The sequence below is a fragment of the Pseudodesulfovibrio cashew genome, assembly GCF_009762795.1.
GTDB classification, from domain to species: Bacteria; Desulfobacterota; Desulfovibrionia; order Desulfovibrionales; family Desulfovibrionaceae; genus Pseudodesulfovibrio; species Pseudodesulfovibrio cashew.
The window spans coordinates 2366157-2423827 of the sequence record NZ_CP046400.1; the positions used below are offsets into that span (position 1 = coordinate 2366157).

The window sequence follows — 57671 nt, forward strand, 5'->3', positions numbered from 1 at the left end:
GAGCAGACGATGGAGTAAGTGTAGACGTCGAGCAGGCTCGGTACTTCCGCTCCGTCAAAGGCCAGGAAGCGGTAGGGCTCGTCGGCCAGGATGTAGATGGGTCGCTCCCGCTTGGCGTTGTGCTTGTTCAGGATGGCGGCCAGTCCGTCCAGTTCCTCGCGTGAGTAGATGGCGCCCGAGGGGTTGTTGGGCGAGTTGATGATGATCACCCGTGTCTTGTCGGTGATGGCCGCGTCGATGCCCTCCAGGTCCAGTTCGAAGGTCAGCGGCTTGGACGGCACCGGCTTCAGGGTCGCGCCGTGGTTTTCGGCATAGAATCCGTACTCCACAAAGAACGGGGCCGGGGTGAGCACTTCGTCGCCCGGATTCAGCACCGCGCGGAAGACTGAGTTCAGTGCGCCTGCCGCGCCACAGGTGATGACCAGGCTGTCAGCCGGAATGGACACGCCCTGTTCCTTGGAGACCTCTTCGGCGAGGCGTTCGCGAACCGCCGGATACCCGAAGTTGGGCATGTAGCCCAGAAAAAACGGCTGATCCGCCTGGTCCGCCAGCTCGGCCAGCGCTTTCTTCACCGTGGCGGGCGGCGGCAGGTCCGGGTTGCCCAGGCTGAAGTCGTGGACGTTCTCTTCTCCAAATTCCTTTTTCAGCTTGATGCCTTCTTCGAACATCTTGCGAATCCAGGAAGCCTTGTCCATATATCCGTTCATTTGTGACGAAATCAGTTCCATTAAAATAACTCCTTACTGGTAGATTCAATCGCCAAGCCTACGCCAAACCCTTTTCCCGCGCAATGGGTGATGCCTCTGGCGGCTGGGGGAAGGGAAGGGGAGAACCCATTGAGAAGGGTTTTCCCCTTCCCTTCCCCCAGGCCTCCATCCCATCATTTTCCCGAAACTTTTTTGGCTCGCTTCGCTTTGGAGTGGAGACATTTGGAGGGAGGGCATTGTCCACCTATTAAGGATGTAGCTTGTTTTGTTGGCGGAGCAGGGGCGAGCGGACAGGCTTCCCTTATTAGAAAATAGGGCACAGTTTTAGCTGCCACAAGGACTCGGGCGAAGCGAGTTATGCGGGTTCGGGGCCGCGTCCTGGCAGGTCCAGGACGGAGTCCTGGTCCCGCCGAAGGCGACGTCGGCAGGCTCTGGGGAGCAGCCGCCTGACAGGGTTACCGGGCCGCGCCCTGCCAGATGTAGTAGAAGCCTGCCTTGGGCGGCAGGAGCATGTCTGCATCCACGCCGAGGAGATTCATTTTTTCCGGGTCGGCGCTGGTCATGGGGTTGTAAGGGTTGTCGTCGGGATAGGTGTCCCGCCGGTAGGCCACGACCTGGGAATCCTTGGGCAGCCCGGCGAGCTGGCGGGCCTTGGCAAAGCCGTCCTGAATGTAGCCGATCTGGTCGATGAGCCCGACCTTGAGCGCCTGGTTGGCGGTGAACACGCGGGCGGTTCCGACCAGCTCCAGATTGGCGGACGAAAGCTTGCGGTGCTGCTGAACGAGGTTGACGAAGCGCGTGGCGTAGTCATCGATGATGTCCTGAAAGAGGGCGGTCTCCTCGGGAGTGGTCGGGCGGAAGGGCGAGCCCATGTCCTTGTCCCTTCCGGACTTGGAGACCTCCACGTCCACGCCGATCTTGCCCATCAGGCCGCTGAGCTTGGGCCGCATGAAGATCACGCCCACAGAGCCGGTGATGGTGGTCGGGTGGGCCACGATCCAGTCCGCGGGCAGGGAGGCGTAGTAACCGCCCGAGGCGGCCACATCGAACATGACCACCACGACCTTCTTGCCGGTGCGCTGCTTGAAGGCGGTGATCTCGTGATAGAGGATGTCCGAGGCCGTGACCGTGCCGCCGGGGGAGTCCACGGCCAGGACAACGCCTTTGACCGCCTCGTCCTCTTCGGCCAGACGCAGCGCGCTGACCAGTTCCTGCACCTGGCTCGGTGTGGGGCGGAGCAACCCTTCCTTGGGCTGGGACACGAGCATGCCCTGAAGGTGTATCAGGGCGAGTTTGCCTTCGCCGGTTCCTTCGACCACGAACTCCTTGAGCGGTTCCGTGGTGGGGGCGGCAAATATTTTGATCTTGGGCGCACAGCTGGGAAGAAGCAGGACGCACAGGGCCAGGGCAAAAAAGAGACGAAGACGCATGGGACCTCCGGGATTGGTTGGCTAATGGGGGCAGGGTACGCGAGGCGTGGGTTTTTTTGAAGGGAAAAGGGACATCGGCGCGGGTTCGCGCCTTGGGCTTATCAGCGTTTGTTCTTCGTGGGGATGCCCGCCAGGCCGAGGTGGCGGTAGATACTGGGAACGCTCAGGCCCGAGAGGCGGCTGGCCCGGGCGATGTCGAAGTCGCAGATGTCCATGAGCTGTTGGAAATAGGCCTGGTCGCGCATGGCCTTGTAGTCCTGGTAGGACTGGATGGGGCCGTCAGTGGCCTGCGGCGTCCGTGGGGGTTGGCGTTTGGGCTTTGCCTGGTCAAGGTAGGAAACGCGGATATGTCCTGGCAGGTGCTTTGGGTAGATGGTCGGCTCCTTGCCTGCGGCGATGACCGCCGCCTCCATGACGTGTCCCAGTTCGCGCACGTTGCCGGGCCAGGCGTAGGCCGTGATGATCCTGGCGATCTGTTTGGAGAAGCCTTTTGCGGGCAGCCGGTATCGGTCGCAGGCCTTGCGGGCGAAGTGCTCGGCCAGGAGCATGACGTCCTCGCCGCGCGCAGATAGCGGGGGGAGCTGAATTTCCAGGGTGCGGAGGCGGAAGAGGAGGTCGCTGCGGAAAGTCCCGGCCCGGGTCATGGCCTCCAGGTCGCGGTTGGTGGCGGCCACAAGGCGGAAGTCGCTGCCCTGTTCCCTGGCCGATCCCACCGGGCGGAAGCGGTGCTCCTGGAGCACGCGCAGAAAGGATTTTTGCAGAGAGGGCGGGAGTTCGCCGATTTCGTCCAGGAACAGGGTGCCGCCGTCGGCTTCGGCCACCAGACCCCGGTGGTCGGAGTGCGCCCCGGTGAAGGCGCCCTTGACGTGCCCGTAGAGTACGCTCTCCAGCAGGCTCTCGGTCAGGTTGGAGCAGTCCACCACCACGAAGGCGTTGTTGTGGCGGGTGCTGTTGTTATGAATGGCTTGGGCGGTCAGTTCCTTGCCCACGCCGGTTTCGCCCAGGATGAGGACGCTGGCTTCGCTTTCGGCGGCCCGGGCCATGAGTCCCTTGGCTCGCTCCATGGCAGGGGAATCGCCGATGAGCCCGCCGTCGTCGAAGGCGCGGGGCGGTTCATAGGCCGCGCTCTTATCCCGCCGGTAGCCCAGGGCGCTTTCCAGGGATTTCCTGAGGGTGGTCGGAGTCGCCGGTTTCTGAATGTAGTCCCAGGCTCCACTGGTCAGGGTCTCCTGCGCGCCGAAGTTGTCCTTGAGGCCGGTCAGGACGATGACCTCCGGGTTGCCGGGGGCCGCGCAGAGGGTGTTGATGGCGGTCCGTCCGTCCCCGTCCGGCAGGCTGAGGTCCAGGTAGACCACGTCCATGCCCTCGGTGGCCCGGCGGATGCCCGAGGCGAGCCCTTCCGCCGTGGCCACTTCGTGTCCCTGGTCGGTGAAACAGCGCGAGAGGGAGCTGCGGATGAGCTCGTCGTCGTCGATGATCAGGATGCGGGCCATTCTTCCTTCCTAGGCGCAGTAACGGGCTACGTTTTCCACCAGCATGCGCGGTGACATGGGTTTCATGACGAATCCGGCCACGCCGATTTCTCCGGCCTGAACCTCAAGGCTGGGGGCCACATGTCCGGTGCAGATGACGATCTTGGCCTCCCCGTCGTTTTCCAGAATGCGGGAGGCCATCTCCATGCCGGTCATGCCCGGCATGGACTGGTCGGTGAGCACCAGGTCGAACAGCCCCCTGGCGCGGAAATATTCCTTGAGTCCCTCGGCCCCGTTGTCCGCCGTGAAGACCTCGTACCCGGCGTCACGCAGCACCCGCTGCATGGCCTGGAGCGCTCCGGAGTCGTCGTCCACCAGGAGCAGACGGCCTGTGGCGCGCGAGGACGGGCGGGCCTCTTCGGTCAGCGTCTTGGTCTCCGGCGTTTCGCAGCAGGGAAAATAGACGGTGAAAGTGGTGCCTTTGCCCGGAGTGGAGTCCACATGGATGGACCCGCCGTTGCAGCTTGCGATGGCGTGAACAACGGCCAGTCCCATGCCGGTCCCGCCGCTTTTTTTCTTGCTGGTATAGAAGGGTTCGAAAATTCGCTCGGTGATGCCGGGGTCGATGCCGTGGCCGGTGTCGGAGACCGTCACCACCACGTGGTCGCCCAACCGCAGGCCGGAGTGGGGGGCGTTTTTTTGCGATTCCAGGTGGAGGTTGTCCAGGCGGACCGACAGGGTGCCGCCGTTCGGCATGGCCTGGACAGCGTTGCGGCAGAGGTTGAGCAGGATCTGCTGGATCTGGGCCGGGTTTGCCAGGACCCTGTCCCGCTCGGCGAGACAGTCCACCTCCAATGAGACGTGTTCCGGCAGCGACGCCTGGAGCAGAGCCAGGTTTTCCTTGGCCAGGGGGGCCAGGTGCAGTGGAGAGCGTGTGACCTCCTGTTGGCGGCTGTACTCCAGGACCTGCTCCACCAGGTCCGCCGCCTTGTACGCGGCCTTGAGCGCCTCGGCCAGTGGGGTGTCCATCTCGCTGCCCGACATCTTTCCCAGGGCGTAATCTATATTGAAGATGATCGGGACCAGGTTGTTGTTCAGGTCGTGGGCGATGCCGCCGGCCAGCACGCCGATGGCCCGCATCTTCTGGGCCTGAAACAGCTCCCGCTCAACGCGTTTGAGCTCGGTGATGTCCACACCCAGCTCCATGACCAGGGGCTCGCCGTATTCGTCCTCGAAGGGGTAGTCGTAGATGCGGAAGGTTCGCCCGGCCTCGTCGGTGAACTGCCAGTCCACGGGCTCCCCCGTGTCGAAGACCCGGAAGGTGGGGCAGTGCGGGCAGGGATCGCTTCGCCCACCGAACACCTCGTAGCATTTGCGCCCGTTGGTTTCCCCATAGAAGGCCAGGGTCTTCTTGTTGGCGTAGGCCACGGAGTAGTCGCGCCGCTGCATGTACACGAACACGGGCAGCTCGTTGATGACGTCGAAAAAGACCTTGCGGTCATGGGCCCGGCGCATCTCGATCTGGCGGCGCAGCATACGTTCCTCGCGCAGGGCCTTTTCCAGTGGTGTCGTATCCGGCAGGGCTATCTCCACCATGACTTGCCCCTGTTCCCGCAGGGGAATGATGCGGCATTCCTTCGGGATCTCGGAGGGTGCGGCGTGGATCGGAAAGTCGAATTCCGTTGCCGTCTCGCTTACTTCCTTGAGTGCCATGTCCAGCGCCGACAGCAGGTAGGCGGGCAGAGGCAGGTCATCCAGTCGCCTTCCCTCGGCAAAGGGAGCGTCGGGCGGCAACAGGCGGCTGAAAGCGTTGTTGGCGTAGAGAACCATGGCGCTGTCATCCAACAGGGCCAGGGCGTTCCGACAGCCTTGGGCATAGGATCTGAAAAGAGATGGCATATTGCTTTGCTGATGAATTTACAAATTTCTACATTTATTGATCATTAGTGAGGTTACTCCAAGGAGATTGAATTGGCAAATTCTGAATAATGCACAATAATATACTGTAAATATTAATTAAATATGCAAACTAAAGGCAAGGAGTTGATTCTATTATTTAATAAAATAATTCTTAAATATAATAAATAAGAAGGCGATTAGGCCGGAATTGGTTGATAGGAGTACACAGAATAATTTTATATTATATTAAAATAAAAGCATTTTTTGTGATTTGGTCATGTGTGGCACGGCGATTGTAGATAGGGGCTGATGACATTGATGAAAAACGTTCCGTCTGATCGGGGCGTGTGATGGTCACCGAATGACAAAACATGGGGAATGTACCGATGAGCCTGCCGCAAATACCCTCAATCGACAGCATCAAGAAACAAATTCGCGATAACGACATCCATTTCGTCCGTTTTGAGCAAGCGGACCTGTATGGTGTGTCCCGAAGCAAGACCGTTCCGGTCGGCTGCTTCATGGACTACATCGAAAACGGACTGAACTTCTATGGCGGCCTGCTCGGCCTCGACATCCAGTCCATGGTCCCCTCCGGGACCGGGTACGCGGAAGAGGTTCAGTACGAAGACCACTGCACCGTGCCGGATCTTTCGACCTTCAAGGTCCTGCCCTGGGTGCCCAACACCGCAAACATCACCGTCGATCCCTACTGGTACGACGGACGCCCGGCCATGGCCTCGCCGCGCCTGCTGCTTAAGAAGATAATCGATGAGTTCGATTCCATGGGCTACATCTGCCGCCTGGGCTACGAGTTCGAGTTCTATGTGTTGGACAAGGAGACAAAGAAGCCGGTTTACGACGGCCAGCCCATTTTCGTCACCCTGAAGAACAACTTCGACATCGAGTACACCTACGACCTGATGCGCAAGATGGACCAGGCCGGGGTGCGGATCATCACCCAGAACTCCGAGCACGGACCGGGTCAGCAGGAGATCAATCTCTACTATCAGGATGGTCTGGCCGCCGCCGACACCGCCTTCCTCTACAAGATGGGCGCCAAGGAGATTTCCCTCCAGCACGGCTACATCGCCACCTGGCTGACCAAGCCGTTCATCAACTCCAGCGCGTCCGGCTCCCATTTTCACATCTCCCTCATCGACAAGAAGACCGGGAAGAACGCCTTCAACGACCCCGATGCCGAATACGGCCTGTCCGACCTGGCCAAGAATTTCCTGGCCGGCCTGCTCAAGCACGCCAAGGCCAACACGATTTTCACGGCGCCGACTGTCAACTGCTACAAGCGCTATCGGGTCAACTCCTTTGCCCCGCATACCGCCACCTGGGGCATGGAGAACCGCACCGTGGGAATCCGCCTGAAGGGCTGCCGCGGCGAGGCCACTCATTTCGAGAACCGGCTGGCATGCGGCGGGGCTAACCCCTACCTGCTGGCCCTGTCCACCCTGGCTGCCGGGCTGGAGGGCATCAAGTCTCAGCCGGACCTTGCCGCGCCCGTGGAGGACATCGCCTACGAACGCGACGACCTGCCCCGCCTGCCGTTCACCCTGGACGAGGCTATCGAAGCCTTCGAGGCGGACACCGATCTGCACTCCGTGCTCGACCCCGAGTTCATCAAGCTGGTCCTGGCCGTGAAGAAATTCGAGGTGGAGACCGCCAAGGCCCAGTTCAAGGACTATGGCACCCCCGCCTTCAACGACCGCGTCGATCCGTGGGAGTGGGACTACTACATGGAACTGATTTAGGCACGGTACCTCCGAGCCGGGAAGGGGGCGGGAGCTTGGCTGCCGTCTCCTTCCCGCACGAGTTCACGCAAGGATACAAGAACATGAGCACCATTCCAGTTATTCAGCTGTCCGGCACCTCCTATGAGATGGGCCGCATTCACGGCGAGGCCCTCGCGGACCAGATTGCCGAGTTCGTTGCTACCGTCACCGAGGTGCATCAGGCCAACAACGCCTCCCTCAGGGTGGCCAAGGACGCGCTGGAAACCTTCTGCAACAAGAATCTGGGCTTTCTGGAGAAGTTTTCCCCGGAGCTGGTCGAGGAGATGCGCGGCATCGCCGATGGTGCCGGGGTTTCCTTCAAGGAAATCCTCTACCTCAATTCCTTTTTGGAACTTGAGGATCTGCGCGCTCCCGGCGTGGGGGCGAAGGTCCTGCCCGACTCCCTGTGGGGCTGCACCACTTTCAACGTCACCCCCGAAGCCGGGGAAGGCGGACGCGCCTACATCGGACAGACCTACGACATGGAGAAGTACTACGAAAAATTTCTCTGCCTGCTGCGCATCGCGCCCGAGAACGGCCCGGCGGCGCTCGTTATCTCCTTTGCGGGCATCGTCGGGCTGGTCGGCCTGAACACCGCAGGCGTGGGTGCGGTGATCAACAAAGTTACGGCCACCGACGCCCGCCCCGGCGTGATCTATCCCTTCATCATGCGCAAGGCCCTCGGCTCTGAACGCATCGGTGACGCACTGGGCGCGGCTATCTTTTCGCCCCGCGCCTCGGGCATCAACTACCAGTTTGCCGGAAGCGGGGTCGCCTTCTGCGCCGAGACCTCCGCGACCTATTACCAACTGCTGGAGATCGACGGGGCCATTGCCCACACCAACCACTTCGTGGGGCGGGACATGCGCGGCTTCGAGACGCCCAACTGGCTGAGCCACGGCGGGTCCATGGTCCGCAAGCAGGTGGCCGACAAGTTTTTGAAGAGCAACGCCGGGTCGTTGAATCCGGAGAAGCTCAAGGAGTTGACCCGCGACCACACCAACCACCCCCGTTGCATCTGCGCGCACGGATTTCCGGGCGAGGACCCGAAGACCGCCTTTCACACCGTGTTCGCGGTGATCATGGATCCGGAGGCCGGGTGGATGGAGCTGTGCAAGGGCAACCCCTGCGAAAACGGATATGAGCGCCACTGCCTCTAGTGGCGGCTGAGATACAGGGTAGCTTGTTGAAATTTTAAACAATTTAATACGAGAGGTGAGAGATGAAAACCAAGGACAACATGGTTGAGAAAACCCTGAAAGAGTACGATGCCGGCGGGCTGACCCGCCGCTCCTTCCTGAAGCGCATGGGCGCGCTGGGCGTTGCCGCTGCCGTGGCCAACGCCGTGGCCATCTCGCCCCTGGGCGCTCTGGAGGCCTGGGCCTCCATTCAGGGCCCCGAGGAGCGTGCCTGGGAACTGGCCAAGGTCGCTGCGGCCAAGGCCAAGAAGAAGACCCTGACCCTGCTCATTCCCACCGGTTCCATCGGCAACATGACCCCCTACGTGGACAAGTGGAAAAACGAGCTGGGCATCACCCTCGAGTTCATTGAGGAGCCCGACGAGGTCATCCACACCAAGGGCATGCAGGAAGCCGTGGCCAAGACCGGCCGCTACGACGTGATGATGCCCACCGCCATGTCCTACCCGGACTGGATCGACTCCGGCGTCATCTACGACCTGACCGACTGGACCGAGAAGTACGATCCCGAGCTGTTCAACAAGGACTACGGCGTTGTCTTCCCGGCCAGCCACCATGCCCAGCTTTACAACGGGCGCGTGGCCGGTCTGCTCAACGACGGCGACCAGATCACCCTGCTGTGCCGCAAGGATTATCTTGAGGATTCCGCCAAGGCCAAGGCCTTCGAGGACAAGTTCGGCCGCAAGCTCGCCGTTCCCGACACCTGGAAGGAATACTATGAGCTCGCCTCCTTCATGCATGACCCGGCCAACGGTTTTTACGGCTCTCTGGAGTACCGCTCCCCGTATTACGTCAAGTGGATGTTCATGCAGCGGCTCGTGTCCAAGGGCATGCTCTATTTCGACGGCGAGATGAACCCGACCTTCAACTCCGACGAAGGCGTCGAGGCCCTGGAAGACATGCTCGCCATGAACGAGTTCCTGCACCCGGACGCCTTCTCCTTCACCTGGTCCTCCAACTACAACGCCTTCGGTCGCGGCGAAGGTTTCATGAACATCGTCTGGCCCTCGGGCTTCAAGTACTCCAAAGCCCCGTCCACCGGTCCGGCCACCACCGGCAACATCGCCGCCACGGTCATGCCCGCCGACTATACCAAGGACGGCACCAAGATCTACGCGGGCCTGTTCTGCTGGGGTTACGGCTACGCGGTCTCCAAGTACTCCGAGAATCCGGAGCTCTCCTACGCCTACGCGCAGTGGATGACCTCCCCGACCATCGGCGCGGACGCCATCCCGTACCTGGGCGGCTACTCCGATCCGTACCGCGTCAACCATATGCTCAAGCCCACCAAGCGGCTGCTGGACACCTACTCCCCCGAGTACCTCCAGACCCTGTACGATAACATGGTCAACACCGTGCCCGACTTCTGCCTGCCCGGCGGCTTCGAGTACCAGGACGCCCTGGACAAGGAAGTGCATGCCTGCATGACCGGCTCCAAGAAGCCCAAGGAGGCGCTGGACCGCGCCGCGCACAAGTTCGAGCGCATCACACGCCGCATCGGCAAGGATAAGGTCAAGAAGTCCTGGCTGTCCCTGGCCAAGAACCTGGCCGAGCCCATCAAGAAGGCCACCGGCGCCGATCAGTGGAAATAACCTACGCATAACCAACCTGAGCCGGTCCGGGGCGGACGCCCCGGACCGGCGGGGATTTATATCGTGACACAGGCTGCCATCAGCACATCGCCGACCCGCAAGGGACTGAGCAACAAGACCATCGCCCGCATCTTCACGGTGCCGGGCCAGGTGGTCTCCCTGCTCGTCCTGGTCATGCCGCTTCTCGTGGCGCTCTATATGAGCTTTACCGACTGGTCGCCCACGCGCGGCTCCCTCTTCGACGCCGGTTTCGTGGGCTTCGACAACTACAGCGAGCTGCTCATCTGGGACACCCGCTTCATTTACGCGGTCATCCGGACCTTCCTGATCTCGACCATCTGCCTGAGCCTGGAGTTCTCCTTCGGTCTCGGGCTGGCCGTCCTGTTCATGCGCAAGTTCCGGGGGAAGTCCTTTTTCTTCTCCGCGTTCCTGACGCCCATGATGATCCTGCCCGTGGTGGTGGGGTACATCTTCTGGATGCTTTTCCAGTCCAACGGGCCCATCAACCAGGTGCTGGAGCTCGCCTTCGGAGCAGAGGCCATGATGGAATGGTTCAAGTCCGCGCCTCCGGCCATCTTTGCGGTGATCATCACCGAGGTGTGGCATTGGACGCCGCTCTTTTTCCTCATCCTGCTCTCCGGGCTCAACTCCGTGCCGGAGAACCCGGTGCGCGCCGCCGTCATCCTGGGAGCCAATCCGCGGCAGGTGTTCTGGCGGGTGGTCATGCCCACCCTCAAGCCGGTGATCATCGTCGCCTTCGTCATCCGGGCCATGGAAGTGATCAAGCTTTTTGACGAGGTCTTCATGCTCACCCGCGGCGGGCCGGGCTCCTCCACGGAAACCATCAGCCTGTACATCTACAAGCTGGCCTTCAACGACTTCCAGCTCGCCTACGGTGCGGCTGCGGCCTTCCTGGTCCTCGTGGGATCTCTCCTGCTGGTCCACATGCTGCTCGCACCGGTTCGCGACCAACTCCTGGAGGGCGACAAGTAATGATGACCAAGAAACTTTCCCCCTTGCAGACCGTGATCATGGGCATCGCCCTGATCCTGGTCCTCTTCCCCGTCTTCTGGATTCTGATGACCGCCATCAAGCCGCCCACCGACTGGAACGCTTCCCCGGCCATCTGGGTTCCGTCGGAGCCGACCCTGGTCAACTTCCAGACCCTGTTCGACCCCGACGCCCTGGGCAAATATGGTGTGGGCGGCGTGAGTCAGCCCGCTACCAAGGCGGTGTTCGGCTCCATCCTGGCCACCTTCATCGCCACCACTCTGTCCGTGGTCATCGGCCTGTTCTCGGCCATAGGCATCTCCCGCTACGGGAACAACTCCAAGTCCACGCCGCTAATCATCCTGTCCGGGCGCATGTTTCCCCCGGCGGCCATCGCGGTGCCATTCGTGATCATCTTCTCGAATATCGGGCTTATCGACAGCTATACCGGGCTCATCGCCATCTACGTGGCCGTGACTTTGCCGTTCTCCACCTGGATGTTGAAGAGCTTCGTGGACGACCTGCCTCGCGAGATCGAGGAGGCGGCCATGATTGATGGACGAAGCAAGCTCATGGCGCATCTGACCGTGACCATCCCGCTTATCAAGGGCGGGCTGTTCGCCACGACCATGTTCATCTTCATCCTCAACTGGTCGGAGTTCATGTTCGCCCTGGTGCTGTCCTACACCAACGTCAGCACCATCCCCGTACAGCTCGCCAAATACGTGACCGCCACGGCGGGTACACTCTACGGCGTGCAGGCCGCGCTGGCCGTGCTGGCCATGATCCCGCTGGTCATCGTCGGCTATCTCATCCAAGGCCACCTTGCCCGTGGCATGACTTTCGGAGCGATCAAGCAATGAGTAGACCCAAGCTGGAACTGGTCAAGCTGAGAAAGGAATACGGTGACGACGTCATCGCGGTGGACGACATCGACCTGGCTGTGGAGGCCGGGGAGACCGTGGCCCTGCTCGGTTCCTCCGGGTGCGGCAAGTCCACCACATTGAACATGATCGTCGGCCTGGAGCAGCCCACGGCGGGCGACATTCAGATTGACGGGGCAACGGTGGTCACCACCCCGGCAGGCAAGCGCAACGTGGGGCTGGTATTCCAGGACTACGCGGTCTTTACCCACATGACCGTGCGCAAGAACCTCGCCTTCGGCCTGGAGATCAGGGGCAAGTACATCCTTGAGATCAACCGCGCCGTGGAGGAAGTAGCCGAGCTGCTGGGCATGACCGACAAGCTCGATGTCAGCGTCAAGGAGTTGGGAGGCTCCGAACTCCAGCGCGTGGCCATCGGCAGGACCCTGGTCACCAAACCGGAGATCCTGCTCCTGGACGAGCCGCTATCCAACCTGGAGGCCGAGGCCCGCCTTGCCATGCGCCGGGAGCTGCGCCGTCTTCAGAGCGAGATCGGCCTGACCATCATCTACGTCACCCATGATCAGGTGGAGGCGCTCTCCCTTGCCGACCGTATCGCGGTCATGAACGCAGGGCGCATCCTTCAGGTTGAGGAGACGTCGGTGATTTTCGACAAGCCTGACCATACCTTTGTGGCCGGATTCCTGGGCTCGCCGCCCATGAATCTGATGCGCGGAAAATTTGCCGCCGGGCCGGGAGGGGTGCGCTTCGAGAAGGACGCCTTCCAGCTTTCGATCGGTCCCGGACAGGCTGCGCCCTCCGGCTATTACACCGTGGGTATCCGCCCCGAGGCCCTGAGTCTCTCGATCAATGATGCGCCAGATCTGACTGGGCGGATCGTGAACGTGGAGCCGCGCGGACCCGAGGCCGTGGTCACCGTGGGCGTGGGCAACGAACATCTCAAGTTGGTCGCACCGCCCGCGCAGACTCTGCGAACCGGCGACTCCGTGGGGCTGGATGTGGATTTTGATTCCCTGGTCTTTTTCGGCGGGGACAGCAACCGCCGGGTGGAACTGGCCGTGGCCGGGAGGGTATTCTGATGAGTGTGCAAACGGAAACCGGCGTCGTCCTTCACGTGGACGCCGTCTCCAAGCGGTTCGGAAGCAACCAGGCGCTCTCCGGAGTTGATTTCACGGTGCCTGAGGCGTCGCTGACCGTCATTCTGGGCCCCGCCGGGGCGGGCAAGACGACCATCCTGCGGACCATTGCCGGGCTGGAGATGCCTGACGAGGGGCGCGTCATCCTCGGAGGCGAGGACGTGGGAAGTTGGGAACCGCGCCATCGCAACGTGGCCATGATCTTCGACAACCTGGCCCTGTATCCGAACAAGAACGGCTACGACAACATTGCCTCGCCCCTGGTCATCAAGGGCGAAAGCGATGAGACCATCCGCGAGCGGGTGGACGCCATCGCCGCGACTTTGCAGATATCCCATGTTCTTGGTCGGTTGCCCAAGACCATGAGCGGCGGAGAGAAGCAGCGCGTGGCCCTGGGCCGCGCCCTGATCCGCACGCCGCAGCTGTTCCTCCTCGACGAGCCCCTGTCCAGCCTTGACGCCAAGCTCAGGGTGGAGCTTAGGGCAGAACTGCGGCGCATGCAGCGGGACCACGGCTACACTTTTCTGCTGGCCACGCCGGACTACCACGAGGCGCTGGCCGTTGCCGACACCGTGATTATGCTCAACAAGGGCAGGGTGGTGCAGGTGGACAGGCCCCAGGTGGTCTACGACGACCCCGCCGACCGGGACACCGCGATCTTCGTGGGCGCGCCGCAGATCAATCTGCTGAAAAGCACGCATCTGCCGAACTCAGGCGAGATGCTTATCGAGTTGGCCGGGGTGACTCTGCGGGGCCCCGCCCACCTGGTCGGTGCGCTCAAGGGTACGGAAGGATCATTCGAGCTGGGCATCCGTCCCGAAAATCTGTTTCTTGGCGACGCCGGAGAGAGCCCGATCCAGGGCAAGCTTGCAGACATTGAGCCCCTGGGGCCCAAATCCGTGGCCACGGTGGCCGTCAAGGACGAGGAGTTTCGGGTGCTCATTGACAGCAAGGCGGTTCCTTCACTCGCGCTGGGGCAGTCTATCGGCATCGGGTTGACCAACGAGGAGCGGATGCTCGCCTTTGATCTCGAAACGGGACTGCGGTTGCGGGCATGATCAACCTCTTCGTCACCTACCGCTGTAACCTGGCCTGCTCCTACTGCTTCGCCAGGGAGCTGCACGCGGATTTTTCCGAGGACCTGGACGAGGCCCGGTTCACCCGCCTGCTGGGCTGGATGCGCGGCTCGTCGATCCCTGCCGCGGCCTTCATTGGTGGGGAGCCGACCCTGCATCCCGGCCTGGCGGACATGGTCCGGCGGACCGCGGAGAGCGGTATTTCCGTCGTCTTGTTCACCAACGGCGTATTTCCCGGCGGGCTGCTGGACGAGCTGCTACCGTACGTGTCCAATTTCGTGGTCAACTACAACGACCCGTCATTGTATACGCAGTCACAACGCGACAGGCTTCACGGCAACCTGGACTACATTGCCGAGTCCGACTCCCGGCTGACCTTCTCCAAGAACTTTTCCAGCCGGTACTGCGAATATGATTACCTGCTGGAGGGGGCCGAGGCCTACGGGGTCAGGTCCATCCGGTACGACATCTCCCGCCCAAGCATCTCGGCGTCCAACGATCACTTCACCGACGACGACACCCGGCGGATCATCTCCCACATCGTTCGTTTCGTGAAGGCGTGCGAGGGGCGGGGCATTCGCACGGGGCTTGATTGCAGCGTCCGGTTATGTGACCTTGACCTCGCCGACAGGAATTACCTTGAGCGGGTGTCCATGAAGTTCTCCGGCGTCTGCCATCCCTCCATCGACATCCACCCGGATTTGTCCGCGTCCTACTGCCTGCCCATGCGGGACGTGACCGTGCCGGACGTGACCGAATTCGCGAGTCAGGACGCGCTGATGTGGCACTTTGCCGAGCTGGTCAGGCCCATCCGGCAGGCGAACGTGTCCAAGGATTGCCTGGACTGCAAGGACTTCATGCGGCGGTGCCAGGGCGGATGCATGGCGTTGCGGCGCACCGAGCGCCCCGCGAAGGGGGGCGCAAAACCTCTCGACAAGGCAGAGAGCGAAACACATGACTAAGACCAGGATCATCACCAGCTGCACCCGGGACTGCCCCAATACCTGCGGCCTCGTGGCCACCGTCGAGGACGGCCGTCTGGTCGGTCTGACCGGCAACCCGGACCACCCGCTGACCAGCGGGGTGGCCTGCCACAAGACGGGTAAATATATCCGCCGGGTGTACAGCCCGGAGCGCATCACCCACCCCATGGTCCGCAAGAACGGGCAGTGGGAGCGCGTCTCCTGGGACGAGGCCCTGGACCTGGTGGCCGATACCATGAAGACCGTCTGCGAGGAGTCGGGGCCCGAGGCCATCCTCTATTACCAGGGCTACGGCGAGCGCACCGCGCTCAAGCTGCTGAACAAGTATTTCTTCAATCTGCTGGGCGGAGCCACGACCATGTACGGCTCGCTCTGCGGCGGGGCCGGGCAGGGCTCCCAGAACCTGGATTTCGGGGAGCGCGTCTCTCACGACCCCCTGGACCACCTCAACAGCAACTCCATCGTCCTCTGGGCGCGCAATCCTGTCTCCACCAACATCAGCCTGGTGCCGATCATCCGCAAGGTCAAGAAGCGGGGCGGCAAGGTCATCGTCATCGACCCGGCCAAGAGCAAGTCAGTAGCCCTGGCCGACCATCACATCAAGCCCAGGCCGGGCGGGGACGGCTATCTGGCCATGGCAGCCACCAAGCTCATTCTGGCCGCTGGTGCCGAGGACCGCGAATTTCTGGAGAAGTACAGCGAAGGGGTCGAGGAGTATCTGGCCATATTGGAGCGCTACTCCGTTGAGGAACTGTGTTCCCTGGCAGGGGTGCCCACCAGCGATGCGCTCATTCTGGCCAATACCTTCATGAAGCATGGGCCCACCTCCACTCTGCTGGGGTGGGGGTTGCACCGTTACGAGTACGCCCACCACTCCATCCGGCCCATCGACGCGCTGGGTGCCGTCAGCGGAAACATCGGCGTACCCGGCGGCGGCGTCAGTCAGGGGTTCGAGGAGTACGGACCCTACGATTCGCAGTGGTGGGGCGACGGCCTCAATCCGCCCAGGCGGCAATTCCTCATCCCCAAGGTGGGCGAGGAGATCCTGAACGCCAAAAACCCTGCCGTGCGGCTGATCTACGTGACCGCGGGCAACCCCCTGTGCATGGCGCCCAATTCCTCCAGGATCGCCGAAGCGTTCGGACGGGCCGAACTGGTGGTCTATTCCGGCCATTTCATGGACGACACCGCCGACCTGGCGGACGTGTTCCTGCCAGCCACCACCTTCCTGGAGGAAGACGACGTGGTGGCCAGCTATGGACATAACTACGTGGGGCCGGTGAACAGGGCCATCGAACCCGTGGGGGAATGCAAGTCAGAATTTCACATGTTTTATGAGTTGGCGTCCCGCTTCCCCTTTGCCGATTGGTACCGGCGTCCCGTGGACGAGTGGCTGCAGCGTATCTGCTCCCCCATCTGGCAGCAGGGCGGTGATCTGGAGAGCCTGCGTCGGGAAGCGTTCCGGCTTGACGCGCCCATGGTTCCCTATGAGGACAAGACTTTTCCCACGGAGAGCGGCCGGTTCCGGTTCATGACCGAATTCGATCCGGAGCATACGGCCGGGGACAACGCCTATCCGTACAAGCTGCTGACCATCGCACCGCACGGGACCATCTGCTCGGAGCGGACCGTTGCCGAGCATGAGCCGTTGCCCGTGGTTACCCTCAATGCGCAGGAGGCGGAGCGGGGCGGCATGCGGGACGGCATGATCGTGCTGGTCAAGAGCCCCGTGGGCGAGGTTCGCGCGCGCCTTCGGGCCGACGCGGACATGCGCCGGGACGTGCTCGTGGCTGAACGTGGCGGGTGGACCAAGGCCGGACACGGCCTCAACCTGCTGACCCTTGATATGGCGAGCAAGGTGGGAAACGGCACCCCGTTTTATGAGACGTCCGTGGCCGTGTCCCCCGAGCCCGAGGTCAAGGCCCGCATCCTGCTGGTGCAGAACAGCGGGCGCGCGCCGGGCGGCACCTTCCACAAGGCGTTGGAGCGGGGAGGCGCCTCCCTGATGCTGGTGCGGCCAGCGGACGGGGAATCGTTGCCGGAGCTGCCGGACGCGTTCGACGGACTCGTCGTCCTCGGCGGACCGCAGCACGCCTTTGACGACGATGCCTCACCCTATTTCCCCGCGTTGATGCGTCTCATGCGCGAGTTCGACGAGGCCGGAAAACCCGTGGCGGGCATCTGTCTGGGAGCCCAACTGCTGGCCCGGGCACACGGAGCCAGGACCTGGGGCATGGACGCCCTGGAGTTCGGGTTCGTGCGCCACGCGCTCACCCCGGAAGGGGAGGCGGACCCTCTTTTCATGGGGATCGGCGAGCTGCCCGGCCTGATGGAGTTCCACGAGGATTCCTTTGACCTGCCCGACGGCGCAGGCCTGCTTGTCCAAGGCGATGCCTGCGCCAACCAGTGCTTCCGGGTCGGCAGGGTGTCCTATGGTTTCCAGTTCCATCTGGAGGTTGATTCCGCCGTTGTCGAGAACTGGATCAACCTGTTCAAGCGGGGCGAGATCGACACCTATGCGGAATACAAGAAACTCTACGGCCCCGCTTTCTTCGAGGCCATGGAAGCGGACCTGCCGTTGCTGGTGGCCCGCTCCGAGGACTTCTGCAACCGGGTCGCCGCCAACTGGCTGAAGCTGGTTGTCGGGTAAGGCTCTCCCGTTTCCTTTTCGTTAGTCTCCCTTGCCGCTCAGGTAGGCGTCCCTGGTCAGCCAGAGCTCTTCCATGCGGTAGAGGTGCCAGTGGTCGTGCATGAAGATGTGGCGGGCGAAGATACGCAGGCCGTACTCCTTGTACTCAGGGTGAATGGCGCGTCGCCCCCAATCCTCCGGTGAGGCTGCCTTGAGCTTCTCCACGATGGCGTCCCGTCCCTTCTTGAAATCGGCCAGCACCTGAGTCATGGGCGGAAGCGAGGGCTTCTCCGCGTCTTCCTTCTCGTTGGGCACGAAGGGAACGAATTCCGGTGTGTCCTCCTCCAGCATGCGCGTGATTCGCATCAGCCCCATGGGCTGGACTTCGGCCAGGTGGGCGGCATGCTCGGCTATGGTCCAAAACCCTTCGCCGCGTCTGGTGTGAAGCGCTTCTTCTGAAACTCCGGCGAGGAAGCCGGACAGGATGGCGTGGCTGTCACTCAGGCCGAGCAGTACGGCCTGGACATCTTCAGGCAGTTGTGTGGACATGATTATCTCCGTGGGTTGTCGCCTCCCGCCGGACCGGGGGGGAGCGGTGTTGCTTTGACAGAGGTGAAGTGTAGTATGCGCCGATGGCCGGGGCAAGAAGGGGAACCATCGTTTTGTGTAAAGACTCCGTTCAGCGATGTTGATGACGGAGGGGAGTCGGAAGCTTTATGCGGATCATGCTCGTTACGGAAATCTGGGGTCGGACCCCGCATGTGGAACGTCTGGCAGCTGGCTTGGGTCATGCGGCCAACAGGGTGTCCATCATAGATCCGTACGGCGGGTATGATCCAGCCTTCCCAAGCGAGGAGGCTGCCTACGATACTTTTATCGGGCGTTGCGGGCATGCGGCCTACGCCGAACGGGTGTCCGAAGCCCTGGCAGAGGCAGACAGCCCGGTCTGCCTTGTCGGGTTCAGCGCCGGTGCCGGTGCGGTCTGGGCCGCCGTGTGCGGCGATAATGCGGGCAGGGCGTGCGGGGCCATCGGGGTCTACGGTTCGGCCATCCGCAGCATGACGGATCTTGATCCCAAGGTCCCCATCGAGTTGATCTTCCCTGAAATCGAACCGCATTTCGACGTTGCCGCGCTTGTTCGCAGCCTGCGGGGTAAGCCGAATGTCAGCTGCCGCACGGTCCCGCAGGGGCACGGCTTCATGAATCCGTTGTCGGTCAATTACGACGAAGCCGCCTGTGAGCAATGGGCCGCCTGGATAGCACAGCGGGCAATGATGTTTTTCAAAACAGCGGAGTAGCTCCCTCCGGGGTATCAGAAGCGAAGCCGGACGCCGATCACGAACTGGACGTCGTCGAAGTCCGCGCCTTCCTCCTTGGCGTAGTCGGCCGTCTTGCCGTAGAGCCGGTTCCAGTTGATCCCGACATAAGGCGCGAATTCCCGCCGTATCTCATAGCGCAGGCGCAGCCCCAGTTCGGTCTCCGAGATGCCGGAGCCAGTCCTGGTGGCGGGATCGTTCTTGCCGTATGCGTTGAGTTCGAACTCGGGGACCAGGACCAGCCGTTGGGTGAACATGAACTCGTATTCGGTCTTGAAACGGAACGAGGTCCGTCCGTCCTCGCCGAGGAAGAGCGCCGTATCCACGTCGAAATAGTAGGGTGCGGTACCCATGAAACCCACTGCGAGCCAGTTGCGGTCAGGCATGCCCGGTTCCTGGTAGGTGTCGCGGCGCACGCCGGCCTGGAGGTCCCAGTTGGGGTCCACGGCCCTACTGTAGAGTGCCTGGAATTCGGCCTCCTCGATCTTTTGGTCGCGGTATTCGCCCTCGGTCTTGAACCACAGTTTGTTCAGGTCCTTCCCTATCCAGGCGTCGGCGTCCCAGAAGATCGGGTTGGAGCCGTCCGCCGTTCGCATTTCAAGCCTGTCCACGATCAGCGCGGCCAGCAGGGGGTCGTCCTCCATTCCGCCCGCGCGGGCTACACCCGTCAGGGTCAGCAGGAGAAGCATGGTTAGTGCCAGTTTCCTCATTTCCCCTCCTCGCTGACCACGACTTTTCGGAACATGCCGGCCATATGGTAGAGCAGATGGCAGTGATAGGCCCAGCTGCCCATGGCGTCCGCCGTGACCAGGTAGCTTATCTTGCTGCCCGGCTGGACGATGACCGTGTGTTTTCTGGGGATGGCCTTGGGATCGCCGGTTTCCAGGTCGCTCCACATGCCGTGCAGGTGCATGGGGTGGTTCATCATGGTGTCGTTGACGAAAGTGATGCGCAGCCGCTCGCCGTAGCGGAACCGGAGCGGTTCGGCATCGGCGTATTTTACCCCGTTGATGGACCACATGTAGCGGGACATGTTGCCGGTCAGATGCAGTTGGATTTCGCGTTCGGGCTCGCGTGGGTCCGGGGTGGGGTGGAGGTTGCGCAAATCGGCGTAGCAGAGCACGCGCCTTCCGTTGTTCCGCAGCCCTGCGCCCGGATCGTCGAGGCGGTACTGCGGATTCTCCGTGCGCATGGCCACGTGGGGGCCGAATTCCGTGGGTACGTGGACCACCGGCGCGTTGCTGCCGTATCCGGCCTTGCCGAGCCCAGACATGCCCTCTGACGGCATGGACGCCATCGTCCCCTTAGCCGGTGCCCCCATGACGGTGTTGTTCATGTCTGCACCTTCCATGGGTTGCATGCCGGGCATTGCCGACTCCCGCTTCGTCTTGGCATTCATGGCACCATTGCCCGAGTCCATTGTGTTCATGGACATGCTTCCCGCGTCGCCCATGCTCATGGAACCATCCATGTCGCCCATATTCATGCGCATGCCCATGTCCTTGTGAGACAGGAGGGGGAGCGGGTCAAAGGGCGGGACTTCGGCCTTGAGTGAGATGTCCGGGGTGAGGGTGCCGTGTGCGTAGCCGGAGCGGTCTATGGCCTGGGCGAAGACGCAGTATGCGCCGTCGTCAGGCTCGACCACGACATCGTAGGTTTCGGCCACGCCGATGCGGAATTCGTCCACGGCCACGGGCTGGATGTCCTGACCGTCGGCGGCGACCACGGTCATTTTCAAACCCGGAATGCGCACGTCGAAAAAAGTCATGGCCGAGCCGTTGATGAAGCGGAGCCGGACCTTTTCGCCCGGTTTGAACAGGCCGGTCCAGCCTTCGGAGGGAGTCCTGCCGTTCATCAGGTAGGTGTAGGTGTACCCGGTCACGTCGGACAGGTCGCGGTCGGACATGCGCATGCGGTTCCACATGGCGCGATCGTTCCAGGTTCGGGCCAACCCCTTTTCCCGAATCTCGCCAATCAGGTCGCCCACGGTGCGTTCGTTGAAATTGTAGTAATGGCTGAGTTTCTTGAGTTTGGCGTAAACCGAATCGGGCTCTTCGTCGGTCCAGTCCGAGAGCATGACCACGTAGTCGCGGTCGCAGGGGTTGGGCTCTTGGTCTCTTGGTTCGATGACGATGGGCCCGTACATGCCGGTCTGTTCCTGAAAGCCGGAGTGGCTATGGTACCAGAAGGTTCCGCTCTGCCGGACCGTGAATCGGTAGCGAAAGGTCTCGCCGGGCCGGATGCCCGGGTAGCTTATCTCCGGGACGCCGTCCATGCCCGTCGGAAGGATGATGCCGTGCCAGTGGATGGAGCTATCCACGGCCAGGCGGTTGGTCACATCCAGGGTCACGGTGTCCCCCTCGCGCCAGCGCAGGACCGGTCCTGGCACCGAGCCGCCGATGGCGGTGGCGGTACGCATCGCGCCGGTGAAGTTCACCGTGAGGGGCGCGATGTCCAAGGTGAAATGGTTGCCCCTGCGCTCCGGCATGGGAGTTGTGGAACCTGTGGTGGCCAGCAGGCGCGCCGGTGAAAGGCCGAGCCCGAGCAGGGCACCGCCTGCCGCCAGCCCCGTGACGAAACGGCGGCGGGAAATGAGTTGCGAAGATGGAAAATAGAGTGGGTTTTTCATGTCTCCTGACTGGTTGCGGTGTCTTTCAGACTACTGCGCGTGTAGTTAACTGTCGAGTGGGCCTCCCATGATAGTTTAGGGTGCGCTCAGAAGTCCTCGACATCGGGACTGGGCGTGTTGCTCCCGGTTTGTGGCGCGGGCTTGCCAGGCAATGGCGACAGCTGGCCACTGGGAATCGCCTGGCCCGAGCGCGTCCCGGTCGGGGATACGGGCTTGCCCGGATACGGAGATAATTGACCATCCGGCACGGCCGGACCGTAGCGTTTGACGGAAGTGGAACCGCCTGTCTGTTCCGGGATGAAGAACGGCATGTTGACAGTGGCCGGATTCATGCCGCGGTTCTGCATGAACCAGGCGTTATCCTCGCCGTTGAGGGCTTTATAGAAGCGGAACAGCAGATAGTCGGCCGGCATGGCCTGGCCGTTGGACGGGTTGCGGTAGTTATGCGCCGCAGCCAGTTGAGAGAGGAATGTCTCGGCTTCCTTGACCAGACCGTTGAAAGCCTGGAAGGCCCTTGGGTGGTTGGGCAGCGCCACCTTCTGGCGGTGCAGGACCAGGCCGAGGAACGAGGCCACAAGGTCCGGGGCCTGGCTGGCCGTTGCGCTGAGTTGCATGTTGGCCGGTGCGAGGTAAACGCGCTGTACCTGCTGCATGGCGGTATTGAGAAGAGGAGACATATTCAGGGTTGTCCCCTGAGCCGCCGCCGGGACAGGGCACAGGCTGACAGTGAAGAGGGCGACAGCCAGGAGCGCCGGGACGAAACCGCGCCGAAAGAAAAAGGAGGTCTGGTACATGGGCATTCCTTTGTTGCGGGACGGGAGATACCGTTTCCATACCATCCGTCCGTGTCTTTGACCAGTAATGTCGAACCGGGGGCAAGTCACCTTGCGTTGCCATAACTTATGAATATGTGTACAGGTAGCTTGAGTTGTGGCGCGAAGATGAGGAGGTTTTCGTGTTGATTCGTCTAGCTTCGCTTGCTCTTTTGTTTGGGGTGGTCGGTTTGGTCTGGACCGGAAGTGTCTATGCCGACGATACCATTTATTGTCCCAACGATCCGGTTCAGTTGAAGAAACAATGCGCAGAAAAACAGGCTTTCATAAAGAAGGCCCAGGCGCTCGTGGACAAATGGGAGCGGAATTACCAGCACCGGGGAGCCTATTCCCTCATGCGCTACGGTCATGCCTCAAAGGCTCAGTACAATAAATGGACGAAACCCAGTTCCGTGACCGTCAAGGGTGTGCCTATGAAGGTCTACGGAACCTACCGGTCCTCCAACGGCGACGTATACGTGTATGTTGCGGACCAGAAGCACAAGCAGGTGCTGAATCAGTACGGCAAAGGCAATACCTTCAAGAGCGCCAAGAGCAACAGCAATCGGATTATGAGCAACAACCTGCAGACCAAGCTCAACAAGTATCGCCACGCCTTGTCCCAGGCTTACGCTTACCGGGCCCAGTGCTGCGGTGCCCGCTGGACCAACGACGGGCCTGGCAGCACGCCGAACAGAGGAAACAGCGGTTCGAGCGGCGGCATCGATCTGCTGGGGGTGCCCATGGGCAACTGATCCGAGCTGCAAACAGTATATTTCCTAACCCTGCTGGATGGCAGCTGGTGGGGTGCGAAGGAAAACGGCCCATGGACACGTTTCCGGAAGACGCGTGGTCCATGGGCCATTCCATTTTGGGTGAAGGGGCAGAGGGTATCGGCATCCTCTTGGGTAAATTGCCAAGCCAGCCTCCAGATACGCCCCAGAGTGTGAATCAAAAGCTTTTTCTTATAACTGGTTGGGATTGGTTTCATCCCACTCGCCGCTTCGTAGGCCGGACTCCATCTTGAACAGAAGTAACTCTTTGGTTCTATCGACCCATTCTTGCCCTTCCTTGGAGGGGAGCGGCATCCGCCTTCTCCTTGGTTGCCACTACTTCCCGCGTCCATCCTCTTCCGGGGTTCCCTCTGCCTCCAGAGGGGCACAGGCTTTGTCTTCTTAACGCCCGCATACCCCAGGTACTTGTCGTACGCGGCGTCCGCATTCTTTTCGTCGAACTTGGTCTCGGACATCACATACTTGTTGATGAGATCGAAAGCGGCATCGTCATTTACTTGAACGCCATTTCGATCCTTGGCCCCAGCGCCCCCATACCCCTCCCTTCAGCTATGTGGGAAGGGCGTCAGCGCGTATCTCAGCGGACTTTCTCCGCCCTTTTGATTCTGTCTGATTTTTGTACCAAGCCAGCCGCTTTTTCAGCATGGAGGCCTGCGTCGGAATGATCGAGGGGGTGTAAACCAAAATCAGAAAGACTGATCTACAAATGCGAAAAAGGGACTTAGGTTGCTTCCTAAGTCCCTTCTGTTTTCTGGTGGAGACGAAGAGATTTGAACTCTCGACCCCTGCCTTGCGAAGGCAGTGCTCTCCCAGCTGAGCTACGTCCCCGTTGAAGAAGGGTTGATAGCCCTTTTTGCCGGGGGAAACAAGAGTTTTTCTATGGGGCCGGAGAGAAAATGCGCCGGGTTACTCCAGGCCTGCGGCGGTAAGCACTGTGTCGATTCGGTTGGCGTAGGTGTGGTCGCTGAGAATGTGTTTGCGCCACGCCTCGCGGAGTTCGGTTTTTTCCGGGGTTTCCTCGCGGAATCGCGAAAAGAGCGGGAGGATGTCTGCCGGGGTCTTGAACATGATTTGCTCCACTAGCGCCTCCGGGAAAATCTGAAGGCCGGGGTTGGCGTCGGTGAGCAGGAAGCCGCCTGCGCACCAGACGTCGAAATGCCGCTGGGTCAGGCCCGCCGGGAGCTGCATGCCGGTGACGTTCAGGGTCGCGGCGGCGGCGCGGTACACGGCGGGCAGGGCCGCGTAATAATCCAGCGGAGAGCGTGTCTCGGCGGTTATCTCGCTGATTTGCCCCCATTTTTCGTCGCCGAAGATAACGGCTTCCGGCCCGGCTGCGGCCAGGCAGCGGACCTTCCAGGCATAACCCGCCACCTCGGCGCCCACGCCTACGTGCCTGATTTCGTTACCCGGCCAAAGGGTGGCGCGAATATGTTCCTGCCACCAGTGGAAATGGGGGCGTTCCCCCTTCTCCAACATGGTCACGGCCTCCTCCAGAATGCGCGGATTGGGCGTCAGTCCGGCGAAGAATTTGCTCTTTTTCGGGAACTCGGAGCGGCCCACGAAGACGAGCCGACCGCCAAGATCACGGGCGTGCTCCGGCAGGCTTCCTCCCGTGGCGAAAAGGGGCGGGCTGGCGGCCAGGGGCAGGTGCGTTACCCGCCTGGCTCCGGCGCGGATGAGCGGTGCGATGAAAGAGTGGTCCGTGACGAACAACCGCGCTTCCTTCCAGGCCCCGGTCTTGACCGAAGTGAGGATGTGGAATGGGTTATCCACCAGCCAGACCGCTACTTCGACTCCGGCCTCGCGTAGCAGGTGGAAGGCCAGACCGAAGGGCTCCAGCCCCTTGAAGTTGATGGAGAAGAAAAGTGCGGGGCGTTCGCGGGACAGGAGCGCGGGCAGCTCCGTTCCGGGTGAGCGTTCCAGCGTTTCAGGGTCCAGGGTCCGGACCTGGTATCCCTTCTCTTCAAAGGCCAGGGTCAGCTCTTTGCCCAAGAGATCTCCTTCGCCTGAGGGAAGCCAGACTACGCGGGAAGGGGCGGTCTTGGGCAGGCGGCAGGCCGCAGTGCGGGCCGCCAGGGGAGCCCAGAACGAGGGGAACGCCTTGAGGCCGGGCCGGTAGCGGAGGACTGTACTTTGTCGGGCCAGTTCAGGCGTGAATTCCTCCGGGGGGAGGGGGGTGTAGTCCACGGGAACGCGGGCTTCGAAATTTCGTATCTGGCCGGTCATGGTGGGGCATTCCACGTAGCGGGCCTCGCGCACGTCCGGGAAATGGTTGCGCAAAAGTTCCGGTTCCGGGCCCAGGCCCAGGAAGATGACGCCTTCGCCACCGGGAATTACTTCGAACTGACTGCGGTCCGAAGGCAGGGTCTGGCGGTTGCCCAGTTCGTTGGTGATCTGGATTCTGACAGGTCTGGTCACGGTTTCACGCTTGGCTTTTCGGGCATATTCGGGTACGGAAACGCTCCACGCCGATCAAGGAGCGCCTCATGAAACAATATCAGGACAAATATTTCAAGCGCGCCAAAAAGGAAAATTACGCCGCCCGTTCCGTCTACAAACTCAAGGAGATGGACAAGCGGTTCGGTATTTTCAAGAAGGGCCAGCACGTGCTTGATCTTGGTGCCGCGCCCGGCTCCTGGACCCAGTTCGCGGGCGAACGCGTGGGTCGGGAGGGGCATGTGCTCGGTGTGGACATCCAGGACACCAAGCACTCGTTCCCGGAGAACATAACCTTTTTGCAGGCCGATGTCTTTTCCGATTCGCCGGAGCTTCTGGAGGCCATCGAGCCGCTTGTGCCGTTTGATGTGATTATCAGCGACATGGCTCCCAAGACCACGGGGATCAAGTTCGCGGACCAGGCCAACTCGCTGGAGCTGTGCGAGCGCGCCTTTGAGGTGGCGCTTAAATACCTCAAGAAGGGCGGGCACTTCGCCGTCAAGATTTTTGAGGGCGGTGAGACCAAGGAGTATCGGGATTCGCTTCGGCCGTATTTTGGAAAGATAAAGAATTTCAAGCCTTACAGCTCCCGATCCGAATCAAAGGAAATCTTCATCGTCGCGCTTGGCTTTAAGGGCGCGGATGTATAAAGTAACCGACCGAAAAATGAAAATGAATTTTCTGACCATATTTTGAGGAGGAATCATGGCCGGACATAGTAAATGGGCAAATATCCAGCATCGCAAGGGGCGTCAGGACGCCAAGAAAGCCAAGTTTTTCACCAAGGCCGCCAAGGATATCATCCTGGCCGCCAAGGCGGGCGGCGGTAATCCCGACGACAACTCCGGGTTGCGTCTGGCCATCCAGAAGGCCAAGGCCGTGAACCTGCCCAAAGACAAAATCGACAACGCCATCAAGAAGGGCACCGGCGAACTGGCCGGCGGCGACATCATGGAGATCCTCTACGAAGGATACGGTCCGGGTGGCGTGGCCATGCTGGTCGACGTGGCCACTGACAACAAGAACCGTGTGGTCGCCGAAATCCGTCATGCCTTTTCCAAAGCCGGCGGCAACATGGCCGAGGCCGGCGCAGTCGCCTACATGTTCAACAAGAAGGGCGTCATCGTCTTCAACAAGGACAAGTACACCGAAGACGACCTGATGGAAGTGGGCCTGGAAGCGGGTGCCGAAGACATCATCGACGACGGCGACACCTTCACCGTCCAGACCGAGCCCTCGGACTTCATGGCCGTGCAGCAGGCCTTTACCGACGCCGAAATGGAATTCGAGTCCGCCGAGGTGAGCCAGGTTCCCGAGAATCTCGTGCCCGTGGACGTGGAGACCGGCAAGAAGGTCATGCGCCTGTACGACCTGCTTGAAGACAACGAGGACGTCCAGAAGGTCTACCTCAACGCCGACTTCCCGGACGAACTGTTCGACGAGGAATAGCGTGGGAGACGGCGGACTCATTGTCATCGGCCTGGATCCCGGCTCCCGGGTGACTGGCTACGGCATCGTCCGCGAGCTGTCCGGCCGGGCCGAGTTGATCGAGACCGGCACCATCCGTACGCCCGTCAAAAAGGACATGGCCACGCGCATGGGCGTGATCTTTGAGAGGCTCGCCGAGCTGATCCGCACTCATGGACCCGTCGAGGGGGCCATCGAGAACGTGTTCGTGTCCAAGAACCCCTCATCCGCCCTGAAGCTGGGGCAGGCAAGGGGGGCGGCCATGGCCGCCTGCGCCGTCCACGGGGTGTCCATGGCGGAGTATGAGCCGAGCAAGGTGAAAAAGAACCTCGTGGGCGTGGGCAACGCGCCCAAGGATCAGGTGGCCTTCATGGTTGCCCACTGTCTCGGCATCAAGAAGCCCGATTGGGCCGAAGACGCCTCCGACGCACTGGCCGTGGCCATCTGCCATCTGAACGAGCGGCGTTTACGCAGGCTCACGGGCGTATAGCTTGAAAGATATATAAAACAAAGGCCGCCGGAAATTTTCCGGCGGCCTTTTTTGTTTCAGTTTGTCAGGGACGGCTATTTTTTCTTGCCCTTTCCCTTGCTCTTGTTCTTGCTTTTCCCCTTACCTTTGTTGCCCTTTCCGGCAGCGGAGGGGTGAATGCCGCACTCCTTGGCGATGCGGCCCCAGCCCATGCCGGAGTCGCGCATGGCCTGTATTTCGGAGGGAGACTTGCCGCAACGGTCGGCATAGGCTTCCAGGCGAGCGTGGTCGAGCTTCTTCTGGGAATCGGCGTACCGTCCTTCGGCTCGTTCCAGATCCCGCTCGGCTTCTTCGCGTTCGGTACGCGTACCGCCACGCCTGAGGATGACGTCGAGCACGTCGCGGGCCTTGCGGACCTCTTCGGAGCGTTGGGTGGTTTCCTGGACGATCGCTTCTCCCACCAGGGAGATGAGTTCGTCCTGTGCGCTGCGCGGGTCCTGGGCCGGGGCTGTGGTGGCCCAGGCCAGGAGCAGCAGGGCCGCCAGCAGTACGGTGATGCGTTTCATGGTCACTCCTGTGATTGGTTTGCTATCCCTATACTATACGGTACGGTGCCGGACAAGGTCACAAAATCGGAAACAGGGGGCTCCCCGGCGGACCGGTCCATACCCTTTGTATTGCGTTCGGTATTGGGATACAACCCTCCGACGGAGGATTTTCATGATCGGATATCTGCAAGGCACGGTGCTGTCCGCCGGAGAAAAGGGGCTCACATTGCTGACCCCGGGCGGGGTCGGCTACGAGGTTGCCGCACCAACATCGGTCCTGGCCCGTCTGCCGGGCAAGGGCGGCGAGGTGGCGCTTTTCGTTCATACCCAGGTGGCGGAGAAGGCCATCGACCTGTTCGGGTTCCTGGAGGCCGATGACCTGGAACTGTTCCGCACCCTCATCTCCATCGACAAGCTGGGGCCGAAAAAGGCCATGGCCATCCTGTCCATGTTCGACGCCGAGCACCTCCGGGAAATCGCCTTCCGCGAAGACGTGACCACACTCTCCACCGTGCCGGGCATCGGCCCCAAGTCGGCCAAGCAGATTCTCTGGTTTCTCAAGGACAAGGTGTCCAAGCTGACGCCGTCCGCGTCCGTCCCCGGTAAGGCCGCCGCGCCCCAGGGGCCGCAGGGCGAGTATCTGGACACCCTTGCGGGCCTCAAGTCCCTGGGGTACGCTGAGGACGAAATTCGGCCCCTTATTTTGGAAGTCTTCGACGACGAACCCGACCTTGACGCCGCCGGAGCCATCCGCGCCGTGCTCAAGAAAATCAACGCGGCACGCTCATGAGCAAATGCACCCTCCCGGAAGAGAATGTCCGGCCCCGGAAACTGAGTGATTTCATCGGCCAGGACGACCTGCGCGCCAACCTGGACGTTTTCATCCGGGCCGCCACCGAGCGGGAGCGTCCCCTGGACCACACCCTGTTCTATGGCAACCCCGGCCTGGGCAAGACGACCCTGGCCCGGATCATGGCCTCGGAGCTGGGCGTGAACATGGTCTCCACCTCCGGGCCGGTGCTGGAACGTTCCGGCGACCTGGCCGCCATCCTGACCAACCTGGAGCGCGGCGACATCCTGTTCATCGACGAGATTCACCGCATGCCCGCCACTGTGGAGGAGGTCCTGTACCCGGCCATGGAGGATTTCCAGATCGACCTGGTTATCGGGTCCGGTCCGGGCGCGCGCACGGTCAAGCTTGACCTGGAGCCATTCACCCTGGTGGGGGCTACCACCAGGCTCGGGCTGTTGACCTCGCCGTTGCGAGATCGCTTCGGCTGCATCTTCCGCATCGAATTTTACACGCCCGAGGAACTGGGCCGCATTGTGGAGCGCTCGGCGTCCATCATCGGCGTTGAAGTGGCCCCTGAGGGCGCGCTTGCCATCGGCAGCCGGGCGCGCGGTACTCCGCGCATCGCCAACCGGCTGTTGCGCCGCGTGCGCGACTACGCCCTGGTGCACGGCGACGGAAGGGTCACGCGCGAGCTGGCCGAGTCCTCCCTGGAGCGTCTGGATGTGGATCAGTACGGCCTGGACAACATGGACCGCAAGATCCTTTCGCTCATGGTCGAGCACTTCAATGGCGGTCCCGTCGGCCTGAAGACCATCGCCGCGGCCTGTGCCGAGGAGGTGCGGACCATCGAGGATATCTACGAGCCCTATCTCATCCAGTGCGGCTTCCTCAAGCGCACCCCGCGTGGCAGGGTGGCCACGGCCAAGGCCTATCAGCACCTCAAGCTGCGCATGGAAGACGAAGACCAGCACCGGCTGATCTGATCGGCGAAAGCGGCGTGCACAGCCCCGACCCACATTCGGTTCCGTCCAGGCCCGTGCCCGGCCTGCTTCCCTGGCAGTCCTGTTTTCTTGCCTTTGTCCTCGGCATCTTCGCCTTTCGGGATGCCCCGGCCTCCCTGGCCGCGCTGGCGGTTCTCGTCATGGCGGACGCTTCTCTGCGCGGGTGGGCGAGGCGGTTGCCCGTGTTGGCGTTTGTTCTCTGCGCAGCCGCCGGATTCGGCTACGCCTCCTGGGTCGCGCCCGATGCGGTTGCCATACCGGCCTGGGTTGAGGCCCGCCAGCCTGCCGAGGTCCGAGCCGTAGTGGAGCGGGCCGAGCCGCGCATGGGTGGAGGGCTGCGCGTGTTGTTGCGGGACGTCGTTTGCCGGGTGGGCGACGAGGAGTACGCCCTGGACGGGCAATTGGTCTGGAATTGGCGTAATCCCGATTATCGTCCTTTGCCGGGACAGGCGCTGGCTATGCGCATGAAGGTTGTGCCGGTGCGCAATTTCGGCAATCCCGGTGGTTGGGACTTTGAGTGGTACTGGCAGCGGCAGGGCGTTCAGTGGCGGGGGTGGCCCGCCGACCGGCAAGCCGCTCCCGCTTGGGGTGAGCCGCCCGATTCCCTTCTGCATACGCTCAAGTCGCGCCTGCGCCGGGCCGTGGCCGATAAGGTGCCCGACACCCAGGGCGGGGCCATGGTCCTGGCCCTGGTTACCGGAGATCGCTCCGGCCTTTCCCTTGCCACGGTCGATGCCTCCCGCCGTGCCGGGCTGGCGCATACCCTGGCCCTGTCAGGCCTGCACGTGGGATTCGTGGCGGCCATGGGGCTCGCGCTGGCCTGGATCATCGGGCGACTCTATCCATCTCTGTTCCTGCTTCTGCCGCGCCCCAAGCTGGCGGTCTTGCTGGCCGCGCCTCTGGTCCTGGGCTATGCCTGGCTCGGGCAGCCTTCGGCGTCCCTCATTCGGGCGGCGGTGATGTTCGGCTTCTGGGGATTCCTGCTTCTCCGGGGGCGGGGACGGGTGCTCCTGGACGGTCTTTTTTTCGCTTTGGCGGTCATTGTTTTTCTGTCGCCGTTTTCCGTGTTCGATCTCTCCCTCCAGATGTCCGCCGTGGCCGTGGCCGGGATCGCGGTCCTGTATCCGCCGTTGCACGCTCGACTCTCCGCAGTTTCGGTGCGGGGGCGGCGTATTCTGCTGTGGGCGGGCGGTCTCCTCGGGATCAGCCTCTGCGCCAACCTCGCGCTCCTGCCGCTCATCTCACGGAATTTCGGTTCGTTCACTCCTGACATTCTGTTCAATCTGATCTGGATTCCCGCGCTCGGCCTGGCGGTAATGCCCTTGGGCGTGACGGGCATGCTCCTCTCGGCCTTCTCCTGGACTGCGCCTTTGGGCGGTCTCCTGCTTACGGGCGGGGCTACGTTGATGGATTGGCTGTTGACGCTGCTTCGACTGGCCGAAGGAGGCGGCATGCTCCCCGTCTTCTCCGTGTTGCGCCCTCTGTGGCCCGAGATGCTCGGCGGGGTTGTGCTTCTGCTCGCGGCCTTCCTCGCTGTAGCCAACCGGCGGGCCTTGCCGCTCCTGGCCGGACTGGGATTTGCGCTGTTGGTCTGGCCTCAGGTCGCGGTCATGTTGGACGATGCGCGGGACGAGGTGCGGCTCTCGCTCATCGACGTGGGGACGGGACAGGCCGCGCTCCTGCGTACTCCGGGCGGCCACCGCTGGCTCATCGACGGCGGGGCCGGCTCCACCTATTTCGACATGGGCGAGTTCGTGGTTGCACCGTACCTGACCTATGGCAGGCCGCCCAGGCTTGACGGGGTGTTCATGAGCCACCCGGATGCGGACCACAGTCATGGGTTGCCCTTTGTGCTTTCCCGTTTCCGGGTTGATCGTTTCTACACCAACGGCATGCTGCCGCGCGGACGTACCGGAAAACGGATGCGTGCCGTGCTCAAGGCGCGGGACCTCGCTCCGGTGCCGCTGCATGCGGGTGAGGAATTGGAACTGAGCCCTGACGTTTCTTTTCATGTTCTGCATCCCGCCGCCTCGTTCAAGAGTTCCCGTGCAAATGAGCGCTCCTTGGTGCTTCATCTCGTGCGCCGGGGCAGGGGCCTGGCCCTGTTGCCGGGCGATGTTGAGCAGGAGGGACTCGGCGCTGTGCTGCAAGCCGGGACCGACCTGCGGGCTGAGGTGCTGGTGCTGCCTCATCATGGAAGCCGCTCCAGCCTGAGCCCGGCCCTGTACCGGGCGGTATCACCCGAGGTGGCTCTCTGCTCCGACGGCTACCTCAATCGGTATGGTTTCCCGCATGAGCGCGTGGTCCATGCAGTTGGCGTGCCCGTGGTACTCACTTCAAGGCACGGACTGCTTACGGCGGCGTGGGATGGGCAGGGCGAGATGGCCGTAAAGGCGTTTTTGCCTTGAACCGCTTGCCATCTCTATGCTTTCCTGCAATAAGTCGAGAGTTGCATTTTAATCGGATGTCGCATCGCTGATGTGGCGTAACCGTTGGCTGGAAGAGGCGTTGAACCGATGCAGGCAGATACGGAAAAACTGATGGCCGCCGTAGAGCGCATGCCCGCGTTCCCCAAGAGCGTGAACAGGGTGCTCAAACTGGCAGGCGACATCAACTGTTCCCAAAAGGAATTGGTTGAGGTCATCAAGAAGGACCCGGTCTTTACGCTCAAGATTCTGAGACTCGTCAATTCCCCCTATTTCGGCCTTTCCCGGGAAATCACCTCCATCAATCACGCAAGCGTCTATCTCGGCTTGAACACCCTCAAGAATGTGGCCCTGGGCCTTGCGGCCGTGGGAGCCATGCCCGGTTCCGGCGAGGCGGGCATGGACATGGGAGCCTTTTGGCTGCATTCCCTGGCTGTGGCCGCCGGTGCCCGCATGCTCGGCGCCATGCTCGGGGTGTCCCGTGACGAGGCCGCCGATTATTTCGCTGCCGGATTGCTCCACGACATCGGCAAGGTGGTCTTCGCCCTCTATATGTCCGAGGGGTTCGCCGAAGTGCGGCTGCGCATGAGCGAACCAGGCGCATCGCTGATAGAGGCGGAAAAGGACGTGCTCGGGGCGACCCACTGCGAGATGGGTGCGATGTTGGCCGAAAAATGGAATCTGCCCGGAGAGTTGAGGGATGTTATTGCGCGGCACCACGCGCCGGATGTGGGCGCTCCTTCGCAGTTGGTGGATTGCGTGTTCGCGGCGGACCAGATCAGCAAGAAGCTGGCCTTCGGTTCCGCAGGCAGCTATACCGTCCGGCCCCTGCCCGGGCCGGTGGCGGCCCGATTCGCTTCCGACCTGGATGGTTTGATCGGCGAAATGGCCACCCTTGACGAAGAAGTTGAGCGCGCCAGGATTTTCATCAAGCTGGGAGAGGCCGGGTAATGCGTTTCCGGTTTCGTGGCACACGCGGCTCCCTGCCCGCGCCTGGTCCGGATACGGTCCGGTATGGTGGCAATACCGCCTGCGTGGAGGTGCGTTCGGACTCCGGTGACCTGATCATCCTTGACGCAGGGACCGGCATCAGGGGACTCGGACTTGAGCTGGCCCGGTCCATGCCGGTGGAGGCGCACCTGTTCATTTCCCATACGCATTGGGACCACATTCAGGGGCTGCCTTTTTTTGTGCCGCTTTTTGTGCAGGGCAACCGCCTGATCATCCACGGGCCGCCAGACCCCATCGCCATGGCGGGCATTGAGACCGTCCTGGCAAAGCAGATGGAGTATCCCCATTTCCCGGTGCGCGTCGCCGAACTCGAGGCCGAAATCGTCTATGAAACCCTCAGGGAAGGGCAGACCGTGGACCTGGGGTTCGCCAAGGTGACCGCCTCCCTCCTCAATCATCCTGCCATGAATTTCGGGTTTCGCATCGAGTGTGACGGAAAGTCCCTCTTCTACACCGGCGATCACGAGCGGTTCTACAATATTTACGAGCCTGGCGATGAGCCGTACGGAGAGTACGAGCGCATTGTTCGGGAGCGAAACGAAATGGTGGTCGACGCGGTGCGCGGCGTGGACGTGCTCATCGCGGACAGCCAGTATACCGAAGAGGAGTACCGCGTCCGACGCGGCTGGGGGCATTCCACCTACCGGCAGGCACTCCAACTGGCACGAGATGCCGAGGTGGGCAGGCTCTACATGACCCATCATGAAATTACGCGGACCGACGATGAGTTGGATGCGGTCCTCGCCTCGCTTAGGGATGAGTGGGCGGACTCCGGCATCGAGTTTGCCCCGGCGCGCGAGGGTGACGATGTGTCGGTTTGACGCTACGGTGATAAATTCGGGCGGCGTAGAGTTGCTTTTTGGTCGGGATAATGCGAAATAATCAAATCCATTCAAATGAGAAATCGTGCAGGGAGGATGAGCATGAAAGCGCTGATTGTTGATGACGACTTCTACAGCAGGAACATGATTCACGAGATCCTCCGGCCCCACGCCCATTGCGACATTGCCGTCAATGGAGAGGAAGCCATCGAAGCGTTTCGCCGCAGCCTTGTGGCCGGTGAACCCTACGACCTCATATGTCTTGATTTGCTTATGCCGGAACTCGACGGCCAGCAGGCATTGCGGGAGATACGCGCCATCGAAAAGGAATTCGAGGTCGGTCCCCAGTCCGAGGCCAAGGTCGTGGTTACAACCATGCTCGACGATGAAAAGGAGACCCACGACGCGTTCTTTCTGGGCGGCGCAACCTCCTATCTGGTCAAGCCCATCGACGAAGAGAAGCTGATCACCGAGGTCAAGAGCCTCGGCCTGCTCTAGTCTTCGTGATTCCTCCCCAAGCGGCTCGGCAGGGCGCAGGCGCGTGTCCTGCCGTCTTCGCGTCCCTATCCCCATTTGCCCACTCCGCCGTTTTCTAATATGTTACCTCTTTCGCACGACACTTTTCCCCCTGCAAGACGGGGGTCCAGATAAACGGGAATACAACGCAATGAGCCAAATACTTGGTGTTAAATTTAATGATTACGGTCAGGTGTACTATTTTGGTTCCGGGCCGTTTGTTGTCCGGGAAGGGCAGCACGTCATCGTCAAGACAGACCAGGGCATGGGGTTGGGCAAGGTCATCCTGATCCGCCAGGCACCCAAGGAGCAGGAAGGGGACGAGGACGCCCACAAGCCTATCTACCGCTTGGCAAATGAAAAGGACATGGAGTCCGTCGCCGAGAACGAGACCCTCTCCGAGGATGCCTTCCGGTATTGCCGCAAGTGCATTTCCAAGCACAAACTGGGCATGAAGCTGGTGGACGTGGAGGTCTTTTTCGATCGCTCCAAGATGATTTTCTACTTCACCGCCCCGGGCCGCATCGATTTTCGTGAATTGATCAAGGACCTGGTCCGTGAATACCGAACTCGCATAGAATTGCGCCAGATAGGGGTACGTCACGAAACGCAGATGCTCGGCGCCATCGGCAACTGCGGCCAGATCTGCTGTTGCCGTCGCTTCATGCGCAAGTTTGTGCCCGTGACCATCAAGATGGCCAAGGAACAGAATCTGTTCCTCAATCCAACAAAGATATCGGGTATTTGTGGTAGGCTGCTTTGCTGCCTGAGTTTTGAGCAGGAGGGCTATGAGGAGTTTCACCGCATGTGTCCGCGCGTGGGGAAGAAGTATACTACCTCGCTTGGTTCCGTGAAAGTGCTCAGGTCAAATTTCTTCAATAAATCCCTGTCTTTGTTGACGGAAGATTTTGAGGAGAAGGAAGTTTCCATTGACGAATGGAATGAAATAGTTAACAAGCCGCCCAGCGACGAGGCCAAGTCGCGTATGGACCGGGGACGGCGGAGCGGGAGGAAACCCGCGCGTTCCGCGGATGCCGATGCCGAGCCCCGTCAGAAGGGGCCGGACAAAAACGCTAGGCCCCCCAGGCCGGCAAAGCGTCCGGCAGGTCGGAAGGGGGAGGATACCCCGGACCGTCCCGAGAAGGAGACGGCCAAGGGTGATGAAGCCCCGGCCCGCGCCGAGTCCGGAGGCCGGACGGCGGAAGGCCCCCAGAAGGAAGAAGCCGAAAAACGGTCGCGCCGGCCCAGGCGCCGCAGACGCAGGCCGAAGAAATAATGGTTCAGGCGGAATGGTCCGCCAGGCACGAGGAGCAGTCAGTTTGGAACGTTTTTACATTACCACACCCATCTACTATGTGAATGCCAAACCCCACCTGGGGCATGCGTACACCACAACCGTGGCCGATTCCGTGAACCGGTTCCACAAGCTGATGGGCGAGGAAACCTATTTTCTCACCGGCACCGACGAACACGGGGACAAGATAGTTCAGGCCGCCGAGGCCAACGGACAGTCCCCCCAGGAGTATGTTGATACGATCAGTTCCCTGTTCAGGAACATGTGGCCGGAAATGAACATCTCCAACAACGACTTCATCCGGACCACCGAGCCCCGGCATGTCGAGGTCGTTCAGTCGATTCTCCAGAAGGTCTACGATGCCGGCGACATCTATTTCGGCGAATACGGCGGCCATTACTGCTTCGGCTGCGAGCGGTTCTACACCGAGAAGGAACTGGTGGACGGCAAGTGCCCGGACCACCTGACCACGCCGGAATACATCGCCGAAAAGAACTACTTCTTCAAGATGTCCAAGTACCAGGGGTGGCTCAAGGACCATATCCTGAAGAATCCCGATTTCATCCGCCCGGAGCGGTACAAGAACGAGGTCCTCAGCCTCCTGGAGTCCGGCGAGCTTGAGGACCTGTGCATCTCTCGGCCCAAGTCCCGGCTGACCTGGGGCATCGAGATGCCCTTTGACAAGGATTACGTCACTTACGTCTGGTTCGACGCGCTCATCAACTACGTCTCCGCCTTGGGGTATCCGGACGGGGACAAGTTCAAGAAATTCTGGCCCAAGGCAAATCACCTGGTGGCCAAGGATATCCTCAAGCCCCACGCCGTGTTCTGGCCGACCATGCTCAAGGCCGCCGGCATTGATCCGTATCAGTCCCTGAATGTTCACGGCTACTGGCTGGTCAAGGACACCAAGATGTCCAAGTCCATCGGCAACGTGGTCGAACCGTTGGCAATGAAGGACACCTACGGCCTCGACGCTTTCCGCTATTTCCTGCTGCGCGACATGTCCTTTGGCCAGGATTCCAGCTTTTCCGAAGAGGCCCTTGTGGGCCGCCTCAACGCCGAGCTGGCCAACGATCTGGGCAATCTGTTCAATCGCACCCTGTCCATGACCCACAAGTACTTCGGCGGAGAGATTCCCCGCCCCGACGTGGAGGACATCGAGGACGCCGAGATCAAGAAGATCGGGCAGGACGCCATGCAGGCCTTTCAGGAGAATTATGCGGACTTCAAGTTTTCGCGCGGCCTGGAAGGGCTGTGGGAGCTGGTTCGCGGCCTGAACAAATATATCGACGCCACCGCGCCTTGGACCCTCTTCAAGGAAGAGAACACCGGGCGGCTCCAGACGGTCATCTACGTACTGCTGGAGAACATGCGCAAGATCGCCGTCCATCTCTGGCCCGTCATGCCCTCGTCCAGTGAAAAGATGCTGGAACAGCTCGGCATCCAGTTCGACCCGGAGAAGGTCAACCTCCCCAAGGAGCTTGACGTCTGGGGTCTGCTTGAATCCGGGGCTGTCGTGGCCAAGACCTCCAACCTTTTCCCGCGTGTGGATCTGCCCGAGCCCAAGGCCGAGGCAAAAGACGCTGACAATGCGGCGCAAAAGGGAAAATCCAAGAAGAATGGAAAGCAATCCGGAAAAAATGGAGAGGAGGTCGGGACCATCGAGTTCGAGGATTTCCAGAAACTCGACCTGCGTGTGGGCACGGTGAAGGAGGTGGAGAAACACCCCGACGCCGATCGTCTCCTCCTGGTTCGCGTGGATACGGGCGATGCGGAACTCCGTCAGGTCGTGGCGGGCATTGCCGACCATTATTCTTCGGATGATCTCATTGGAAAACAAGTGGTTGTAGTTGCCAACCTCAAGCCGAGAAAGCTGCGGAAGCAGCTCTCCCAGGGCATGATTCTGGCGGTCAAGTCCGGTGATCAGCTACAGCTGCTGACACCCTCCGCAGAGGTGGCTCCCGGCAGCAAGGTGAGCTGATTGCAGCCATTGTCTCAAACGCGCATATATTGACGAATGTGATGGAACCCGCCGGAATGGCGGGTTCTTTTTTATTGGCAGACTTTTTGCTTCGATCCCGTTGCGGCCGTCAAAAAAATGGAATCATCGTGGCCGAAGGAATCGTATGCGTATCGAAATCTGCGAGCCGGAATCCGGCGATAGAAAAAGTCAGGCCACGGCGCCCCGTATCGGTTCGGTCATTTGGACCGGGGTCGGTGGCGTGCGCGATCTGGTCGAGGAGGTCGAGCGGGAAGGGCTGCGGCTGCTGTCTTTCGCGGACCCCCGCTTTTTCGCGGACGACGAACGGGGCATCCGGTTCTGTCGGGACATGAGAAGGGAAGGGGTTAACGTTCTTTGGAGCGCGCACCTCACCGAAGCGCCTTCCCGGGCTCTGCTCCGGGAGATGCGTTTGGCCGGTGCTCAACAGGTCGAGTTGCGGATGGGGCCGGACGAGATTCTGGAGAGTCATGCCGCGGCCCGTGAGTTCGGTTTCGGCATCCACCTGGCCCATGAGGACGGCACTCCCTACGCTACCGACGCTTCCGGCTACACCGTGGAGGAGCGACGGGCCGTGTGCGAGCGGTTGCCGGGTCTCCATTCCGTCCAGTTTGATCTGGCCGTTGCGCTGTTCAAGGCGCGCCGTTTCCGCGAGGTAATGCTTCCCCTGGGCAAGGCTATGACTCTCGGGTATCCCATGAACGAGCTTTGCCTCAACCTGTTGGCCTGCCTGAGTGCGGCCAAACACTACCCCGACATGGCCGCCGGTCTGCTCGAGCAGGCTCGGTACGGCTGTCCACATCCGGTGGTTCACCGTAATCGGAGCAAACTCTGCGCTTGGCTGGAGTTTGGGGGAGACGTCAAGGGCGTTCGCCTGCTCCTCGACCCCTCAGCCGATTGTTTTGGCTAGGCCTGTCAGGCGTGGTTGCGGAGCTTCAGCTCCAGGGGATGGGGATTGAGATAGTACTGGTCCCGCAGGTAGTCCTCCCCGTATTTGCGCACATAGTGGTTCAGCAGGGTTACCGGAACGATGAGCGGCACCAGTTCATTCCTGTAGTTTTCCAGTAAATCCAGACATTCCTGTTTTTCGTCCCGGGTGAGGACCTTCTTGAAATAGCCCAGGATGTGCATGAGCACGTCCACATTTTTTTTGACTGTCGGCTTGAGCGACAGGGTCTTGGCCAGCCGCTGATGATAGTTTTCGAAGAGTTCGTCGGTGTCCGCCTGTCCGCCCGCGCCCACGAGTTTGCCCAGTTCCCGGTAGCCCACCACATCGTGAGAGCGAATGAGCAGTTTGTGTCGTGTGTGGAAATTGATGAGACCCTTCATGGTCCGGCCCTGGTCGAGCAGTCGGTTCCAGCGGTGTTCCACGAAAATGCGTTCGATGAAATTGGCCCTGAGTCCCACGTCGTGCAGTCTGCCGTCGTCTTCCACCGGGAGCAGCGGAAACCGCTCCATGACCATGGCCGCGAACAGGCCGGTTCCCGCATAGCTGACAGGTTGCCCGCCGTTTTCCGGAAAGATTTTGACGTGCCCCATTCCGCTGGAAGGGGATTTGGCCTTGAAGATGAAACCGCACAGCCGTTGTTCCTCCAGTTCCGGCAGGAACGAAGAGGCCCACTCGCGCATGGCATCCGTCCAGTCCGTACCAGTAGACCTGCCCACAAGCCTCGAATTGTCCTTTGTTCCCACGAGTCGGACGGCCTCCCTGGGGACTCCCATGCCGCAGGCGACCTCGGGGCAGACCGGGTGGAATTCGAGATGGTCGGCGAGAACGCCGGTGAGGTGTGGGGCCTTGGCGTGCTGTCCGTCATAGCGGACCTTCTGGCCGATAAGGCAGGCGCTGATGCCTATTTTGATGCGATCTTTCATGCTGGCGCTCCTGTTCTGTACGGAGTGAGACTACCATGTCCTCCCGGTCGGAGACAAGGAAGGCCGCATTAAAGGGAAGTGTCCGGCTGGCCGGAGCGCTGTGGTGGAGGGCAATGAGCCCGGATGAGTCTGCAGTCGGCTACGAGACCTTGCGAGTCGGGGCTGGGCAGCAGTTGCAGTGGGGGCCCTCGTCGGAGTCGTTGTCCACGGCCATGATTTTTCCTGCCAGGCCGCAGCACAGGACAACTTCTGATCCGCGCACGCGAACGCGGCGGCCGGACGGGCCGTCCGAAAGGACTTCCACGGGGCACCCCGGAGTCATGCCCATTGCGAGCATGCGGGCTCGGGCGCGCTGGCCACCGTTGATATCAGCGATGCGCACGACCGCCCCTTCCGGGTATTCGGTCAAAGGCTTTTGTGTCATGATTCCCTCAAAGTTTGCTGAGGATGAAAATAAATATCAACTTCGCTTCTGTCAATGGGGAATTGGGTTGGTGAAGGGAAATTCCTCGTCGGGAGGAGTCGTGCTCGTTCAGGACGAGTGGGTCACCGGACGCGTCGTGAGCGGAATGCAAGGCGTTCTTCCTGCTGTTTGAGTCGGGGTGCGAACCTCCGCTTGCGTGAGCCGCGAGCGCGCTTTGCCCGGGCAGGCGAGCAATCATTTCTCATTGCGTTCCGGTGCGTAACCATATATGTGTACAGCTTGTCCGGCGGGTGGCGGCGTTGCCTGGCCGGGTGGAAGATCAGATAGTTTTTCCCGACCTGAAAAAATGCCGTAACTTCAACGAGTTCCATACAGAATGCCCAAACGCACAGATATCAAGAAGATCATGTTGATCGGGTCCGGCCCCATTGTCATCGGCCAGGCCTGCGAATTCGACTACTCCGGCACCCAGGCGCTCAAGGCGCTGAAAGAAGAAGGGTACGAAGTGGTCCTGGTCAACTCCAATCCGGCCTCCATCATGACCGACCCGGAGTTGGCCGATGCAACGTACATCGAACCCATAGAGCCCGAAACCGTAGCCCGAATCATCGAAAAAGAGCGTCCCGACGCTCTTTTGCCGACTTTGGGGGGGCAAACCGGTCTGAATACCGCCTTGGCCGTGGCCGAAATGGGCGTGCTGGAGAAGTTCAATGTGGAGCTGATCGGCGCGAACATCGACGTCATCAACAAGGCCGAGTCCCGTGAGGAATTTCGCGCCGCCATGGAGAACATCGGCTTGGGCATGCCCGAGTCCGGCATCTGCCACAACATGGACGACGTCCGCGAATGGGGACAGATAATCCCGTTCCCGATCATCGTCCGGCCTGCCTATACCCTGGGCGGCTCCGGCGGCGGCGTTGCCTACAACATGGAAGAGCTGGAGGAGATCTGCTCCAACGGTCTGGCCCTGTCCATGAAGTCCGAGATCATGCTCGAACGCTCCATCCTCGGCTGGAAGGAGTACGAACTCGAGGTCATGCGGGACAAGAAGGACAACTGCGTCATCATCTGTTCCATCGAGAACCTCGACCCCATGGGCGTGCACACCGGCGACTCGGTGACCGTTGCTCCGGCTCAGACCCTGACCGACGATGAGTACCAGAAGCTCAGGGACGCATCCCTTGCGGTCATGCGTGAGATCGGCGTCGAGACCGGCGGCTCCAACGTCCAGTTCGCAGTCAACCCCGAGGACGGCGAGATCATCATTATCGAGATGAACCCGCGCGTGTCCCGCTCTTCCGCCCTGGCCTCCAAGGCCACCGGCTTCCCCATTGCGAAGATCGCGGCCAAGCTGGCCGTGGGCTACACACTGGACGAGATACCCAACGACATCACACGCGAGACCATGGCCTCCTTCGAGCCGGCCATCGACTATTGCGTCATCAAGATTCCCCGCTTCACCTTCGAGAAGTTCCCGGGCACGGACGATTACCTGACCACGGCCATGAAGTCCGTGGGCGAGACCATGGCCATCGGCCGGACCTTCAAGGAGGCGCTGCAAAAGGGGCTGCGTTCCCTGGAGACCGGGCATACCGGCCTGGGCAAGAAATTCGATACCTGCGACATCGACAAGGGCGAGGTCCTCAAGCTGTTGCGCAAGCCCAACTCCCAGCGCCTCTTCGCCCTGCGCAACGCCATCCGTTGCGGCATGACCGAGGAGGAGGTCTTCGAGGCCACCAAGATCGACCCGTGGTTCCTACGCCAGTTCGCCGACATCTGCGAGATGGAGCGGGAGCTGATCGAATTCGGCAAGAGCGAGGGCGTGTCCACCGAGACGGTGGGCATGGGCGAGATGCTTCGCCGCGCCAAGGAATACGGCTATTCCGATCCTCAGCTGGCCGCCATGTGGCGCACCAGCGAGGACGTTGTTCGGGCCATGCGCAAGGAGCTGGGCGTCCAGCCTACCTTCTACCTGGTCGACACCTGCGCCGCCGAGTTCGAGGCCTATACCCCGTACTACTACTCCACTTACGAGACCGGCGTGGAGAACAAGCGGGACGAGGTCAAGAAGGTTGTCATCCTGGGCGGCGGTCCCAACCGCATCGGCCAGGGCATCGAGTTCGACTACTGCTGCTGTCACTCCTCCTTCACCCTGAAGGAGATGGGCGTGCAGTCCATCATGGTCAACTCCAACCCGGAGACGGTCTCCACCGACTACGACACCTCGGACAAGCTCTACTTTGAGCCGCTGACCTTCGAGGATGTCATGAATATCATCGAGTTCGAGCAGCCTGACGGCGTCATCGTCCAGTTCGGCGGCCAGACTCCGCTCAACCTGGCGCTTCGGTTGATGAACGCCGGGGTGCCGCTCATCGGCACCAGCCCCGACGCCATTGACCGGGCCGAGGACCGCGAGCGCTTCAAGCAGTTCCTGAACAAGCTCAATCTCAAGCAGCCGCCCAACGGCACGGCCATGTCCATGGTCGAGGCGCGCGAGATCGCGGAGAAGCTTGACTTCCCGCTGGTGCTCCGTCCCTCCTACGTGCTTGGCGGACGAGGAATGGACATCGTCTATTCCATGGATGAGTTCGACCACTACTTCCGCCACTCCGCCCTGGTCTCCCCGGAACATCCGACCCTCATCGACAAGTTCCTGGAATGCGCCGTGGAAGTGGATGTCGACGCCCTGGCCGACGGCGAGGATGTCTATATCGGCGGAGTCATGGAGCATATCGAGGAGGCGGGAATCCACTCCGGCGACTCGGCTTCGGTCCTGCCGCCGTATTCCCTCTCCGCAGAGCTGGTGCGGGAGATCGAGCGCCAGACCATCGCCATGGCCAAGGAGCTTGGCGTGGTTGGTCTGATGAACGTCCAGTTCGCCATCAAGGACGGCGAGGTCTACATCATCGAGGTCAACCCGCGCGCCTCGCGTACGGTTCCCTTCGTGTCCAAGGCCACGGGCGTGCCCCTGGCCAAGCTGGCCACCCGGGTCATGCTCGGTGAGAAGCTCAAGGACCTCAAGCCCAGGGAGATGCGCAAGAAGGGCCATGTATCGGTCAAGGAATCGGTCTTCCCCTTCAACCGCTTCCCCAATGTGGACGTGCTGCTCGGACCCGAGATGCGCTCTACCGGCGAAGTCATGGGCATTGATCCGAGTTTCGGGCTCGCCTACATGAAGGCCCAGCTCGCCGCCGGGCAGAAGCTGCCCTCCGAGGGTACGGTCTTCCTGTCGGTCAACGACTGGGACAAGGCCAAGCTGGTGCTGGTGGCCAAGGACTTCGAAGCCCTGGGCTTCAAGATCGCGGCCACGGGCGGCACCGCCGACTTCCTGGCCGGGAAGGGCGTTGCCGTTGAAAAGGTCTTCAAGGTCCACGAGGGCCAGCGCCCCCATGTGGTCGACCACATCAAGAACGGCGACTTCAGCCTGGTCATCAACACCCCGTCGGGCAAGAAGACCGTGGGCGATGCCAAGATGATTCGCCAGAACACGTTGTTGTACGACATTCCCTACACCACCACGGTGTCGGGCGCCCGGGCAATCGTCCAGGCCATCACGGAATTCAAGGAGAACGGCCTCAAGGTCGAGTCCCTGCAAAACTACTACGGCGACTAGCCGTACAGAGTCGAGAGACGAGAGTTATTGTCATGAAAAAAGAGTATTGCGGACTTTTCGGGATTTACGGCAGCAAGGAAGCCGCCAGGATGACCTACTTCGGGCTTTACGCCCAGCAGCACCGGGGCCAGGAGTCCGCGGGCATCGTCACCTGGGATGGCGAAAAGATTCGCGAACAGAAGGGCATGGGCCTGGTGGCCGACGTGTTCAATGAAAGGCACCTGGGCAAGGAGCTCAAGGGCGAGATCGCCATGGGGCATATCCGGTACTCCACCACCGGCGCATCCCTGATCCGCAACGCCCAGCCATTCATCGTCCGGCACGGTGACCTGCGTCTGGCCCTGGCCCACAACGGCAACCTGGTCAACACCTTCGAACTGCGCGCCGAGCTGGAAGAGGGCGGTTCCATCTTCCAGACGACCATGGACACCGAGGTGTTCGCCCACCTGATCATCAAGTACCTGCATTCCTCTGAGACAATCGAGGAGGCCATCGCCAAGGCGTGCCAGCGGGTGCGCGGTGCCTATTCCATGCTCGTGCTGGCCAATGACAAGCTCATCGCCTTCAAGGATCCCAACGGGGTGCGCCCCCTGGCCCTGGGACGGATGGGGGACCGCTATGTGTTCGCCTCCGAGACCTGCGCCTTCGACCTCATCGAGGCCGAGTTCCTCCGTCCGCTGAATCCGGGCGAGATGATCACCGTACACAACAACAAGATGACCAGCATGCACTACTGCGAGCCCCAGCCCAAGCGCCAGTGCATCTTCGAGCTGATCTACTTCGCCCGGCCCGACTCCTGGATCTTCGGCGACGTGGTCTACGAGCGGCGCAAGGCCATGGGTGCCATGCTGGCCAGGGAAGCTCCGGTGGACGCGGACTTCGTCATGCCGTTCCCGGACTCGGGCAACTACGCCGCCGTGGGATATTCCCAGGAGTCCGGCCTGCCCCTTGAGCTGGCCATGATCCGCAACCACTACGTTGGCCGAACCTTCATTCAGCCCTCTCAGGACATGCGCGACTTCTCGGTCCGGGTGAAGCTCAACCCGGTCAAGTCCATGGTCCAGGGCAAGCGCATCGTCATCGTCGAGGACTCCATCGTTCGCGGCACCACCATCCGCGCTCGCGTCAAGAAGCTGCGGGAACTGGGAGCCCGGGAGATCCACCTGCGTGTTTCCTGTCCGGCCATCAAGCATCCCTGCTTTTACGGCATCGACTTCTCGTCCAAGGGCGAGCTGATCGCGGCCAACCACACCGAGGAAGACATCGCCCGTTTCATGGGTATCGAGTCTCTGCACTACCTGACCGTGCCCGGTCTGGTGGACTCGGTGACCGAGAAGGACGCCTGGTGTCTGGCCTGTTTCGACGGCAATTACCCGATTCCGCTCGCCGACAGGATGGGCAAGGACTGCCTGGAGGCGACTCCCGGCATCATCAAGGAATTCTGCTAGGGGAACGTCCGCATGGATAGCGCCAACGGGAGCGATTGGCTGAAGCTGGCCCGCGAGGTCCTCGATACCGAAATCGAAGGGCTCGAAGCGGTCCGGGAGCAGCTGGGCTCGGGATTTGTCCGGGCCGTGGAGGCCATGGCCGGCTGTACCGGCCGCGTGGTCGTCACCGGCGTGGGCAAGTCCGGCCTGGTGGGGCGCAAGATCGCGGCCACCCTGTCCAGCACGGGCACGCCATCCTTTTTCCTTCACCCGGTGGAGGGAGCCCACGGCGACATGGGCATGCTGCGTGAGGAGGACGTCATCCTCGCGCTGTCCAACTCCGGCGGCACCGACGAAGTCAATTCGCTTATCCCGGCTCTCAAGTCCCTGGGTGCCACGGTCATCTGCATGACCGGCAACACCGCCTCGGCCATGGCCAAACTCAGCGATATTGCCATTGAAGTCCGGGTGCCGCGCGAGGCGTGCGTCATCGGTCTCGCACCGACCACCTCCACCACTGCGCAGCTGGCCGTGGGCGACGCCCTGGCCGTCTGCCTCATGGAGCACAAGTCCTTCAGCAAGGACGATTTTCGTAAGTTCCATCCTGGCGGGACCCTGGGCCAGCGGCTGGCGACCTCCGTGGATCAGCTCATGCACACCGCCGATCTGCCCGTTGTAGGTGACGGAGCCACGCTCAAGCAGGCTCTGGAAGTGCTCAACGCGGGCGGACTCGGGCTGGTGGCCATCGTGGATGGCGGCAACGTCCTCCTTGGCGTGTTCACCGACGGTGACGTGCGCCGCGAGGTCTGCTGCGGCCCCTTCGATCTTTCTCAGCCCGTGGTAGACGTCATGACCGTCTCTCCCAAGCGGGCGGGCGTGGGCGAATCCTCGGCCCGCGTACTCGACGTCATGGAGCAGAACGAGATCACGGTTCTGCCCGTGGTGCGCGAGGACGGCGTGCTGGCCGGGATGGTCCATCTGCACGACCTCCTGGGCAAGGGCTCGCTCCGCTTCTCCGGTTCCGGCATAGGGGAGCATGCCGGTTAACGGCTGGAGAGTGCATGACGCTTACCCAAACCGGAGATAGCGACATCTGCCGCCGGTGTTCCCTGCTGGGACCTACCTGCTGCCGCATTGCCCCAGGCCAGGAAGAATTCTGTTTCCCGTTGTCTCAGACCGAAAAAGAGCGCATACAGGACCATGTCCCGTACACGGGCGGCTTCGTGCTCTCGCCCAACTCCAAGGCGTTCATCGATTACGTGGCCCGCTTGTTCCCCGGTGAGGAGGATGCGGTTAGCAATCTGTTCCCCGAGGGCAAGGAGCATTTCCGGCTGGCCGTGGACACCATGGGCGCGTGCAGGTTTCTCGGGCCGCTGGGGTGCGAGATTCCCCAGGAGGCCAGGCCGTACTACTGCCGTCTGTTCCCCTTCTGGATGGTCGGGCGGGACGTGATATTTTTTGATGCCCCCACCTGTCTGGCAAGGCGGGAGGAGAGGACGCTCAACCGCATGTTGCGCGCACTGGACTCGACCAAAGCTGACGTGAAAGACCTGTACGGACGGCTCCGGCTGGTCTGGGGGATGCCCCCGGCCAAGGGAGCACCGGCAGTGAAAAAAGGTTTCTAAATAGCCATGAAAGCACTGAAAATACTGCTCATAATATTCCTTATCTGTGTCGTCGTCGGGATCGGCGGCGCGTTCGCTCTCTACAACTGGGCCGCAAGCGACCTGCCCGGCTTCAAGAAGATCACCGACTACCGGCCCTCCCTGGTGACCACGGTCTACGCCAAGGACAACGAGGTGCTCGGTTATTTCTACAAGGAGAAGCGGTTCCTGGTCACTCTGGATCAGATGTCGCCCTGGCTGCCCAAGGCGTTTCTGGCCGCCGAGGACGCCAGCTTCTACGAGCATGACGGAGTGGATCTGGCCGCCATTGCCCGCGCCTTCGTGGCCAACCTTCGCGCCGGCCGGACCAAGCAGGGCGGCTCCACCATCACCCAGCAGATCATCAAGCGGTTGCTGCTGACCTCGGAGCGGAGCTACGAGCGCAAGCTCAAGGAGGCCATCCTGGCCTTCCGTCTGGAGAATTACCTGACCAAGGAAGAGATCCTTACCATCTATCTCAATCAGATCTTCCTCGGAGCGCATTCCTATGGCGTCGAGGCTGCGGCCCGTACCTATTTTGCCAAGCACGCCAAGGACCTGACCATTGCCGAGTGCGCCATGCTGGCCGGTCTGCCCCAGGCTCCCTCCCGCTATAATCCGTATCACAACTGGGACCAGGCGAAGCTTCGGCAGCGCTACGTCCTGGATCAGCTCAAGGCCCAGGGCTGGATCACACCCGCCCAGCACAAGGAGGCCATGGCCGAGCGCGTCGAGCTCAATTCCATGCCCGACCCGTCCTGGAAGACCGGGGCCTACTATCTCGAAGAGGTCCGGCGCTGGCTCGTGGACAAGTACGGCGAGGACGCCGTGTACAATGACGGCCTTACCGTGACCACGGCCTGCGACATCAAGCATCAGGCCGCTGCGGAAAAGGCGCTTCGGCGCGGCTTGCTCGACTCCGCCCAGCGGCGCGGCTGGCTCGGCCCCATCGAGAATATCAGCCCCGGCGACTCGGGCCGAATCCTCGAGGAAGGTCCTCAGGGCACCGAAGGGATCATGGCCCGGGATAATCCGGTGAAAGCCTGGGTGGTCAAGGTCTCCAGGGACAAGGCCGACGTTCGTTTCGGCAAGTTCAAGGGGATCATCCCCATCAAGGCCATGTGGTGGGTGCGCGAGCCGAACGTCAAGAAATCGCACGAGGACGTGCCGGACCCCACCGACGCCCGCAAGATTCTCAAAAAGGGCGACGTGGTGTGGGTGACCGTGTCCAAGGCCCCGGAAACGCCGGAGGGCACCTGGACGCTCGACCTGGAGCGCGAGCCCCTTGTTGAGGGCGCTCTGGTGTCGGTCAAGCCCGATACCGGTGAAGTCGTCGCCCTGGTGGGTGGGTATTCCTTTTACAAAAGCCAGTTCAACCGGGCCACCCAGGCCAGACGCCAGCCCGGATCAGCCTTCAAGCCCATTGTTTATTCCACGGCCATCGACAACGGCTTCACTGCCGCTTCGGTCATTCTGGACGCGCCCATCGTCTATGCCAACGACGCGCAGGGCAAGCTGTGGCGGCCCGAAAACTTCGAAGGCACCTTCGAGGGACCGACCCTGCTGCGCACGGCCCTGGTCAAGTCCAAGAACCTGGTCACCATCCGCATTGCCCAGAAGCTCGGTATCCGCAAGATCATCGAGCGGGCCAAGGCCATGGGGCTGGAATCGGATTTCCCGTCCGACCTGTCCGTGTCCCTCGGGTCCGGCGTGGTGACGCTGGAGAACCTGTGTCGGGCCTACACCGCCTTTGCGCGCGGCGGCTCCTACATCGAGCCGCGCACCGTGCTGTCTGTTTCCTCGGCCTGGGGCGAGGAGATGTTCACCTCGGTGCCCGAGTCCGTGGACGCCATCAGCCCGCAGACCGCCTTCATCATGGCTTCGCTCATGAAACAGGTGGTCCAGAACGGCACGGGGTGGCGGGCCAAGGTCCTCAAGCGCCCGGTGGCGGGTAAAACCGGTACCTCCAACAACGAGCAGGACGCCTGGTTCATGGGCTATACCCCCTACCTGCTGACCGGCGTGTACGTCGGCTTCGACGAGCTCACGCCCATGGGCAAGTGGGAAACCGGCTCCCGCGCGGCAAGCCCCATCTGGGTTTCCTACCGCAAGGTCGTGGAGCAGGATTATCCCTATCAGGACTTCACCCAGCCGCCGGGAGTTGTTATGGTCCAAGTGGACGGCAACACCGGCAAGCTCGCCTCGCCCGGCTCCTCCAAGGAATACTTCCTGCCGTTCAAGGTGGGAACCGAACCCACGGAGATGGCCACGGGCGGCGCATCGGGAGGCGATGCGCCCGCATCGGCGGACGACTTGTTCAAGCAAACCTTCTAGGGGGAAGCATGCAACTCGATCTCTACCAAGTCGATGCCTTTGCCGAAGATGTATTCTCCGGCAATCCGGCGGGCGTTGTGCCGCTTTTCGAATGGCTGTCGGATGAGCTGATGCAGAACATCGCGTTCGAGAACAACATGGCCGAGACCGCGTTCTTCGTACGCAAGGGAGAGTACTTCGAGCTGCGCTGGTTCACCCCTGAGTCCGAGGTGGACCTCTGCGGTCACGCAACCCTTGCCGCCGCACACGTCCTCTATACCTATCTCGGCTACACGGATCCGGCTGTGGTGTTCGAAACCAAGTCCGGCCGTCTTTTCGTGGACCGGGAGGGAGGCCTCTACTCCATGGACTTCCCGGCCTGGGACGTAAGGGAGATTCAGGTCACCGAGCGGGTGGCCAAGGCTCTGGGGGCGCGCCCCGCCGAACTCTTCATGGGCGAGCGTGACATGATGGCCGTATTCGAGGATGAGGAGGCCATTCGTTCCCTGCAACCTGATTTTCGCCTCATCTCGCAGCTTGACGGCATGTGCATGATCTGTACTGCTCCTGGGCTGGATTATGATTTCGTGTCCCGTACCTTCGTCCCCGAGCAGGGGATTCCCGAGGACCCGGTCACCGGCTCGGCCCACTGCACCTTGGTTCCGTTCTGGGCGGATCGCCTGGGCAAGAGCGAATTCCGTGCCTATCAGGCGTCCAGGCGCGGGGGCATACTGGAGTGCCGCCACCTGGGCGACCGGGTCAAGATCGCGGGCAAGGCCGTTACCTACATGAAGGGTTCCATCATCCTCTAGGAGGGCGCATGCCGTTTATCAAAGTGGAGACCAACGTGTCCGCACCCGGTGCGGAAGAAACGGTCAAGGCACTCTCAGCCCTGGCCGCCGATATGCTCGGCAAGCCAGAGCAGTATGTGCTCGCCATTCTGGAGGACGGCAAGACCCTGGTTTTCGGCGGCAGCGCCGAGCCCGCCGCGTATGTCACGCTGGATTCCATAGGGTTGCCCGAGGGCCGGACCGCGGAGTTCTCCGCGTCCATCTGCCGATTTCTGGAGAGTGCTCTGGGGATTCCCGGCGAGCGGGTGTATATCGCGTTCGGGGATATCGAGAGGCATCTGTTCGGGTGGGATGGGAAGACTTTTTAATGAAATGAATATGAGAGCGGGCCGCCCGGTTGGGCGGCCCGCTCTTTTTTTTGTTTGGAAAGGAGGGAGGATGCCGTCTGCGGCGTGTGAGAGCCGATGTTGGAGCGCTCGGCTCCTCCCCCTCCGGGATTCGCGCATGCAGCGTGCGAGGGCCGGATTGGGGGCTGAGCCCCCAAAAGCCCTCCATGCCCTCCCGGCGGGGTCCATTCCTTTTGCTGCGCCAAAAGTAATAGACGAAAGAAAAGGCGCTTGAAGCGTCATCCCCGCCCCGGAGCTCTAAGGCGAGAATCTCATCCAACCCGGCTGGCTCCAGACTACGTTGAGTGAAACGCACTGCCAGCTTTATTCTCTGCATGCCGTCCTGCGCCGTGCGGGTCCCGAAACAAGAGCTGCCGACCGGCTTGGTGAGCTTCTAGGCCAGTGAGCAAGGGGCTTACAGTGGACCTCTGGATAATTGTTTGGAGAGCCGAATGGTCTCTTTCTGATTCGTACTGAGGTGTAGTTTGACTTTATGGGCAAAGGCCTGTTGCCGCCCATTGTAAGCCTCAAGCCCCCAGGCAACGATCGGTAATCGAGCTCGGGGCTTAGAGCCGCTTTGCACGGCTGAAGCCTAGCCCGAAGCGCGCCTGCCCGCAGGCTTTAGCTTCTCGGGCAGCGGAAGCCGTGTTAGCGGCTCTTAGGCCCGAAATCGCGCTGCAGCACAAAAAAGCGCGTCTTTTGCTTACTTTTGGACGCGCCAGCCCAAAAGTAAGTCGCCCCGAAAGGGGCGAAACCCTTCGAACATCAATCGCCGCCGATTAGGCGGCGTCCTTACTTCTCCCAAGTAGCTGGCAGCTGACAAAAAGTCGACCAAGGGAGGTTCCCTCAATCCATATAGAATCAAAAAAACGCTCCCGGCGGGGTCCCCCCTCTATAATAACTGGAGCTTCCAGTTAAACACGCTGGTCCGCTTGGGCCGGGGCACGGCCTTGGGCCACATCTCCTTGATGGTGATGAAGTTGCGGTATCCGGCCCGCTCAAGCTTCTTGTATTCGCTGGAGAAGTCCAACTCCCAGGCGGGGTAGATCCAGTTGTTTCCGCCGTATTTGCGGACAAAGAGCGTCTCGTGCATGGGACTCTTGATGGGCTCGTCGAAGCGCACGGTCTCGGACAGGAATCGGGCAATACCGAATGGCCACAATCCCTTGAGCACGAAGCCGAGCGGCAGGGGCGGGTTCTGCGCCAGGGCGAAGACGTCTTCTTCCGGCAATTCCGGGGAGACTATGGCCGAAGAGCAGCCCAGGTCCTTGAGCAGCTTGAGAGCCAATCGGTTGGCCGCGTTGCAGAACGGACCGGCCACAAGGGTGGCGTTCTTGCGGTCCTCGAAAAAGGCGGCCTGCCACGGCGCGTTGATCACGAACTCGCGCGCGCCCTTTTTGACGGCTTCCTTGAGAAGCGAGCGGATGCGCTTGTCCTCCTCGGGCCAGACTACCGGGGGCAGCCACCACTGGGATCGCGAGACCGAAGCGCGCGGTACCTTGCTCAGGGCGGCCCGCTCCAGCCAGAAGGCGGTCTTGCCGAATATCTTGCCGTGGGGCGGGGTGCGGAAGAGGGTGGTGTTCTCCGGCTTGATCTTCGCCCGGGGAGCCGTCTTCGGCCAGGTGGGCGTGAAGGTGGACTCCTTGGCCTCGGGTGCCGGGAAGAAATCGAGTTCCTTTTCCAGGTCCTTGATCAGCTTGACCAGCTCGGGCTCACGGCGGTCAACCAGGAAGACCTTGGTTCCGGACGGCAGCGGCGGCCCCTGGATCTTGCGGGAAAAGGGGATGTCCATGCGTCCGCGCTTGGGCACCTTGCGCCTGATGGGGATGGTGCGGTGGCCGGGCTGGTCCTCGTAGCCCACTCGGACCAGGTCGCCGGGCAGCAGCGGCTCCCGGGTCTGGAAATAGAGCTTCTTCTGGTCCCGCTTCACCTCGCCTACGAGGCGGCCGGAGCTGGTCTCCTCGCCCGGCTGGATGGGCTGGAAGGCCCGCTGGGGCAGGAAAACCGAGTGGGACGTGGGTCTGCCCAGGGCCTGGTCCAGAAGCTCCAGGGCGGTCTTCTTGGCCTGGGCGTCCTGCGGATTGTCGCGGAGCATCTGATAGGCGCGGACCGTGTAGTAGACGTAGTGGGGGCCCTTCTTGCGGCCTTCGATCTTCCAGGCCGTGACTCTGGGCATGGACAAAAGCGGCTTGGTCAGGACATCCAGGGAGAGGTCATTGCACGAGAAGAGGCGTTGGGCGTCCTGCTTGCCCGTCGTGTAGAGGCGGCGGCAGGGCTGCACGCAGCGGCCCCGCAGGCCGGACTTGCCGCCCAGGTAGCTGGACCAGTAGCAGCGGCCCGACACGCAGTGGCAGAGCGCGCCGTGGACGAAAATTTCCAGGTCCAGGTCCTTTGGGCAGGCGTCGGCCATGAGCTTGACCTCGTCGAGGTTCAGCTCGCGGGGGACGACCACGCGGTTCGCGCCGAGCTTCTTGGCCACGGCGAGTCCGGCGGGGTGGCTCAGGTTGGCCAGGGTGGAGAGGTGAATCTCGCCCTGGAAGCCCACCTGCCGGGCCAGCTCGATCATGGCCAGGTCCTGGACGATGATGGCGTAGGGCTGGACCGTGGCGCGCAGCCTGTCCAGGAGGCGTCCTGCGGATTCCACGTCGCCGGGCTTGACGAGCGTGTTCATGGCAACGTAGGTCTTGGTCCCGCGATCGCGCCCCAGGCTTGCCAGCCGGGCGAGCTCGCTGATAGAGAAGTTATTGGCCTGCATACGGGCCGAAAAGTGTTTCAGGCCCACGTACACGGCGTCCGCACCAGCGGCGACGGCGGCCAGGTAGGAGGACGCGTCCCCTGCCGGGGCCATTATTTCAGGAATATGTTTATTGCTCATAAGGGTTTTGTCGCATGTCCTTGAGGAATTGCCGAAATGTTAAGGTATTGGATGTATCCCCGGTCGGTCAATCAAAAAGGCCGGGTGAGTTTTTCGAGATAACGTTGGAATATCCGGGATGGGACGGCTGGCAGTCTGGCCAGTTCGTCATGATTCGGCCCGCGTCCTGGGAGCTGGACCTGCTTTGGGGCAGGCCGTTTTCCCTCTATTCGGGCGATGGCGAGACCCTGACCCTGTTCGTCCAGAACGTGGGGCGCGGGACCAGCCGCATCGTGTCCATGCAGCCGGGCGACGAGGTCGCCATCTGGGGGCCGCTTGGAAACACCTTTGCGGTGGAGCCGGACACCCCGACCCTTTTGCTGGCAGGCGGCATCGGCATAGCTCCCTTTCGCGGTTATGTCGAGTCCCATCCCAAGCCTGAAAATTTGCATCTCTTCCTGGCCCACCGTTTGCCCAAGGAGTGTTACCCCTTCGAGCTGCTCTCTAAGACCGTCTCCACCGGCAGCATGGCCGAGGAGCGTCCCGAGGACCTGCAACGGATCATCGACTCCCTGCGGGAACAGATCGCGGACTACGCGGCGCGGGACGGTCTGGTGCTCTGCTGTGGGCCAACACCGTTCATGAAGACAGTGCAGGCCTTCGCCAATGAACTTGGCGCGCGGGCTCAGGTATCCCTGGAGAACCGCATGGCCTGCGGCGTGGGTGCCTGTCTCGGCTGCGTGACCAAGGACGGCGAAGGACATCATGTTCAGGTCTGCACCAAGGGGCCGGTTTTCTGGACCGACAAAGTGGAGCTGTAGGGAGGCTACTATAATGGATATGCATGTTTCTTTCGGTGGCCTTGAGCTCGACAACCCGATCATGACCGCCTCGGGCACCTTCGGCTTCGGCCTGGAGTTCGCGGCCTACGGCGACCTCACCAAGCTCGGCGGCATCGTGGCCAAGGGGCTTTCTCTCAAGCCGCGCGAGGGCAACCCCATGCCGCGCATCGCCGAGACGCCCTGCGGCATGCTCAATGCCATCGGCATCCAGAATCCCGGCGTGGAAAATTTCCTGACCCAGGCCATGCCCGCGCTCAAGCGTATGGGCGTGACCGTGGTGGCCAACCTGTACGCCTGCGACGCCGAGGAGTTCGGCGAGCTCGCCTCGGTGTTGGCCGAGGAAGAGGGCGTGGCCGCGCTGGAGGTCAACGTCTCCTGCCCCAACGTCAAGGAGGGCGGCATCGCCTTCGGCCAGGACCCGGCCCAGATCGGCAGGGTGACCGAGGCCGTCAAGAAGCGCGCCGGCAACAAGCACGTCATGGTCAAGCTGTCGCCCAACGTGACCGACATCACGGTCTGCGCCAAGGCGGCGGCCGATGGTGGGGCGGACTCCCTGTCCCTGATCAACACGCTGTCGGGTATGGCCGTGGACATCCGCAAGCGCAAGCCGCGCATCGCCAACGTCATCGCCGGGCTGTCCGGCCCGGCCATCAAGCCGGTGGCCCTGCGCTGCGTGCATCAGGTGGTCCGGTCCGTGGACATCCCCGTGGTGGGCATGGGCGGCATCGCCTCGGCGGAAGACGTCCTGGAGTTCATCCTGGTGGGCGCCCACGCCGTCCAGGTGGGCACGGCCAATTTCCTGCGTCCGGACTTCGCCTTCACCCTGGTGGACGAGGTGGAGTCTTTGCTGGAGGAGATCGGCGCCAAGTCCCTGGAAGAGTTCCGGGGCAGCCTGGAGTTACCCCTCTAACCGGCTGTTCGGACGGAAAAATCGCCTTCGCTCGAATCGGTTCAATTTTTCCCTTGCCAACCGGCGGCATATTGGGTAGTTACTGCCTCTCAACGCGGAGAGGTGTCCGAGTCCGGCTTAAGGAGCACGCCTGGAAAGCGTGTACTGGGGGAACTCAGTCGGAGGTTCAAATCCTCTCCTCTCCGCCACGACACCAACAAGGCCCACCGAATTTTCGGTGGGCCTTTTCTATTGTTCTTCCGGGCGGCTGCCGTTTGCCCGGAAGAGGCAAGTTTGTTTTTCGCTTTAGAACCGCCTGCGTAAACCGTAGAGGCCGATCAGGGCTGTGCCGAGCAGCAGGAAGGTGGAGGGCTCGGGCGTGGCCAACGGCGTACCCATGGAGGTCAGGCCGGTAAAGGTCGCTGCCGGCAGGTCGAGGCCGGGGCCGGGCACCTCGACCGATCCGAGGGTGTTTGTGCCGAAGTCCCATTCCATCAGTCCTGTGCTGGTACCGACGTAGAGCCTGCCGTCGTCGTCAAAGGCGATGGAGGAGAGGCCCGGCATTTGCCAAAGAGGAATTGGGAGGTAGTCGCCGGTCAATTCATCAAGCAACAGGAGCAGCAGCTCGGTATCCGTGACCGCAAGGAGATCGTCCTCCTCGAGCACGTGCCCCCCGATGGAGGAGCCTGCCGCTCCGCCCGTGGCGAAGGAGAGGCCCGTTACGGGGCTCGGCGCGATCAGGTTGGCCGTGGACGTCACTGCTCCGGTGGTGGGGTCCAGCCCATAGAGGATCGGATCGTTTCCCGCCGCGTACAGGCTGCCCCCGGAGTTGAAGGCCAACCCGCCGAGAGAAGATATCTGGTCGCCGTTGTTGGTAACCGTTCCTATTGTATAGTGTGAAACCGGACCAATCAATCTGACGAGCTCATTGACAAGGTTCAGTCCGTAGATTTCGGAGTTGTAGGCCGCCAATCCCTGGAAGGAGTCGCCCGTGTAGTAAGGGCTGGACGGACTTGCGTCGGTCTGCATTTCGTAGGTTGCGCTTACTGGTGCGCCTGTCGCTATTGGGGCCGATCCATAGAGCACCGCGCCGTGCGCTGTGGAAGCGAGTAGCGGAATCAGAATCAGTGCGAGAAGAATCGGCAGACGGAAAGATAGAGTTTTCATGGTTCCCTCCCGGGTTCTTCGTTTAGGATTCTTGATGCAATAAGTATACAAACTTTATCTTGACGAATTATAAGGGAAAAATTTTCCATCCCACTTTTTTTTGTAAAGAAATATAAACGAAGTGTCGGATAGGATTACATGCGGGAAGCAGAAAGGCGGGCTTCGGCGGATTGCGCCGGAGGGATTCATGAATTTGTTTCGGTCCGAAAGGGTCGGAAAAGAGTGGAGCCCGTCGGGTCTTCCGGCGGGCTCCTCAATGGTCAGGAATGATCCTGCGAGGGCGGGGTGTCGTTGGAGACGATGAAGTATTCATCCCACAGTGGCATATCGGCTCCCGCGTGGGGATCGTTGTCCGAGTCTGGCTGGTCCGGCGTTTCGGCTTCAAGCCAAAAGACGTCGGCCAGCAGGAATTGTATTTCGGCCATCGTCAGGATGGCGCTTCCGGTGATGTCTTCGCTCATGGCAGCCTCCAGGGCTGAAAGTGCGTAACGGCATCATCTCCTCCTACTCTTAACAACGGTCCGGCACGGCAAAAGGTTACAAAAAATAAAAGGCGCGTTCCGAGGAACGCGCCTTTGAGTGGAAACCGGACACCCGATAGCAACCGATACCGCTGCTTCCTTTCGGACCTGACGGGGTTCTCAGCGCGACCGCCGTCCGGCTTCCCTCCAAAATGGGAATACCGTTCCTACAGCGTAACAGGGGGGTTCGTCAACCTTCCTTGTGGGTTTTGGGCCAATAAGGCGTCTTCGGTTGACATGGTACGGAAATTCCGCCACGCCACAGCCATGTATATGGAGCGAATTCCGCAATTCATCGAGCGGCAGTTCATCGGCATCGCTGTTGTCCTGTCCTGTGTGGCCCTGGCCTATCCTCCTTCCTTCACCTGGGTAAAGCCGCATATTCCCCTCGGCCTGGGGATCATCATGTTCGGCATGGGGCTCACTCTGGAGTTCGAGGACTTCCGCGAAATCCTCAGGAAGTGGCCCCTGGTGTGCTTCGGTATGGTCATGCAGTATTTGATCATGCCCCTGCTGGCCGTGGGCATCTCCTTTGCCTTGGGGCTTCCTGCGGAGGCGCTCATCGGCATGGTCGTGGTCGGCGCCTGCCCTGGCGGCACGGCCTCCAACGTCATCACCTACCTCGCCAGGGCCAACGTGCCGCTCTCGGTGACCATGACGCTGGCCTCCACCTGTCTGGCTCCCCTGTTGACCCCGTCGATCATCTACCTCGTGTTGGAGAGGCGGATCGACATCGATTTCGGTTCCATGGTCGCCTCGGTCTTCTGGATCGTGGTCTTCCCGCTAGTGGACGGGCTGGTCTTGCGGCGGCTT

General features: G+C 61.4%; 48 protein-coding genes, 2 tRNA genes and 1 other RNA gene (2 of these 51 cut by a window edge). 34 read left to right on the top strand and 17 right to left on the bottom strand.

What is annotated here, in order from left to right:
* From GM415_RS10560 to GM415_RS10575, 4 genes are all read right to left on the bottom strand, one after another.
* Positions 1 to 728 carry the 5' portion of a pyridoxal phosphate-dependent aminotransferase gene (locus tag GM415_RS10560; protein ID WP_158947950.1) on the bottom strand. It extends 460 nt beyond the left edge of the window, so only the first 728 of its 1188 coding nucleotides appear in the window; the start codon lies at positions 726 to 728; its stop codon lies off the left edge, out of view.
* 434 nt (positions 729 to 1162) lie between these two features.
* Complete coding sequence (sppA, locus tag GM415_RS10565) at positions 1163 to 2137, bottom strand: signal peptide peptidase SppA (protein ID WP_158947952.1); 975 nt, start codon at positions 2135 to 2137, stop codon at positions 1163 to 1165.
* Between the two features lie 101 nt (positions 2138 to 2238).
* Positions 2239 to 3630 (bottom strand): sigma-54-dependent transcriptional regulator, encoded by a 1392-nt coding sequence (locus GM415_RS10570; RefSeq protein ID WP_158947954.1) that lies wholly within the window; start codon positions 3628 to 3630, stop codon positions 2239 to 2241.
* 9 nt (positions 3631 to 3639) lie between these two features.
* Positions 3640 to 5508 carry a hybrid sensor histidine kinase/response regulator gene (locus tag GM415_RS10575; protein ID WP_158947956.1) on the bottom strand — a complete coding sequence of 623 codons (1869 nt, stop codon included), beginning with the start codon at positions 5506 to 5508 and terminating at the stop codon, positions 3640 to 3642.
* A 386-nt stretch (positions 5509 to 5894) separates the two neighbouring features.
* Between GM415_RS10575 and GM415_RS10580 the strand changes: the two genes are divergently transcribed.
* From GM415_RS10580 to GM415_RS10620, 9 genes are all read left to right on the top strand, one after another.
* The gene (locus tag GM415_RS10580) at positions 5895 to 7271 is read left to right on the top strand and encodes a glutamine synthetase family protein (protein WP_158947958.1); all 1377 of its coding nucleotides are present in this window, start codon (positions 5895 to 5897) and stop codon (positions 7269 to 7271) included.
* Positions 7272 to 7354: 83 nt separating this feature from the next.
* Positions 7355 to 8452 carry a C45 family autoproteolytic acyltransferase/hydrolase gene (locus GM415_RS10585; protein WP_158947960.1) on the top strand — a complete coding sequence of 366 codons (1098 nt, stop codon included), beginning with the start codon at positions 7355 to 7357 and terminating at the stop codon, positions 8450 to 8452.
* A gap of 62 nt (positions 8453 to 8514) precedes the next feature.
* Positions 8515 to 10083, top strand: coding sequence for an ABC transporter substrate-binding protein (locus tag GM415_RS10590; RefSeq protein ID WP_158947962.1), 1569 nt, complete (start codon positions 8515 to 8517; stop codon positions 10081 to 10083).
* 63 nt (positions 10084 to 10146) lie between these two features.
* The gene (locus GM415_RS10595) at positions 10147 to 11076 is read left to right on the top strand and encodes a carbohydrate ABC transporter permease (RefSeq protein WP_158947964.1); all 930 of its coding nucleotides are present in this window, start codon (positions 10147 to 10149) and stop codon (positions 11074 to 11076) included.
* Positions 11076 to 11936 carry a carbohydrate ABC transporter permease gene (locus tag GM415_RS10600; RefSeq protein WP_158947966.1) on the top strand — a complete coding sequence of 287 codons (861 nt, stop codon included), beginning with the start codon at positions 11076 to 11078 and terminating at the stop codon, positions 11934 to 11936. The genes GM415_RS10595 and GM415_RS10600 overlap by 1 nt, the downstream gene beginning before the upstream one ends.
* Entirely contained in the window at positions 11933 to 13036 is a 1104-nt protein-coding gene (locus tag GM415_RS10605) for an ABC transporter ATP-binding protein (RefSeq protein WP_158947968.1), read from the top strand. Before GM415_RS10600 ends, GM415_RS10605 begins: the two co-directional genes overlap by 4 nt.
* Positions 13036 to 14151 (top strand): ABC transporter ATP-binding protein, encoded by a 1116-nt coding sequence (locus GM415_RS10610; protein WP_158947970.1) that lies wholly within the window; start codon positions 13036 to 13038, stop codon positions 14149 to 14151. The genes GM415_RS10605 and GM415_RS10610 overlap by 1 nt, the downstream gene beginning before the upstream one ends.
* Positions 14148 to 15131, top strand: coding sequence for a radical SAM protein (locus GM415_RS10615; protein ID WP_158947972.1), 984 nt, complete (start codon positions 14148 to 14150; stop codon positions 15129 to 15131). Before GM415_RS10610 ends, GM415_RS10615 begins: the two co-directional genes overlap by 4 nt.
* Positions 15124 to 17802 carry a molybdopterin-dependent oxidoreductase gene (locus tag GM415_RS10620; RefSeq protein WP_158947974.1) on the top strand — a complete coding sequence of 893 codons (2679 nt, stop codon included), beginning with the start codon at positions 15124 to 15126 and terminating at the stop codon, positions 17800 to 17802. Before GM415_RS10615 ends, GM415_RS10620 begins: the two co-directional genes overlap by 8 nt.
* Before the next feature lie 21 nt (positions 17803 to 17823).
* On the opposite strand, the gene GM415_RS10625 is transcribed toward GM415_RS10620, so the two are convergent.
* Entirely contained in the window at positions 17824 to 18330 is a 507-nt protein-coding gene (locus GM415_RS10625; protein ID WP_158947976.1) for a DinB family protein, read from the bottom strand.
* 167 nt (positions 18331 to 18497) lie between these two features.
* On the opposite strand from GM415_RS10625, the gene GM415_RS10630 reads away from it, so the two are divergent.
* The gene (locus GM415_RS10630) at positions 18498 to 19079 is read left to right on the top strand and encodes a dienelactone hydrolase family protein (protein ID WP_158947978.1); all 582 of its coding nucleotides are present in this window, start codon (positions 18498 to 18500) and stop codon (positions 19077 to 19079) included.
* 14 nt (positions 19080 to 19093) lie between these two features.
* On the opposite strand, the gene GM415_RS10635 is transcribed toward GM415_RS10630, so the two are convergent.
* From GM415_RS10635 to GM415_RS10645, 3 genes are all read right to left on the bottom strand, one after another.
* On the bottom strand, positions 19094 to 19807 hold the full coding sequence (locus GM415_RS10635) for a copper resistance protein B (protein ID WP_158947980.1): 714 nt from the start codon (positions 19805 to 19807) through the stop codon (positions 19094 to 19096).
* Positions 19804 to 21726, bottom strand: coding sequence for a copper resistance system multicopper oxidase (locus GM415_RS10640; RefSeq protein WP_158947982.1), 1923 nt, complete (start codon positions 21724 to 21726; stop codon positions 19804 to 19806). The genes GM415_RS10635 and GM415_RS10640 overlap by 4 nt, the downstream gene beginning before the upstream one ends.
* Positions 21727 to 21812: 86 nt before the next feature.
* Positions 21813 to 22520, bottom strand: coding sequence for a hypothetical protein (locus GM415_RS10645; RefSeq protein WP_158947984.1), 708 nt, complete (start codon positions 22518 to 22520; stop codon positions 21813 to 21815).
* Positions 22521 to 22681: 161 nt separating this feature from the next.
* Here GM415_RS10645 and GM415_RS10650 point away from each other — a divergent pair, with 161 nt between their 5' ends.
* Complete coding sequence (locus GM415_RS10650; RefSeq protein WP_158947986.1) at positions 22682 to 23293, top strand: hypothetical protein; 612 nt, start codon at positions 22682 to 22684, stop codon at positions 23291 to 23293.
* A gap of 791 nt (positions 23294 to 24084) precedes the next feature.
* Here GM415_RS10650 and GM415_RS10655 read toward each other — a convergent pair.
* Both GM415_RS10655 and GM415_RS10660 read right to left on the bottom strand, forming a co-directional pair.
* Positions 24085 to 24160 (bottom strand) — tRNA-Ala (locus GM415_RS10655).
* Between the two features lie 78 nt (positions 24161 to 24238).
* Positions 24239 to 25750 (bottom strand): glycosyltransferase family protein, encoded by a 1512-nt coding sequence (locus GM415_RS10660; RefSeq protein WP_158947988.1) that lies wholly within the window; start codon positions 25748 to 25750, stop codon positions 24239 to 24241.
* Between the two features lie 68 nt (positions 25751 to 25818).
* Between GM415_RS10660 and GM415_RS10665 the strand changes: the two genes are divergently transcribed.
* The 3 genes from GM415_RS10665 to ruvC are packed head-to-tail and all read left to right on the top strand — an operon-like array spanning position 25819 to position 27725.
* On the top strand, positions 25819 to 26418 hold the full coding sequence (locus GM415_RS10665) for an RlmE family RNA methyltransferase (RefSeq protein ID WP_158947990.1): 600 nt from the start codon (positions 25819 to 25821) through the stop codon (positions 26416 to 26418).
* A 55-nt stretch (positions 26419 to 26473) separates the two neighbouring features.
* On the top strand, positions 26474 to 27217 hold the full coding sequence (locus tag GM415_RS10670; RefSeq protein WP_158947992.1) for a YebC/PmpR family DNA-binding transcriptional regulator: 744 nt from the start codon (positions 26474 to 26476) through the stop codon (positions 27215 to 27217).
* Between the two features lies 1 nt (position 27218).
* Positions 27219 to 27725, top strand: a complete 507-nt coding sequence (gene ruvC, locus GM415_RS10675; RefSeq protein ID WP_158947994.1) for a crossover junction endodeoxyribonuclease RuvC — start codon at positions 27219 to 27221, stop codon at positions 27723 to 27725.
* A 74-nt stretch (positions 27726 to 27799) separates the two neighbouring features.
* Here the strand turns inward: ruvC and GM415_RS10680 are convergent, their stop codons facing one another.
* Positions 27800 to 28270 (bottom strand): hypothetical protein, encoded by a 471-nt coding sequence (locus tag GM415_RS10680; protein WP_158947996.1) that lies wholly within the window; start codon positions 28268 to 28270, stop codon positions 27800 to 27802.
* Between the two features lie 154 nt (positions 28271 to 28424).
* Between GM415_RS10680 and ruvA the strand changes: the two genes are divergently transcribed.
* From ruvA to GM415_RS10725, 9 genes are all read left to right on the top strand, one after another.
* Positions 28425 to 29042: a Holliday junction branch migration protein RuvA gene (gene ruvA / locus GM415_RS10685; protein WP_158947998.1), complete on the top strand. Its 618-nt coding sequence runs from the start codon at positions 28425 to 28427 to the stop codon at positions 29040 to 29042.
* The gene (ruvB, locus tag GM415_RS10690) at positions 29039 to 30028 is read left to right on the top strand and encodes a Holliday junction branch migration DNA helicase RuvB (protein ID WP_158948000.1); all 990 of its coding nucleotides are present in this window, start codon (positions 29039 to 29041) and stop codon (positions 30026 to 30028) included. The genes ruvA and ruvB overlap by 4 nt, the downstream gene beginning before the upstream one ends.
* A 14-nt stretch (positions 30029 to 30042) precedes the next feature.
* The gene (locus tag GM415_RS10695; RefSeq protein WP_158948002.1) at positions 30043 to 32454 is read left to right on the top strand and encodes a DNA internalization-related competence protein ComEC/Rec2; all 2412 of its coding nucleotides are present in this window, start codon (positions 30043 to 30045) and stop codon (positions 32452 to 32454) included.
* A 108-nt stretch (positions 32455 to 32562) separates the two neighbouring features.
* Positions 32563 to 33423, top strand: a complete 861-nt coding sequence (locus GM415_RS10700) for an HDOD domain-containing protein (protein WP_158948004.1) — start codon at positions 32563 to 32565, stop codon at positions 33421 to 33423.
* Positions 33423 to 34304 carry an MBL fold metallo-hydrolase gene (locus GM415_RS10705; RefSeq protein WP_158948006.1) on the top strand — a complete coding sequence of 294 codons (882 nt, stop codon included), beginning with the start codon at positions 33423 to 33425 and terminating at the stop codon, positions 34302 to 34304. The genes GM415_RS10700 and GM415_RS10705 overlap by 1 nt, the downstream gene beginning before the upstream one ends.
* 102 nt (positions 34305 to 34406) lie before the next feature.
* Positions 34407 to 34802: a response regulator gene (locus GM415_RS10710; RefSeq protein WP_158948008.1), complete on the top strand. Its 396-nt coding sequence runs from the start codon at positions 34407 to 34409 to the stop codon at positions 34800 to 34802.
* Between the two features lie 169 nt (positions 34803 to 34971).
* Positions 34972 to 36096, top strand: a complete 1125-nt coding sequence (gene ricT / locus GM415_RS10715) for a regulatory iron-sulfur-containing complex subunit RicT (RefSeq protein WP_158948010.1) — start codon at positions 34972 to 34974, stop codon at positions 36094 to 36096.
* Between the two features lie 43 nt (positions 36097 to 36139).
* Positions 36140 to 38098, top strand: coding sequence for a methionine--tRNA ligase (gene metG / locus GM415_RS10720; RefSeq protein ID WP_158948012.1), 1959 nt, complete (start codon positions 36140 to 36142; stop codon positions 38096 to 38098).
* A gap of 145 nt (positions 38099 to 38243) precedes the next feature.
* Positions 38244 to 39026, top strand: a complete 783-nt coding sequence (locus tag GM415_RS10725; protein WP_158948014.1) for a radical SAM protein — start codon at positions 38244 to 38246, stop codon at positions 39024 to 39026.
* Between the two features lie 5 nt (positions 39027 to 39031).
* Here the strand turns inward: GM415_RS10725 and GM415_RS10730 are convergent, their stop codons facing one another.
* Positions 39032 to 39988: a YbgA family protein gene (locus tag GM415_RS10730; protein WP_158948016.1), complete on the bottom strand. Its 957-nt coding sequence runs from the start codon at positions 39986 to 39988 to the stop codon at positions 39032 to 39034.
* 139 nt (positions 39989 to 40127) lie between these two features.
* A complete protein-coding gene (locus GM415_RS10735) occupies positions 40128 to 40412 on the bottom strand; it encodes a FeoA family protein (RefSeq protein ID WP_158948018.1) in 285 nt (94 codons plus the stop codon).
* Between the two features lie 376 nt (positions 40413 to 40788).
* Between GM415_RS10735 and carB the strand changes: the two genes are divergently transcribed.
* Genes carB through GM415_RS10770 form a run of 7 tightly spaced genes read left to right on the top strand, consistent with a single transcriptional unit; the run spans position 40789 to position 50567 of the window.
* Complete coding sequence (carB, locus tag GM415_RS10740) at positions 40789 to 44025, top strand: carbamoyl-phosphate synthase large subunit (RefSeq protein ID WP_158948020.1); 3237 nt, start codon at positions 40789 to 40791, stop codon at positions 44023 to 44025.
* A gap of 32 nt (positions 44026 to 44057) precedes the next feature.
* A complete protein-coding gene (gene purF, locus GM415_RS10745; protein WP_158948022.1) occupies positions 44058 to 45473 on the top strand; it encodes an amidophosphoribosyltransferase in 1416 nt (471 codons plus the stop codon).
* A gap of 12 nt (positions 45474 to 45485) precedes the next feature.
* Positions 45486 to 46499, top strand: a complete 1014-nt coding sequence (locus GM415_RS10750; RefSeq protein ID WP_158948024.1) for a KpsF/GutQ family sugar-phosphate isomerase — start codon at positions 45486 to 45488, stop codon at positions 46497 to 46499.
* 14 nt (positions 46500 to 46513) lie between these two features.
* Positions 46514 to 47077, top strand: coding sequence for a YkgJ family cysteine cluster protein (locus GM415_RS10755; protein WP_158948026.1), 564 nt, complete (start codon positions 46514 to 46516; stop codon positions 47075 to 47077).
* 6 nt (positions 47078 to 47083) lie between these two features.
* A complete protein-coding gene (locus GM415_RS10760) occupies positions 47084 to 49429 on the top strand; it encodes a penicillin-binding protein 1A (RefSeq protein WP_199244289.1) in 2346 nt (781 codons plus the stop codon).
* 8 nt (positions 49430 to 49437) lie between these two features.
* Positions 49438 to 50220 (top strand): PhzF family phenazine biosynthesis protein, encoded by a 783-nt coding sequence (locus GM415_RS10765; RefSeq protein WP_158948028.1) that lies wholly within the window; start codon positions 49438 to 49440, stop codon positions 50218 to 50220.
* Between the two features lie 8 nt (positions 50221 to 50228).
* Positions 50229 to 50567, top strand: a complete 339-nt coding sequence (locus tag GM415_RS10770; RefSeq protein ID WP_158948030.1) for a phenylpyruvate tautomerase MIF-related protein — start codon at positions 50229 to 50231, stop codon at positions 50565 to 50567.
* Positions 50568 to 51477: 910 nt separating this feature from the next.
* On the opposite strand, the gene GM415_RS10775 is transcribed toward GM415_RS10770, so the two are convergent.
* Positions 51478 to 53460 carry a peptidase U32 family protein gene (locus tag GM415_RS10775; protein WP_158948032.1) on the bottom strand — a complete coding sequence of 661 codons (1983 nt, stop codon included), beginning with the start codon at positions 53458 to 53460 and terminating at the stop codon, positions 51478 to 51480.
* Positions 53461 to 53474: 14 nt separating this feature from the next.
* On the opposite strand from GM415_RS10775, the gene GM415_RS10780 reads away from it, so the two are divergent.
* The 3 genes from GM415_RS10780 (at position 53475) to GM415_RS10790 (ending at position 55379) form a co-directional block, all read left to right on the top strand.
* Positions 53475 to 54260 (top strand): iron-sulfur cluster-binding protein, encoded by a 786-nt coding sequence (locus GM415_RS10780; RefSeq protein ID WP_158948033.1) that lies wholly within the window; start codon positions 53475 to 53477, stop codon positions 54258 to 54260.
* Positions 54261 to 54273: 13 nt separating this feature from the next.
* Entirely contained in the window at positions 54274 to 55191 is a 918-nt protein-coding gene (locus GM415_RS10785) for a dihydroorotate dehydrogenase (RefSeq protein ID WP_158948035.1), read from the top strand.
* A 96-nt stretch (positions 55192 to 55287) separates the two neighbouring features.
* Positions 55288 to 55379, top strand: a tRNA-Ser gene (locus GM415_RS10790).
* A gap of 97 nt (positions 55380 to 55476) precedes the next feature.
* On the opposite strand, the gene GM415_RS10795 is transcribed toward GM415_RS10790, so the two are convergent.
* From GM415_RS10795 to ffs, 3 genes are all read right to left on the bottom strand, one after another.
* Positions 55477 to 56337, bottom strand: coding sequence for a PEP-CTERM sorting domain-containing protein (locus tag GM415_RS10795; protein WP_158948037.1), 861 nt, complete (start codon positions 56335 to 56337; stop codon positions 55477 to 55479).
* Positions 56338 to 56597: 260 nt separating this feature from the next.
* On the bottom strand, positions 56598 to 56798 hold the full coding sequence (locus GM415_RS10800; protein WP_158948039.1) for a hypothetical protein: 201 nt from the start codon (positions 56796 to 56798) through the stop codon (positions 56598 to 56600).
* A gap of 114 nt (positions 56799 to 56912) precedes the next feature.
* An RNA gene (gene ffs, locus GM415_RS10805) (signal recognition particle sRNA small type) lies at positions 56913 to 57006 on the bottom strand.
* 89 nt (positions 57007 to 57095) lie between these two features.
* Here ffs and GM415_RS10810 point away from each other — a divergent pair.
* Positions 57096 to 57671, top strand: the 5' portion of a protein-coding gene (locus tag GM415_RS10810; RefSeq protein WP_422393754.1) for a bile acid:sodium symporter family protein. Its footprint extends 381 nt past the window's final position; only the first 576 of its 957 coding nucleotides appear in the window; the start codon lies at positions 57096 to 57098; the stop codon falls past the right edge of the window.

Coding starts and splice junctions, on each gene's coding strand:
- sppA (WP_158947952.1), bottom strand. CDS start 2,137: ATGCGTCTTCGTCTCTTTTTTGCCCTGGCCCTGTGCGTCCTGCTTCTT.
- GM415_RS10570 (WP_158947954.1), bottom strand. CDS start 3,630: ATGGCCCGCATCCTGATCATCGACGACGACGAGCTCATCCGCAGCTCC.
- GM415_RS10575 (WP_158947956.1), bottom strand. CDS start 5,508: ATGCCATCTCTTTTCAGATCCTATGCCCAAGGCTGTCGGAACGCCCTG.
- GM415_RS10580 (WP_158947958.1), top strand. CDS start 5,895: ATGAGCCTGCCGCAAATACCCTCAATCGACAGCATCAAGAAACAAATT.
- GM415_RS10585 (WP_158947960.1), top strand. CDS start 7,355: ATGAGCACCATTCCAGTTATTCAGCTGTCCGGCACCTCCTATGAGATG.
- GM415_RS10590 (WP_158947962.1), top strand. CDS start 8,515: ATGAAAACCAAGGACAACATGGTTGAGAAAACCCTGAAAGAGTACGAT.
- GM415_RS10600 (WP_158947966.1), top strand. CDS start 11,076: ATGATGACCAAGAAACTTTCCCCCTTGCAGACCGTGATCATGGGCATC.
- GM415_RS10605 (WP_158947968.1), top strand. CDS start 11,933: ATGAGTAGACCCAAGCTGGAACTGGTCAAGCTGAGAAAGGAATACGGT.
- GM415_RS10610 (WP_158947970.1), top strand. CDS start 13,036: ATGAGTGTGCAAACGGAAACCGGCGTCGTCCTTCACGTGGACGCCGTC.
- GM415_RS10615 (WP_158947972.1), top strand. CDS start 14,148: ATGATCAACCTCTTCGTCACCTACCGCTGTAACCTGGCCTGCTCCTAC.
- GM415_RS10620 (WP_158947974.1), top strand. CDS start 15,124: ATGACTAAGACCAGGATCATCACCAGCTGCACCCGGGACTGCCCCAAT.
- GM415_RS10625 (WP_158947976.1), bottom strand. CDS start 18,330: ATGTCCACACAACTGCCTGAAGATGTCCAGGCCGTACTGCTCGGCCTG.
- GM415_RS10630 (WP_158947978.1), top strand. CDS start 18,498: ATGCGGATCATGCTCGTTACGGAAATCTGGGGTCGGACCCCGCATGTG.
- GM415_RS10635 (WP_158947980.1), bottom strand. CDS start 19,807: ATGAGGAAACTGGCACTAACCATGCTTCTCCTGCTGACCCTGACGGGT.
- GM415_RS10640 (WP_158947982.1), bottom strand. CDS start 21,726: ATGAAAAACCCACTCTATTTTCCATCTTCGCAACTCATTTCCCGCCGC.
- GM415_RS10645 (WP_158947984.1), bottom strand. CDS start 22,520: ATGTACCAGACCTCCTTTTTCTTTCGGCGCGGTTTCGTCCCGGCGCTC.
- GM415_RS10665 (WP_158947990.1), top strand. CDS start 25,819: ATGAAACAATATCAGGACAAATATTTCAAGCGCGCCAAAAAGGAAAAT.
- GM415_RS10670 (WP_158947992.1), top strand. CDS start 26,474: ATGGCCGGACATAGTAAATGGGCAAATATCCAGCATCGCAAGGGGCGT.
- GM415_RS10680 (WP_158947996.1), bottom strand. CDS start 28,270: ATGAAACGCATCACCGTACTGCTGGCGGCCCTGCTGCTCCTGGCCTGG.
- ruvA (WP_158947998.1), top strand. CDS start 28,425: ATGATCGGATATCTGCAAGGCACGGTGCTGTCCGCCGGAGAAAAGGGG.
- ruvB (WP_158948000.1), top strand. CDS start 29,039: ATGAGCAAATGCACCCTCCCGGAAGAGAATGTCCGGCCCCGGAAACTG.
- GM415_RS10700 (WP_158948004.1), top strand. CDS start 32,563: ATGCAGGCAGATACGGAAAAACTGATGGCCGCCGTAGAGCGCATGCCC.
- GM415_RS10705 (WP_158948006.1), top strand. CDS start 33,423: ATGCGTTTCCGGTTTCGTGGCACACGCGGCTCCCTGCCCGCGCCTGGT.
- GM415_RS10710 (WP_158948008.1), top strand. CDS start 34,407: ATGAAAGCGCTGATTGTTGATGACGACTTCTACAGCAGGAACATGATT.
- ricT (WP_158948010.1), top strand. CDS start 34,972: ATGAGCCAAATACTTGGTGTTAAATTTAATGATTACGGTCAGGTGTAC.
- GM415_RS10725 (WP_158948014.1), top strand. CDS start 38,244: ATGCGTATCGAAATCTGCGAGCCGGAATCCGGCGATAGAAAAAGTCAG.
- GM415_RS10730 (WP_158948016.1), bottom strand. CDS start 39,988: ATGAAAGATCGCATCAAAATAGGCATCAGCGCCTGCCTTATCGGCCAG.
- GM415_RS10735 (WP_158948018.1), bottom strand. CDS start 40,412: ATGACACAAAAGCCTTTGACCGAATACCCGGAAGGGGCGGTCGTGCGC.
- carB (WP_158948020.1), top strand. CDS start 40,789: ATGCCCAAACGCACAGATATCAAGAAGATCATGTTGATCGGGTCCGGC.
- purF (WP_158948022.1), top strand. CDS start 44,058: ATGAAAAAAGAGTATTGCGGACTTTTCGGGATTTACGGCAGCAAGGAA.
- GM415_RS10750 (WP_158948024.1), top strand. CDS start 45,486: ATGGATAGCGCCAACGGGAGCGATTGGCTGAAGCTGGCCCGCGAGGTC.
- GM415_RS10755 (WP_158948026.1), top strand. CDS start 46,514: ATGACGCTTACCCAAACCGGAGATAGCGACATCTGCCGCCGGTGTTCC.
- GM415_RS10760 (WP_199244289.1), top strand. CDS start 47,084: ATGAAAGCACTGAAAATACTGCTCATAATATTCCTTATCTGTGTCGTC.
- GM415_RS10765 (WP_158948028.1), top strand. CDS start 49,438: ATGCAACTCGATCTCTACCAAGTCGATGCCTTTGCCGAAGATGTATTC.
- GM415_RS10770 (WP_158948030.1), top strand. CDS start 50,229: ATGCCGTTTATCAAAGTGGAGACCAACGTGTCCGCACCCGGTGCGGAA.
- GM415_RS10775 (WP_158948032.1), bottom strand. CDS start 53,460: ATGAGCAATAAACATATTCCTGAAATAATGGCCCCGGCAGGGGACGCG.
- GM415_RS10780 (WP_158948033.1), top strand. CDS start 53,475: ATGTCCTTGAGGAATTGCCGAAATGTTAAGGTATTGGATGTATCCCCG.
- GM415_RS10785 (WP_158948035.1), top strand. CDS start 54,274: ATGGATATGCATGTTTCTTTCGGTGGCCTTGAGCTCGACAACCCGATC.
- GM415_RS10795 (WP_158948037.1), bottom strand. CDS start 56,337: ATGAAAACTCTATCTTTCCGTCTGCCGATTCTTCTCGCACTGATTCTG.
- GM415_RS10800 (WP_158948039.1), bottom strand. CDS start 56,798: ATGAGCGAAGACATCACCGGAAGCGCCATCCTGACGATGGCCGAAATA.